At 66.0% G+C, this 57671-nt stretch carries 43 protein-coding genes and 1 tRNA gene (2 of these 44 only partly in view); 16 read left to right on the forward strand and 28 right to left on the reverse strand.

Annotated features, from left to right (window positions below; translation table 11 throughout):
* A protein-coding gene (locus HU751_RS03345; protein ID WP_186734321.1) for an HPP family protein crosses the window boundary here: on the forward strand, window positions 1-1012 show its 3' portion. The gene continues 146 nt to the left of window position 1, outside the view; 1012 of the gene's 1158 nt are visible here — the last part of the coding sequence; its start codon lies beyond the left edge, outside the window; its stop codon occupies window positions 1010-1012.
* Here HU751_RS03345 and HU751_RS03350 read toward each other — a convergent pair.
* Window positions 986-1852, reverse strand: coding sequence for a LysR family transcriptional regulator (locus HU751_RS03350; protein ID WP_186734320.1), 867 nt, complete (start codon window positions 1850-1852; stop codon window positions 986-988). The two genes, HU751_RS03345 and HU751_RS03350, sit on opposite strands and share 27 nt — an antisense overlap.
* 61 nt (window positions 1853-1913) lie before the next feature.
* Window positions 1914-3203 carry a leucine-rich repeat-containing protein kinase family protein gene (locus HU751_RS03355; protein WP_186734319.1) on the reverse strand — a complete coding sequence of 430 codons (1290 nt, stop codon included), beginning with the start codon at window positions 3201-3203 and terminating at the stop codon, window positions 1914-1916.
* A 153-nt stretch (window positions 3204-3356) separates the two neighbouring features.
* Between HU751_RS03355 and HU751_RS03360 the strand changes: the two genes are divergently transcribed.
* Complete coding sequence (locus HU751_RS03360) at window positions 3357-5246, forward strand: propionyl-CoA synthetase (RefSeq protein WP_186734318.1); 1890 nt, start codon at window positions 3357-3359, stop codon at window positions 5244-5246.
* Between the two features lie 128 nt (window positions 5247-5374).
* On the opposite strand, the gene zapE is transcribed toward HU751_RS03360, so the two are convergent.
* Together zapE and HU751_RS03370 are read right to left on the reverse strand one after the other, a co-directional pair.
* Window positions 5375-6445 carry a cell division protein ZapE gene (gene zapE, locus HU751_RS03365; RefSeq protein ID WP_186734317.1) on the reverse strand — a complete coding sequence of 357 codons (1071 nt, stop codon included), beginning with the start codon at window positions 6443-6445 and terminating at the stop codon, window positions 5375-5377.
* A gap of 106 nt (window positions 6446-6551) precedes the next feature.
* Complete coding sequence (locus HU751_RS03370; protein WP_050705088.1) at window positions 6552-6794, reverse strand: hypothetical protein; 243 nt, start codon at window positions 6792-6794, stop codon at window positions 6552-6554.
* A gap of 394 nt (window positions 6795-7188) precedes the next feature.
* Between HU751_RS03370 and HU751_RS03375 the strand changes: the two genes are divergently transcribed.
* Window positions 7189-7263 (forward strand) — tRNA-Gln (locus HU751_RS03375).
* Window positions 7264-7318: 55 nt separating this feature from the next.
* Here the strand turns inward: HU751_RS03375 and HU751_RS03380 are convergent.
* The 3 genes from HU751_RS03380 to HU751_RS03390 are packed head-to-tail and all read right to left on the reverse strand — an operon-like array spanning window position 7319 to window position 12439.
* Complete coding sequence (locus HU751_RS03380; protein ID WP_186734316.1) at window positions 7319-9703, reverse strand: hybrid sensor histidine kinase/response regulator; 2385 nt, start codon at window positions 9701-9703, stop codon at window positions 7319-7321.
* Window positions 9704-9713: 10 nt separating this feature from the next.
* Window positions 9714-10175: a response regulator gene (locus HU751_RS03385; protein ID WP_186734315.1), complete on the reverse strand. Its 462-nt coding sequence runs from the start codon at window positions 10173-10175 to the stop codon at window positions 9714-9716.
* A gap of 11 nt (window positions 10176-10186) precedes the next feature.
* A complete protein-coding gene (locus tag HU751_RS03390) occupies window positions 10187-12439 on the reverse strand; it encodes an ATP-binding protein (RefSeq protein WP_437181032.1) in 2253 nt (750 codons plus the stop codon).
* Between the two features lie 287 nt (window positions 12440-12726).
* Between HU751_RS03390 and HU751_RS03395 the strand changes: the two genes are divergently transcribed.
* From HU751_RS03395 to HU751_RS03430, 8 genes are all read left to right on the forward strand, one after another.
* Entirely contained in the window at window positions 12727-13254 is a 528-nt protein-coding gene (locus HU751_RS03395) for a Csu type fimbrial protein (protein ID WP_186734313.1), read from the forward strand.
* A 24-nt stretch (window positions 13255-13278) separates the two neighbouring features.
* Window positions 13279-13812 (forward strand): Csu type fimbrial protein, encoded by a 534-nt coding sequence (locus HU751_RS03400; protein ID WP_050705101.1) that lies wholly within the window; start codon window positions 13279-13281, stop codon window positions 13810-13812.
* Between the two features lie 17 nt (window positions 13813-13829).
* Entirely contained in the window at window positions 13830-14363 is a 534-nt protein-coding gene (locus tag HU751_RS03405; RefSeq protein WP_186734312.1) for a Csu type fimbrial protein, read from the forward strand.
* A 3-nt stretch (window positions 14364-14366) separates the two neighbouring features.
* The gene (locus HU751_RS03410) at window positions 14367-14870 is read left to right on the forward strand and encodes a Csu type fimbrial protein (protein WP_186713543.1); all 504 of its coding nucleotides are present in this window, start codon (window positions 14367-14369) and stop codon (window positions 14868-14870) included.
* Window positions 14871-14904: 34 nt separating this feature from the next.
* Window positions 14905-15684, forward strand: coding sequence for a fimbrial biogenesis chaperone (locus tag HU751_RS03415; protein ID WP_186734311.1), 780 nt, complete (start codon window positions 14905-14907; stop codon window positions 15682-15684).
* Window positions 15685-15752: 68 nt separating this feature from the next.
* Window positions 15753-18086 (forward strand): fimbria/pilus outer membrane usher protein, encoded by a 2334-nt coding sequence (locus tag HU751_RS03420; RefSeq protein ID WP_186734353.1) that lies wholly within the window; start codon window positions 15753-15755, stop codon window positions 18084-18086.
* Entirely contained in the window at window positions 18083-19051 is a 969-nt protein-coding gene (locus HU751_RS03425; RefSeq protein ID WP_186734310.1) for a Csu type fimbrial protein, read from the forward strand. The genes HU751_RS03420 and HU751_RS03425 overlap by 4 nt, the downstream gene beginning before the upstream one ends.
* A gap of 171 nt (window positions 19052-19222) precedes the next feature.
* The gene (locus tag HU751_RS03430) at window positions 19223-19621 is read left to right on the forward strand and encodes a hypothetical protein (RefSeq protein ID WP_186734309.1); all 399 of its coding nucleotides are present in this window, start codon (window positions 19223-19225) and stop codon (window positions 19619-19621) included.
* A gap of 93 nt (window positions 19622-19714) precedes the next feature.
* On the opposite strand, the gene HU751_RS03435 is transcribed toward HU751_RS03430, so the two are convergent.
* The 5 genes from HU751_RS03435 to HU751_RS03455 all read right to left on the reverse strand — a co-directional run bounded on the left by HU751_RS03435 (window position 19715) and on the right by HU751_RS03455 (window position 26500).
* Window positions 19715-20863, reverse strand: a complete 1149-nt coding sequence (locus HU751_RS03435; RefSeq protein WP_186734308.1) for a M14 family metallopeptidase — start codon at window positions 20861-20863, stop codon at window positions 19715-19717.
* Between the two features lie 54 nt (window positions 20864-20917).
* Window positions 20918-21730 carry a DUF6708 domain-containing protein gene (locus HU751_RS26765; RefSeq protein ID WP_189657417.1) on the reverse strand — a complete coding sequence of 271 codons (813 nt, stop codon included), beginning with the start codon at window positions 21728-21730 and terminating at the stop codon, window positions 20918-20920.
* Window positions 21731-21732: 2 nt separating this feature from the next.
* A complete protein-coding gene (locus HU751_RS03445) occupies window positions 21733-24891 on the reverse strand; it encodes a T6SS effector BTH_I2691 family protein (RefSeq protein ID WP_217862530.1) in 3159 nt (1052 codons plus the stop codon).
* Between the two features lie 346 nt (window positions 24892-25237).
* A complete protein-coding gene (locus HU751_RS03450; RefSeq protein ID WP_186732641.1) occupies window positions 25238-25753 on the reverse strand; it encodes a DUF4880 domain-containing protein in 516 nt (171 codons plus the stop codon).
* A gap of 432 nt (window positions 25754-26185) precedes the next feature.
* Window positions 26186-26500 carry a DUF6124 family protein gene (locus HU751_RS03455; protein ID WP_028692517.1) on the reverse strand — a complete coding sequence of 105 codons (315 nt, stop codon included), beginning with the start codon at window positions 26498-26500 and terminating at the stop codon, window positions 26186-26188.
* Window positions 26501-26589: 89 nt separating this feature from the next.
* Between HU751_RS03455 and HU751_RS03460 the strand changes: the two genes are divergently transcribed.
* Window positions 26590-27297 (forward strand): S24 family peptidase, encoded by a 708-nt coding sequence (locus HU751_RS03460; protein WP_186732644.1) that lies wholly within the window; start codon window positions 26590-26592, stop codon window positions 27295-27297.
* Window positions 27298-27650: 353 nt separating this feature from the next.
* On the opposite strand, the gene HU751_RS03465 is transcribed toward HU751_RS03460, so the two are convergent.
* From HU751_RS03465 to HU751_RS03480, 4 genes are read right to left on the reverse strand one after another with little or no spacing between them, the layout of a single operon-like run.
* Window positions 27651-29606 carry an acetyl-CoA carboxylase biotin carboxylase subunit gene (locus HU751_RS03465; protein WP_186732640.1) on the reverse strand — a complete coding sequence of 652 codons (1956 nt, stop codon included), beginning with the start codon at window positions 29604-29606 and terminating at the stop codon, window positions 27651-27653.
* Window positions 29603-30412, reverse strand: coding sequence for a gamma-carboxygeranoyl-CoA hydratase (locus tag HU751_RS03470; RefSeq protein ID WP_186732639.1), 810 nt, complete (start codon window positions 30410-30412; stop codon window positions 29603-29605). The genes HU751_RS03465 and HU751_RS03470 overlap by 4 nt, the downstream gene beginning before the upstream one ends.
* 3 nt (window positions 30413-30415) lie before the next feature.
* Window positions 30416-32023 (reverse strand): carboxyl transferase domain-containing protein, encoded by a 1608-nt coding sequence (locus HU751_RS03475; protein WP_110733340.1) that lies wholly within the window; start codon window positions 32021-32023, stop codon window positions 30416-30418.
* 19 nt (window positions 32024-32042) lie between these two features.
* Entirely contained in the window at window positions 32043-33206 is a 1164-nt protein-coding gene (locus HU751_RS03480; protein ID WP_186732638.1) for an isovaleryl-CoA dehydrogenase, read from the reverse strand.
* Between the two features lie 369 nt (window positions 33207-33575).
* Here HU751_RS03480 and HU751_RS03485 point away from each other — a divergent pair, with 369 nt between their 5' ends.
* Window positions 33576-35246 (forward strand): AMP-binding protein, encoded by a 1671-nt coding sequence (locus HU751_RS03485; protein ID WP_186732637.1) that lies wholly within the window; start codon window positions 33576-33578, stop codon window positions 35244-35246.
* Here the strand turns inward: HU751_RS03485 and HU751_RS03490 are convergent.
* From HU751_RS03490 to HU751_RS03500, 3 genes are all read right to left on the reverse strand, one after another.
* Window positions 35221-35481, reverse strand: coding sequence for an acyl carrier protein (locus HU751_RS03490; protein WP_186732636.1), 261 nt, complete (start codon window positions 35479-35481; stop codon window positions 35221-35223). The genes HU751_RS03485 and HU751_RS03490 overlap by 26 nt on opposite strands.
* Before the next feature lie 146 nt (window positions 35482-35627).
* The gene (locus HU751_RS03495) at window positions 35628-35867 is read right to left on the reverse strand and encodes an acyl carrier protein (protein WP_186732635.1); all 240 of its coding nucleotides are present in this window, start codon (window positions 35865-35867) and stop codon (window positions 35628-35630) included.
* Window positions 35868-35971: 104 nt separating this feature from the next.
* The gene (locus HU751_RS03500; RefSeq protein ID WP_177330851.1) at window positions 35972-36139 is read right to left on the reverse strand and encodes a hypothetical protein; all 168 of its coding nucleotides are present in this window, start codon (window positions 36137-36139) and stop codon (window positions 35972-35974) included.
* A 138-nt stretch (window positions 36140-36277) separates the two neighbouring features.
* On the opposite strand from HU751_RS03500, the gene HU751_RS03505 reads away from it, so the two are divergent.
* The 3 genes from HU751_RS03505 (at window position 36278) to glgB (ending at window position 43998) form a co-directional block, all read left to right on the forward strand.
* A complete protein-coding gene (locus HU751_RS03505) occupies window positions 36278-38296 on the forward strand; it encodes an alpha-1,4-glucan--maltose-1-phosphate maltosyltransferase (RefSeq protein WP_186732634.1) in 2019 nt (672 codons plus the stop codon).
* 173 nt (window positions 38297-38469) lie between these two features.
* Window positions 38470-41787 carry a maltose alpha-D-glucosyltransferase gene (treS, locus tag HU751_RS03510; protein WP_186732633.1) on the forward strand — a complete coding sequence of 1106 codons (3318 nt, stop codon included), beginning with the start codon at window positions 38470-38472 and terminating at the stop codon, window positions 41785-41787.
* Window positions 41788-43998 carry a 1,4-alpha-glucan branching protein GlgB gene (gene glgB / locus HU751_RS03515; protein ID WP_186732632.1) on the forward strand — a complete coding sequence of 737 codons (2211 nt, stop codon included), beginning with the start codon at window positions 41788-41790 and terminating at the stop codon, window positions 43996-43998.
* Window positions 43999-44108: 110 nt separating this feature from the next.
* Here the strand turns inward: glgB and HU751_RS03520 are convergent, their stop codons facing one another.
* The 9 genes from HU751_RS03520 to glgA form a co-directional block, all read right to left on the reverse strand.
* Entirely contained in the window at window positions 44109-44987 is an 879-nt protein-coding gene (locus HU751_RS03520) for a hypothetical protein (RefSeq protein ID WP_186732631.1), read from the reverse strand.
* Between the two features lie 283 nt (window positions 44988-45270).
* Window positions 45271-46344, reverse strand: coding sequence for an autotransporter outer membrane beta-barrel domain-containing protein (locus HU751_RS03525; RefSeq protein ID WP_186732630.1), 1074 nt, complete (start codon window positions 46342-46344; stop codon window positions 45271-45273).
* A gap of 321 nt (window positions 46345-46665) precedes the next feature.
* Window positions 46666-47460 carry an endonuclease/exonuclease/phosphatase family protein gene (locus HU751_RS03530; protein ID WP_186732629.1) on the reverse strand — a complete coding sequence of 265 codons (795 nt, stop codon included), beginning with the start codon at window positions 47458-47460 and terminating at the stop codon, window positions 46666-46668.
* An 86-nt stretch (window positions 47461-47546) separates the two neighbouring features.
* Window positions 47547-49700: a glycogen debranching protein GlgX gene (glgX, locus tag HU751_RS03535; RefSeq protein WP_186732628.1), complete on the reverse strand. Its 2154-nt coding sequence runs from the start codon at window positions 49698-49700 to the stop codon at window positions 47547-47549.
* A gap of 171 nt (window positions 49701-49871) precedes the next feature.
* The gene (locus tag HU751_RS03540; protein ID WP_186713524.1) at window positions 49872-50111 is read right to left on the reverse strand and encodes a DUF2934 domain-containing protein; all 240 of its coding nucleotides are present in this window, start codon (window positions 50109-50111) and stop codon (window positions 49872-49874) included.
* 20 nt (window positions 50112-50131) lie between these two features.
* Window positions 50132-52906 carry a malto-oligosyltrehalose synthase gene (locus HU751_RS03545; protein ID WP_186732627.1) on the reverse strand — a complete coding sequence of 925 codons (2775 nt, stop codon included), beginning with the start codon at window positions 52904-52906 and terminating at the stop codon, window positions 50132-50134.
* Window positions 52903-54972 carry a 4-alpha-glucanotransferase gene (gene malQ / locus HU751_RS03550; RefSeq protein WP_186732626.1) on the reverse strand — a complete coding sequence of 690 codons (2070 nt, stop codon included), beginning with the start codon at window positions 54970-54972 and terminating at the stop codon, window positions 52903-52905. Before malQ ends, HU751_RS03545 begins: the two co-directional genes overlap by 4 nt.
* Window positions 54969-56711: a malto-oligosyltrehalose trehalohydrolase gene (gene treZ, locus HU751_RS03555; RefSeq protein WP_186732625.1), complete on the reverse strand. Its 1743-nt coding sequence runs from the start codon at window positions 56709-56711 to the stop codon at window positions 54969-54971. The genes malQ and treZ overlap by 4 nt, the downstream gene beginning before the upstream one ends.
* 14 nt (window positions 56712-56725) lie before the next feature.
* A protein-coding gene (gene glgA / locus HU751_RS03560; RefSeq protein WP_186732624.1) for a glycogen synthase GlgA crosses the window boundary here: on the reverse strand, window positions 56726-57671 show its 3' portion. Its footprint extends 614 nt past the window's final position; only the last 946 of its 1560 coding nucleotides appear in the window; its start codon lies beyond the right edge, outside the window; it ends in the stop codon at window positions 56726-56728.

A 57671-nucleotide genomic window follows, 5' to 3' on the forward strand; every position in this document is an offset into this window, starting at 1 on the left:
ATCCATCGCCCTGCACCTGCTCGGTCCGCTGGCGGCCTCGGCGGTGCTGGTATTCGCCGTGCACTCCGGGCCCCTGGCCCAGCCCTGGCCGGTGCTGGGCAGCTATGCCCTGGCTGGCGTGGTGGGCCTGGCCATGCGCCACGGTTTCGGTGATGGCCTGTGGGTCGCGGCGGCGGCGCTGGGTATCGCGATCCTGGCGATGTGCCTGCTGCGCTGCCTGCACCCGCCCGGTGGCGGCGTGGCGGTGAGCGCGGTACTGGCCGATCCGGGCCTGGTGGCCATGGGTGATCACCTGCTCGAACCGGTGCTGCTCAATGCGCTGGTGCTGGTGGGCGTGGCGGTGCTGTACAACCGCCTGACCGGCGTGCGCTACCCCAAGGGTGCGGCGCCGCGCAAGGATCCGCACCATACTCACGATCCCCTTGCGGGCGAGCGGGTCGGTATCCGGGGCGAAGACCTGGACCAGGCCCTGGCAGAGATCGGCGAATTCGTCGACGTCACTCGCGACGAACTGGAACGCATCATCCTGGCCACCGAGCAGCATGCCCTGCAGCGCAGCCTGGGCGGCATCACCGCGCGCTTGGTGATGTCCCGTGACGTACAGTTCGCCACCCCGGCCACCACCCTGGAGCGGGCCTGGCGAATGCTCGCCGACCACCACCTGAAGACCCTGCCGGTGCTGGAAGATGGCCGCCTGGTCGGCATCGTCAGCCTCAGCGACCTGGTCGGCGCGGCCATGGCCCGTGGGCGGTTCAGCTGGCGTGGTCTGTTCCGGCGCCAGCCCGTGCGCCTGGAACAGGTGATGAGCCGCCGGGTGGTCAGTGTCGACGGCGAGCAACCCCTGGAACGCTTGCTGCCGTTGCTCAGTGAACAAGGCTTGCACTGCCTGCCGGTACTCGACGGCGAGCGTCTGGTGGGGGTGATCACCCAGACCGACCTGATCGCCGGCCTCAAGCGACACCTGCTCAGCGCCGCCGCGTCGGGCTCAGATCAGCGGGTCCCAGCGTTGTGACCAGTCGCTTTCACCGGCCGCCACCAGTCGGCGCAGCACCGCGAAAGCCTGTTGCAGGGCCTCGCTGTCGCGTTCGCGGGCATGCACCAGGAAGGTCGGGTAGGTGAACTCCGGCGCCTGGGGCACGCGCTCGAACACGCCGCTTTGCAGGTAGGCCTGCACCACCCGCGTGCGGAAATAGCCGCTGCCGCCGCGGTCGAGGATGAACTGTAGCGCCAGTGGCCCAAGGTTGAAGCTCAGGGCCGGGCGTGACAGGTCGGGCAGGGCGGCATCGTGCTGGCGGCGGAATGCCTCGCCCCAGTCGATATAGACATACGGATCGGGCGCATTGACCCGGCGCACGCGGATCAGCTTCTCTTCCATCAACTGCTCGACCTGCAGGCCCGGGCCATAGGTCGGCTGGTAGACCAGCGCAGCGTCGAGCAGACCCATCTGCACCTTGCGCAGCAGCGATTCGCCGTCGCTGACCTCGCTGCGGATGGCGTGGCTGGGTAGCTCGCAATGCAGGGCGCTGACCCAGTCGAGCAGCATCGGATTGCCCAGGCTCACCTCGGCGCCCACGTGCAGCACCTGCTGGCAGCCCTGGGGCAGCGGCAGGTCGCGGCGCGCCGCTTCCCAGGTCTGCACCAGCTGGTTGGCATAGCTGACGAACGCCTCGCCGTCGCTGGTGAGGCTGGCGCCATTGCGGCTGCGCACGAACAGCTGGCAGCCCAGTTGCTGCTCCAGGCGCTGGACCCGGGCGCTGATCGCGGTCTGCGACACGAACAGGCGCTCGGCGGCGGCGACCAGGCTGCCGCAGCGGACGATTTCCAGGAAGGTGCGGGCCTGCTCGATATCCATGGCGCGGTTCTGTGGCGGGAGGGGTGGCCTATTCTAGAGGCTTTGCACCGTTGTGGGGCGCTTAACCGCGTAATTGCGCCGCCAGGCTGGCGAAGGACGGGCGAGCCATCACATCGGCCTGTTGGCAGCTTAGCGCCAATGCCTGCAACGCGTGCTCCTGCTCGGCGCACTGCTGCAGCAGTTCTTCCAGGAGGATGCCGAAGGCGCGCACCTCCAGGCGTTCGAGCGCCTGGGCCTGGACGCCGCCGTCCTGCGGATGGAACGAGGCGGCGCCGAAGTCCCCCAGCAGGCACTGGCCATCGTCGTCGAACAGGATGTTGTGGGCATAGAGGTCGCCATGGCTCAAGCCACGCTCATGCAGGTGGGCGCAGACCGAGGCGATACCGCCGACCAGGCGACGCAGGGCGGGCAAGCTCAGGGGGCGGTTGTCCGGGTAGCGGTCGCGGGTGCAGCTGTCGAGGCTGGGAGGACCGGCCAGGTTCGACCAGTGCGCGTCGATCAGTTGCATCACCAGGGCCGGCAGCTGTTGCGGGTGGTCGTCGATGCGTCCGGCCAGGCGCACCAGTTGCGGGTGGTCACCGGCGGCGATGCAAGCGCTCATTTCCGCCAGCGGCGAGCCATCGCTGGTGATCGCGCCCTTGTACAGCTTGACCGCCACCGGGGCATCCTGGTCGCGCAGGTGGGCACGGTGAATTACCCCGGAGGCGCCGCGGCCGAGTTCCTGCCCAAGGTCGATGTCCTGCCAGTGCAGCACAGGGCAGTGCCCGTCCGCGGCGGGCGCCACCAGGCCCGGCGGCAGTGGGTTGTCGGCATACGCCAGCCAGGCCAGGCGTGGCATGCGCAGCAGCCAGTCGGGCAGGGCCTGCAGGCGGTTGCTGGCGATGCGCAGCAGCTCCAGCCGTTCGCAGCGCGCCAGGCTTTGCGGCAGGCCGCACAGGCGATTGCCGGCGAGCATCAGTTTCTGCAACTGAGCACAGTCGCCCAAGGCTTCGGGCAGTTGCTCCAGCGCGTTGTCGGTGAGCACCAGCGAACGCAGCGAGGGCGGCAGCGCCTGGGCGTCGACACGGGTGATGCGGTTGCCCCTGAAACCTGCGGTCTCGAGCGCCTGGCAACGGCCGATGGCGTGGGGCAGGTGGGTAAACCGGTTATTGGAGCAGAACAGCACCTTGAGCCGGGTCAGGCGGTGCAGGTCTGCGGGCAGGTCGCTCAGCCTGTTGCCGGTGAGGTCGAGCACCTCGAGGCTGTCGGCCAGGTCGAAGATCTCCCGGGGGAAATCAGTCAGCTCCTGGCAGAGGTTCAGGCGGGTGATGCCGCGCAGGCGGCCGGCGCGCAGGTCGTCGAGGGTATGCATGGGACTGTTCTGTGTTCGGGGCCGAGCATTGTAAGCGCTGGGGTGCGGCAAATCTGCATATGGGTTGCGACTTAAGTCCGATGGCGGCGCCGTCACCCCGGTCCATACTCAAGGTTCGCCCTTCAATAACAACAAGTACCGGGTTGCGAACCAATGACCTATCAGCACAGCTACGCCCATTCCATTTCCGATCCCGCCGCCTTCTGGCAGGCCCAGGCCGAGCAACTGGCCTGGCAGCGCAAGCCGACCCAGGCCCTGCAACAGAACGCCGACGGCACCCACCGTTGGTTCGCCGACGGCCGCCTCAACAGCTGCCACCTGGCCCTCGACCACCAGATCGAGCTGGGCCGTGGCGAACAGCTGGCGCTGGTCTACGATTCGCCCGTGACCGGCGTGCAGCAGACCTTCACCTACCACCAACTGCGTGATGAGGTGGCGCGCCTGGCCGGGCTGCTGCGTTCGCTGGGCGTGGGCAAGGGCGACGGGGTGATCATCTATATGCCGATGGTGCCCCAGGCGGCCATGGCCATGCTCGCCTGCGCCCGCATCGGCGCGGTGCATTCGGTGGTGTTCGGCGGCTTTGCCGCCAACGAGCTGGCCCTGCGCATCGATGATGCCCGGCCGGCACTGCTGCTCACGGCCTCGTGCGGGCTGGAGTTCGACCGTGTGATTGAATACAAGCCCCTGGTCGATCGCGCCCTGCAGCTGGCCCGCCATCAGCCGCGGCATGTGCTGGTGCTGCAACGCCCGCAAGCGCGTGCTGAACTGCAGGCCGGGCGCGACCTGGACTGGCAGCAGGCGCTGGTCGGCGCCGAGCCGGTGGCACCGGTGGAGCTGGACGCGGGTGACCCGCTGTACATCATGTACACATCCGGCACCACCGGCAAACCCAAGGGCATCGTGCGCGAGAATGGCGGCAACGCGGTCGCCCTGTGCTATGCCATGCGCCATGTCTACGGCATGCAGGCGGGTGATGTGTGGTGGGGGATTTCCGATGTGGGCTGGGTGGTCGGCCATTCGCTGATCGTCTATGGGCCGCTGATGAGTGGCTGTACCACGGTGTTCTACGAGGGCAAGCCGATCCGCACCCCGGATGCCTCGGCGTATTGGCGGGTGGTGGAGCAGTACAAGGTCAACGGCTTGTTCTGCGCGCCCACCGCCATGCGCGCGATCCGCAAGGAAGACCCGGAAGGCGAGCTGATCCGCCGCCATGACCTCGGCTCGCTGCGCCAGCTGTTCCTGGCTGGGGAGAAGCTCGATTCGAGCACCCATGAATGGCTCGAACGGGTCAGTGGCAAACCGGTGCACGATCACTGGTGGCAGACCGAGACCGGCTGGCCGGTGACCGCGCCCTGCGTCGGCCTTGAAGGCAGCGCGGCGCGGCCGGGGTCGAGCAACCGTGCGGTGCCGGGCTATCACGTGCAGGTACTGGACGACGACGGCAAGCCGCTGGGGCCCAACCAGCAGGGCGCGATCGTCATCGCCCTGCCGTTGCCGCCGGGGTGCAGCCAGACGCTGTGGGGCGACCACGAGCGCTACTTGCAGGCGTACCTGCACAGCTACCCGGGCTATTACCACACCGGTGACGGTGGCTACCTGGACGAGGACGGCTTCGTCTACATCATGGGGCGCACCGATGATGTGATCAACGTCTCCGGGCATCGGTTGTCCACCGGTGAAATGGAGGACCTGGTGGCGCGTCATCCGGCAGTGGCCGAGTGCGCGGTGATCGGCGTGCACGACGAGATCAAAGGCCAGGTGCCGTTGGCGCTGGTGGTGCTCAAGGACGGCCAGGGCATTGGCGAGGCGCAGTTGCAGGGCGAACTGGTGGCCAGCGTGCGCGAACAGATCGGCGCGCTGGCCTGCTTCAACCGCGTGCGCCTGGTCAAGCGCCTGCCCAAGACCCGCTCGGGCAAGATCCTGCGGGCGGTGCTGCGCAAGATCGCCGATGGGCAGGACTACGTGCCGCCCTCGACATTGGATGATCCGGCGGTGCTGGCTGAAATTGAAGGCGTGCTGGCGGACCTGCCCAGGGCGAGTTGAAGCCATCGCGGGGCAAGCCCGCTCCTACAGGGGGAGTGCAATCCTCTGTAGGAGCGGCCTTGTGCCGCGAAAGGGCTGCAAAGCAGCCCCGGCAACTCCAAGCCGGGCACCCTTGAAAAGGCTGGTGCTTAGACCCCCACTTGATGCAACTGCCCCAACCGGCTGCGCGTACGCATGAGGTCGGCCAGCGCCCCACCCAGGCTCTGCTCCAGTGGCCGCTTTGCGATCACCGTCACCTGGCGATCCTGGTCATACAGCACGTCCACCAGGTTGACGAAGCGCTGCTGCGCCGCCAGCGAGCATTCGGCCAGGTCGTCCAGGCCCTCGATGATCCAGTGGTCATAGCGTTCGGCCAGGGCCAGGTAGTCGATCACCGCGGTGGGTTGCTCGCAGAGGTCGTCGAAGGCAAACATTACCAGCCGTTCCTCGCAGGCCAGGGCGCGCAGCGGCCGCTTGTTGATCTCCAGCACGCATGGCGAAGTTGTCGGCAGCGCCATCGCCTGACGCTGCTCCGGGGTGCCCGGCCAGACATAATGCCCCTGGGTAAACCGCTGATGCGCGCGGTTGGCCGGCAGGCTGCGAAAATCCGTGTCCCCGTTCACTTCCAGCACCTGCATGCGGCTGTGGATCAGGCGGATCACCGGCAGGAAGCGCTGGTGGTACAGCGGATTGGGCAGCAGCCCCTCGGGGGCGTAGTTGGAGGTGACCAGCAGGAACACGCCACGGGCGAACAGGGCATCGAACAGCCGGGTGAGCAGCATGGCGTCGCCGATGTCGTGGACGTGGAACTCGTCGAAACACAATACCCGGCAATCCCCCAGCAGCTCGTCGAGGGTCGCCTCCAGGGCATCGTCCAGCGCCCGATGGCGATGCATCCCCTGGTGCAGGCGGGCGAAGAACTCATGGAAGTGCAGGCGACGCTTGGCCACGGTCGGCACGGCCTGGAAGAAGCCATCGAGCAGCCAGCTCTTGCCACGTCCGACCGCGCCGTGCAGGTACAGGCTGCGTGCCTGGCCTGTCGCGAGCGTGGTCAGTTGCGCGGCCATCGCCGCGATCACCCGGCGTTGCCCGTCACTCAGGGTGTAGCCGCGTTCGGCCGCGCGGTCCTGGAAGTAGCCCGCAAGGGCGCTGTCCGCAGGTGGTTCGTGGCGCAGGCGCTGGCCGAGCAGGCGCAAGGGTGCGGGAATCCAGGTGGACAAGTGGCGGGCTCCTCGGGGCGGATCTGGGGCAGGGCGCAGCTTGCGCGACGGCGGGCATTTTGACCAATCGAGAATGTGCCGGGCAATGATCGTGAAATGCGATAGGTCAGGCCTTGTGCTCCAGCTGTCGCTCGATCATGTACTTGATCGCCAGGCGGCGTTCCTTGAGGTGGCGCAGGTCGTCGTCCTGGAAATTGCCCGCCGAGATCGACTCGGCGGCCAGCACCTGGTTGTCGATGTCCATGTACTCGTCGAGCAGGCGGTCGAGCTGCGGGTCGTGTTGGCGTCGCTGCTGGACGATCTCGCGGGGGTAGTGCAGGTCCTGATAGAGGTCGTGGGAAACAGGCATGGCGTCCTCCTTGTGATGCGCCGGCGGGGTCTATCTGATTGGAAGGGAGGAATGCGATTGTGTTGAGGCGAGGCGGGGGAATTGCGACGAATGGTTGTCGAGGGGACTATCGCGGGGCAAGCCCGCTCCCACGCCAGAACACTTTGGCTGTGGGAAATCATTGCGCGAGCATCGTCTGCGTGGGAGCGGGCTTGCCCCGCGATAGGGCCGGCAGAAACCCCACAAAATCGGGCGGGCATAACTAACTTGCTGTTTTTCTGTAATTTTTTTTAAAAAAAGCTTCCCACCTCGAAAAAAGGTTGTTAAAGTGCCGGCCATTCCCGAGCAACAACACACGGAGCTGCAAGGGGGTTGTCAGTGAGGCGGTGAATCAGTCACTCGCCAGATCCGATACAGGGGCGTCGCCAAGCGGTAAGGCAGCAGGTTTTGATCCTGCCATGCGTTGGTTCGAATCCAGCCGCCCCTGCCATTTTCAAGCTATACCATCTCCCTAAATCGCCTTTCGGCGATTTTTTCGTTTCTGCCTACCGGTTTTCCAGTAACTCGGCCAGCGTCTGGGCGAGGGCGTGTTCGTGCACCGGTTTCTGCAGCACCTGGCACCCCGGCAACTCCAGCCCTTGCAACTGTGCGTAGCCGGTGAGGAACACCACGGGCAGCCGTGGGTAGCGCTCGCGAGCCGCCAGGGCCAACTGCGCACCGTTGAACTCGGGCATGGCGAAGTCGGTAAGCAGCAGGTCGATGCGCTCGTCGAGCAGCGCCATGGCCTGCTTGCCGTCGTGTGCCTGTTGCACCTCGTAGCCTTGGCGTTGCAGCAGGTCGCAGATCATTTCGCGCACCAAGTGGTCGTCATCCACCAGCAGAATGCGCCGTTCGCTGCCTTGCCTGGACAGCGGACGCAGTTCGTCCTGTCCCGCCGTCAAGGTGTCGGCGCGGGCCTTGACCGCCGGCAGGTAGACACTGACCAGGGTACCGCGGCCCGGTGTCGTGTCGATGCGTACGCCGCCGCCGGACTGCTTGGCGAAGCCGAACACCTGCGCCAGCCCCAGCCCCGAGCCCTTGCCGATGTCCTTGGTGGTGAAGAATGGCTCGAACGCCTTGGCCAGCACGTCCTCGCTCATGCCGCAACCATTGTCGCGGATGTTCAGCACCACGTAGTCGCCGGGCTCCGGTTCTTCCGGACGTTGCGCACGGGTACTGACCCGGGTGTTGCGTGTGGCCAGGGTCAGTTGGCCACCTTCGGGCATGGCGTCGCGGGCGTTGATCGCCAGGTTGAGGATGATCATCTCGGTCTGGGTCGGGTCGGTCAGGGCCTGCCACAGGCCGGCGTCCAGCTCCAGGCGCACGGTGATGCTGCCGCCCAGGGTGCGGCGCAGCAGCTCCTCCAATCCTGCGAGGGTCTGATTGAGGTTCAGCGGCACCGGTTCCAGGCGCTGCTTGCGGGAGAACGCCAGTAGCTGGGCGGTCAGCTTGGCTCCGCGCTCGCCGGCCTCGCGGATGTGCTGCAGACGCTTGCTGGCCTTGTCCAGCTGGCCCTTGTCCAGGTCGCTCTGCAGGAAACTGGCGCCGGTGAGGATCACCGTCAGCAGGTTGTTGAAGTCGTGCGCCACCCCGGCGGTGAGCTGGCCGACTGCTTCCAGGCGCTGCATCTGCTGCAGCGCGGCCTCGATGCGTTCACGCTCGCTGATCTGCTCGCGCAGGCGCTCGTTGGCCTCGGCCAGGTCCAGCACCGCCTCGCGTTCGCTGGAGATGTCGCGGGCGACCACGTGCAGCAGGTTATCGTCCGCCACCACCACCCACGACAGCCAGCGCTGTTGGCCTTCGGCATGCAGGATGCGGCCGACGAAGCGAGCGCTGGTGCGTCCCTGGGACAGCGTGGCCAGCTCGGTGAGGAAGCTTTCCTGGTCGTTCTCTGGCAGCAGCTGCAGCAGCGAGATCTGCGCCAGGCGTTCGCGAGGGAAGCCCAGCGCCGTCTCCCAGGCCGGATTCAGCGCCACGGGGGTCAGGTCCTTGTTGAGTACTGCCAGCAGGTCCTGGGACAGTTCCCAGGCACGGTCGCGTTCGCGGGTGCGGCGCTCGACCCGTTCGCCGAGCATCTCGTTGAGCTGCTCCAGCGCCTGGGTGGCCTGGCGTTGCGGGTGGATGTCCTGCAGCACGCCGGAAAAACGCACGCACAGGCCGTCGACGAATTGGGTCTGGCCGGTGGACAGCAGCCAGCGCGGCTCCAGCGCGCCGGCCGGGGCGATGCGGAACTCGGCGCGGTAATGGCCGTCGCTGTCCGGGCGCATGGCCTGCTCCACGTTGTCGCGCACGCGCGGCAGGTCTTCGGGATGGATGCCGGCGTAAAACACCTCGAGGCTCATCCGCGTGTCGCTGGGCAGCCCGAACAGCATCTTGCAGCGATCATCCCAGACCATCTGCCCATCCTGCGGACGGTAATCCCAGGTGCCCATGCCGGCGGCGTCGATGGCGATGCGCGCACGCGCCTCGGCCTCGGCCAGGGCCTCCTCGGCGCGGCGCCGGCGCTGGCGCTCCTGCACCTCGGTCAGTGCCCGGCGCACCGCCTTGGGCAGCAGCGGCAGGTTCTTCTTCAGCACGTAGTCGGTGGCGCCGAGACGGATCATCTCCACCGCGTGCTCTTCACCGTAGATGCCCGAGAGGAAGATGAACGGAACGTGCGGGGCCAGGCGCTGCGCGGTGGCCAGCACGTCGGCGCCGGAGGAGCCCGGCAGCACACAGTCGCACAGGATCAGGTCGTAGGAGGCTTCGCGCAGGGCATGCTCGGCGCCGACATGGTCGAACACCAGCCGCGACTGCACCTGCAGCCCGCTGCGCTCCAGGCGCACCAGGATCAGCTCGGCATCCATGGCGCTGTCTTCGACCATCAACAGCTTCAAGGGGGTGTGCTGCATCGTGCTCGCCTCAATTGCTGCCGCGTCGGTTCAGGCGCAACGAACCGGGTGGCGGTTCGTTGAGCACCGCCCAGAACATGCCGAGGTCGGAGATGGCGGTGACGAACTCCTTGAACTCCACCGGCTTGACCACGTAGGCGTTGACCCCCAGCTCATAGGCCCGGCGCAGGTCGGGGCCTTCCCGCGAGGAGGTCAGCATGACGATGGGGATGCTGCGCAGCTCGGCGGTGTCGCGCACCACCTTGAGCACTTCCAGGCCATCGACCTTGGGCAGCTTGAGGTCCAGCAGCATCACCGCCGGGTTGCCGTCATCGCGTCCGGCATAGGCGTTGCGTCGCAGCAGGTAGTCCAGCGCGTCGGCGCCGTCGCGCACGACGATGACCTCGTTGGCCAGCTGGCTGCGCTCCAGGGCGAGCAGCGTCAGTTCGAGGTCCCTTGGATTGTCTTCGACCAGCAGGATGGGCTTGAGCATGGTGTCCGGCCTCAGGCAGACGTGGGGTGGAGGGGAAGGGTGAAGTGGAAGCTGGCGCCCTGGTCGATGCGGCCCTCGGCCCAGACCCGGCCATCGTGGCGCTCGATGATCCGCCGCACGCTGGCCAGGCCGATGCCGGTGCCCTCGAACTCGTCCATGCGGTGCAGGCGCTGGAACACGCCGAACAGCTTGTCGACGTAGGCCATGTCGAAACCCACGCCGTTGTCGCGCACCAGGAACTCGATCTCGTGCCGGTGACGCACGGCGGCGATTTCGATGCGCGCCGGGTCGCGGCCACGGGTGTACTTGATGGCGTTGGCGATCAGGTTGTGCAGGACCATGTTGATGAAGGCCGGGTCGGCGATGACCTTGGGCAGCTCGGCGACTTCCCAGGTGACGGCGCGGCCTGCGTAGTCCGGGGCCAACTCCGTGCGGATGGCATCGATCAGGGTGTTGAGGTCGACGTCGGTCAGGCGTAGCGCCGAGCGGCCCATCTGCGAGAAGTTCAGCAGGTTGTCCACCAGGGTGCCGGCAAACTGCGCGGCGTCCTCGATATGACCGAGGAAGCGCTTGCCGCGTTCGGACAGCTGCGCGCCCTCGATCTCGCCGAGCAGTTCGCTGTAACCGGCGATGTGCCGCAACGGCGCGCGCAGGTCGTGGGACACGCTGTAGGAGAACGCTTCGAGTTCCTTGTTCGAGCGCCTCAGCTCGCCGGCCAGCTGCGCCATTTCCTCGGCCTTGCGCAGGACGATGCCGAGCACCGCGCCGCGCAGCTCCTGCACGCCTTCGATGATCAGCGGGTCCCAGGGCGCGCTGAAGCCGCGCACTTCCTCCTGCCAGCGCTCGAAGCTGTGCCGTGGGTTGAGGTTGCCCTGGGGTGCCACGGTCTTTTCCGGGCGGCCGGCCCAATTCACCATGTGGGCCTGCTCGGGGCGGAACCACAGCAGGTAATGCGAATGGATCTGCGAGATCGCCACCGCCAGCACGCCGGCGGCATGCCGGGCCAGCTCCGGTAGCTCGTCGACGTCGCGCCGCACGTTGTCGGTATGGAACACCGCGTCGCCGCCACGCTGCGCCAGCCAGTGCGCCAGGGCGTTGACCTGCGCCGCCGGCGGCGTGGCGCCGATCAGGTCGCAGCGCTCGGCGCTGATGATCGCCGCGCCCGTGGCCCCGGCGAACTGCAGCATCACCTCGGGCAGGGCCAGCAGGCCGTCGCTGACGCTGTCGTGGTCGGCCATCGCGGCGAGCATGCGCACGATGCGCTGGCGCAGGTCGAGCAGCTGGCGGGTGCTGTCGTGCGACTCGATGGCCTCGATCTGCAGCGACAGCACGTTGGCCAGCAGCTCGCAGGCGGTGCGGGTCTTGAAGTCCACCGGGCGCGGCTGCTCGTGGTGGCAGGAGACCAGCCCCCAGAGCCGGTCGTTGACCACGATGGACAGCGACATCGAGGCCAGGGTGCCCATGTTGCGCATGTACTGCAGGTGCACCGGCGAGACGCTGCGCAGCGCGGCGAAGCTCATGTCCAGGGCCTTGCCGGTGCGCGGGTTGGCGGCCGGCACCAGCGGCGAGGGCTGGTAGTTGGCGTCCTCGATCACCCGGATACGGTTGATCCGGTACAGCTCGCGGGCCTGGCGCGGGATGTCCGAGGCCGGGAAGCACAGGCCCAGGTAGCTGGGGTAGCCGGGGTCGGCGTCCTCGGCCAGGACCGTGCCGGTGCCCTCGCTGTCGAAGCGGTAGGCCTTGACCCGGCCGAAGCCGGTGATGCGCTTGATCTGCCGCACCGACTGCTGCAACAGCTCGTCGATCCGGGTGACCTGGTGCAGGGTGCTGACGAAGGCACGGACCAGGGGATAGTAGTCGTCCTTGCCGGCGTTGCCCGGCGAATCGCGGTGGGGCTCGAACTCGAGGATCAGCACCTGGTCGTGACGGTGGGCCAGCACCCGCAACGCGGCCGGCCAGGGGGCGCCTTGGTGCAGGCGAGCATCGCCGATATGAAACGGGAAGATTTCATCGCCAGGCAGATTCGCCAACTGTTGGCGCAGGTCGAAACCTTCGCCGACCAGTTCGGCGAAGGCCTGGCCGATCAGGGCGCGGGCCGGCACGCCCAGCCAGCGCTCGGCGTTCTCGCTGGCCTGCAGCACGCGCAGGTCGGTCTCGTCCAGCACCAGCAGGAAACCCTGGGGCTGAATGCTGCCCGGAACCTGGATCGGCTCCTGGGCACAGCGCTCGATTGCCTGGTCGAGCGAGGTCGGGTCGGTCGTCACGGGACTCTCCTGTAGGGTCCGTCCACGCATGGGTCATGCGTTTGCACAGGATGTTGCTGCTGAACGGTATCAGAATGGCGGCCGCTTTGCCGGGGTCTGGTTATTTGAAAGGTGATGGGCGCCAGGGTTTCGTGGTCGGGGCGGGAAATTTTCGGGGGCGCCTGTGCACTGGCCTGGCTCCCGACTCCGTCCTTTTCATTAATGCCAAAGAGGGGTAGGCCTTCCCCGGCTCTGATCCAATCGCGCTGCTACGCTCAAGCTCAACCCATACGCACAAGGATCGACTGGTGACGGAGCGCTTAGTGGCCATGCTGTTGGGCCTGTGGTTGAGTGGCAACGCCATGGCAGCGGATTTTCTCGTTGAAGTGCAGGTGCGCGTGCAGCGCGGCTGCATGCTGGTCACCCAGCAGCGCGAGGCCGGCCCGCAGGCGCTGGGACGCATCGACCTGGGCAGCGTGGCGCGCCTGGACGGCCCGGGCGCGCCGGCCAGTGGCGTGCTGCTCGCCCAGCGCCCGCCGCGCCTGGAGTGCAACCCGGACACCCCGTACCAGGTGCGTGTCGATGGCGGCCAGCACGGTGGCGTCGGCGAAGTGCGCTACCTCGCCAGCCCCGATGCCCAGGCCCGACCGATTCCCTACCGCCTGTTCCGTGACGCCGCCTGGCGCCAGCCGCTGGCGGTGGACGTGGCGCAATCGGCGCGGGTGCCGGACAGCGGCTCGGTGGAGCTGCCCCTCTACGCACGGATCGACACGCTGGCCTGGGCGCCCCGCGCCGGGTTGTATGCCGACCTGCTCAAAGTCACGGTCACCTGGTAGGGAGGCTGCATGCTCATGGACGCGTTGCACCGTGGTTCGATCCTGCTGCTGACCCTCGGCCCGCTGCTGCTGCCCAGCGGCGCGGCCCACGGCACCACCACCGGCTTCATCCAGGCGCGGCTGGTGATCAGTGCCGCCTGCCAGATCAGCAGTGACCCGCAACCGGCCACCCTGGGCAACCCGGGCCTGATGGACTTCGGTGCTCGCGGGCCGACCTGGGACCAGCCGCTGACCAGCCGGGTCGACGAAGCCGGCGGCGAAGGCAGCCTGCAGATCAGCTGCTCGCCGCAGGTGCGCGCCTTCAGCGTGCGCATCAACGGCGGGCAGAACGGCAACGACGGCGTGCGCCGCCTGAGCAACGGCCGCGAACTCATTCCCTATCAACTGGCCATCGACCCGGGCGGCAACAGCCGCTACGGCATCGGCCAGGCCCGTACCTTCACCATCAGCGGCACCCAGCAGGTGCCCGTGCCCATCTATGGCGTGGTGGTCGCGCAACCGCGCGCGCTGCCCGCCGGGCTGTATCGCGACACCCTCAGGGTGACCCTGGACTGGTAACACGCAAGGAGATTCCGATGCCCAAGCACCTCACCCGCTGCATCTTCGCCGGCCTTGGCCTGACCCTGGCCGCCCAGGCCCAGGCCGCCACCGTGACCGGCACCATCAGCTCGACCCTGACGCTGACCGCCGCCTGCCAGGTCAACGGCAGCGGCGGCACCTCGGGGCTGAACTTCGGCAGCCTCAACTTCGGCACCCAGGATTCGCTGTTCACCACTGCCAATGGCCAGGTGCTCGGCGGCGGTGGCGGGGCCATGAGCATTCTCTGCTCGGCAGGCACGGTGCCGACGATCAAGGTGCGAGCCGGTACCCATGACTCGCAGTCCGCCGGCGGGACCCGGGCCCTGGCCGATGGCGCGGGCAATTTCGTGCCCTACGACTTCTACACCGACGCCGGGCACACTCAGCTGCTGGCGATCGACGGCACCATCACCCTGCCGACCAGCACCGGCGTGGCGCAGACCGTCAACCTGTACGGTCAGGCCCGCGGCAAGGCCGGTCTGCCGGCCGGGGTGTACACCGACACGGTGGCGGTCGAGCTGAGTTTCTGAGCCATGCCGGGCACGGCGCGGCTGCTGGCCGTCGGGCTGTGCCTGGCGCTGACCCAGGGTGCCCACGCGGTCACCACCAGCACCTTCCAGGTGACGGCGCAGATCGTCGCCGGCTGCCTGGTGGTCGGCGGCGTGACGGCCTATGGCGTGCTCGACTACGGCACCAGTTCGGCACTGTCCACCGCTACCCTGAGCACTTCGCTCGGCGGCAGCACGGTGACCTTCCAGTGCACCCCCGGCGTGGCCCTGAGCATGAGCCTGGACGGCGGCCAGAACAGCGCCAGCGGCACGCGCAACCTCAAGCGTTCGGGGGGCACGCAACTGCTGGCCTACCAGCTGTACCGCGACGCCGCGTTCAGCCAGAGCCTGGGCATCGGCAGCAGCGTGGCGGTGAGCTACAGCGACCCGACGGCGATCAAGCTGCCGGTCTATGGCCGTACCACCCTGACCGGCACCCTGCCGGCCGGGACCTATACCGATGTCGTGCAAGTGACGGTGACCTGGTGACAGGCCACTGCGGATAACCGAGAAGGAGAGGGGCATGGGGGCAGGCGCGAAACGGGCGCGTGGGATCATCGGGCTGCTGCTGTTGGCCAGCTGCGCATCGGCCTTCGCGGCCACTTCGGTGCTGATCTGGCCGATCGACCCGGTGCTGGAGGCCGACCAGAAGGCCGGCGCGCTGTGGCTGGAAAACCGCGGCTCGGCGCCGACCAGCCTGCAGGTGCGGGTGTTCGCCTGGCGCCAGGGCGAGTACCAGGAGCAGTTCCAGGCCCAGCGCGAGATCATCGGCAGCCCGCCGGTGGCCACTATCGCGCCGGGGCAGAAGCAGCTGATTCGCCTGACCCGTACCGGCAGCTCGCCGGCAGGCCAGGAGCAGGCCTACCGCATCATCATTGACGAGATCCCTTCGCCGCTGCCGACCGATGCCGCCAGCGAAGGGCCGAAGGCGGCGATCCGTCTGCAGATGCGCTACTCGGTGCCGCTGTTCGTCTACGGCGAAGGGTTGTGGGGCAAGCCCGACCCTGAGGGCAGGCGCAGTGCAGAGGGCGTGGGCAAGCCGCAGTTGAGCTGGCGCGCGGTGACGGTGCAGGGCAAGCCCTATGTCGAGCTACGCAACACGGGGCCGGTGCATGCGCGGCTGACCGACGTGGTGCTGCAGCAGGCCGGCCAGGACCGGCCGCTGGTCGAGGGGCTGCTTGGCTACGTGCTGCCCGGCGCCAGCATGCGCTGGCCGGCACCGGCCGCGCCGGGCGCCGCCAGCGTGCTCAAGGGGCGGGTCAACGGCCAGGAGGTGGCACAGGCCATCAAACAGGGGCTGTGACCTGCGCTTGAACGGATCACAGGGGCCAGGGAGGACCCGGTAATGGTTGGAAGTCGTGTGTGAGCTGGGTGCGGGTGGCAACGCACCGGTTGTGCCTGGGCCTGGCGGTGCTGGGGCCCGGCCTGGGCGTGGCCGACGAGCTGCCGCCGCCGCCCTCGGAACAGGCCGCCATCGCCGACGCCACGCTGTACCTCGACCTGCAGGTGAACCAGGTGGCCAAGGCTGAGCTGGTGCCGGTGCAGCAGCGCGCCGGGCGCCTGTACCTGGCCAGCGAGGTGTTGCGCGAGGCGGGCATCAGGCTGCCGGGCGAACCCCAGGGCGAAGTGGCCCTGGACGAGATCCCCGGCCTGCACAGCGACTACGACAGCCAGAACCAGCGCCTGCTGCTGCAGGTGCCGCCGGCCTGGCTGCCCGACCAGCAGGTCGGCGAGCGCAACCTGTACCCGGCCAGCGACGCCCGCAGCAGCTTCGGCGCCTTGCTCAACTACGACGCCTACCTCAATGACACCGATGAGGGCGGCAGCTACCTGGCCGCCTGGAACGAGCTGCGCCTGTTCGACGACTGGGGCACTTTTTCCACCACCGGGCAGTGGCGTCAGTCGTTCAATGGTGCCCAGGCCCAGGGCCGCCAGGGTTTCCTGCGTTACGACACCACCTTCCGCTACACCGACGAGCAGCGCCTGCTCACTTATGAGGCGGGCGACCTGGTGACCGGCGCGCTGCCCTGGACCACCTCGGTGCGGGTGGGCGGCCTGCAACTGTCCCGCGACTTCGGCGCCCGACCCGACCTGGTCACCTATCCGCTGCCGGCCTTTGCCGGCGAAGCCGCCGTGCCGACCTCGCTGGACCTGTTCATCAACGGCTACAAGAGCAGCAGCACCGAACTGCAGCCGGGCCCCTACACCCTGACCAACGTGCCGTTCATCAACGGCGCTGGCGAGGCGGTGGTGGTGACCACCGACGCCCTCGGTCGACAGGTGTCGACCACCTTGCCGTTCTATGTCACCAGCAGCCTGCTGGCCAAGGGGCTGTCGGACTTCTCGGTGGCTGCCGGCAGCCTGCGCCGCGACTACGCCGTACGTGATTTCGCCTATGGCCCGGGCGTGGCCTCGGCGACCTTGCGCCACGGGGTGTCCGACTACTTCACCCTGGAAACCCATGCCGAGAGCGCCGAGTCGATGATGCTCGGCGGCCTGGGCGGCAATCTGCGCCTGGGTACCTTCGGCGTGCTCAACGCGGCGCTGACCCAGAGCCGTTTTGAAGGCGATACGGGCCAGCAGGTGGCGCTGGGCTACCAGTACAACAGCCGGCGCATCGGCTTTAACTACCAGCGCGTGCAGCGCCACGGCGACTACGCCGACCTGTCGCTGGTCGACAGCCCCTTTACCCGCCTGAGCCAGCGCAGCGAGCAGGCCACCCTGAGCCTCAACCTGGACCGCTATGGCAGCCTCGGCGCCGGCTACTTCGATGTGCGCGCCGGTGACGGCACGCGCACGCGGCTGATCAACCTGAGCTGGAGCAAGCCGCTGTGGCGCAACAGCAGCCTGTACCTGTCGGCCAGCCGCGAGGTCGGTGACAGCCAGTGGGCGGTGCAGGCGCAGCTGGTCATTCCCTTCGACCTGCGCGGCACCCTGGCCTTCAGCGCCGAGCGCAGCAAGGATGGCCAGGACCTGCAACGGGTCAACTACAGCCAGGCGGTGCCGGTGGGCGGCGGGGTGGGCTACAACCTGGGCTACGCCACCGGCGGCAACCGCGACGACTACCGCCAGGCCGACTTGACCTGGCGCCTGCAGTCGGTGCAGCTGCAGGTGGGCGCATACGGCAGCAGCGGCGAGATGACCCGTTGGGCCGACGCCAGTGGCTCGCTGGTATTGATGGACGCAGGCTTGTTTGCTGCCAACCGCATCGACGACGCCTTCGTGGTGGTCAGCACCAGCGGCTACGCCGACGTGCCGGTGCGCTACGAGAACCAGCAGATCGGCCGCACCGACCGCAACGGCCACCTGTTGGTGCCGTATAGCAGCGGCTACTACCGCGGCAAGTACGAGATCGACCCGATGGACCTGCCCGCCGATGTGCTGGCGCCGCAGGTGGAGCAGCGCGTGGCGGTGCGCCGTGGCAGTGGCTACCTGCTGGAGTTCCCGCTCAAGCGTGTGCTGGCGGCGAGCCTGGTGCTGGTCGATGCCGACCAGCAGGAGCTCAAGCTGGGCAGCCGGGTACGCCATCAGGAAAGTGGTGGCGAGGCGGTGGTGGGGTGGGATGGGCTGGTCTACCTGGAGAACCTGGCGCCGCACAATCGCCTGCAGGTGGACAAGGCCGATGGCGGCCAGTGCCAGGTGGCGTTCGACCTGCCTGAAGGGCAGGGGCCGATCCCGCTGATCGGCCCGCTGGTGTGCCGATGAACCGGCTGATCCTTGGGTGCCTGGCAGGGCTGCTGGCGCTGCCGGGGATGGCCTGGGCGTTGTGCTCTTCGGTGGCCACCGCGCCGGCGGCCTTCGGCTCGGTCAATTCGACGCTGGTGCGCACCACGGTACAGAGTGCCTCGACCACCAATGCCGGCCTGCAGTGCACCGGCTCGCTGTTGTCACTGTTGACCAGCAATGACCATTTCTATGCCACCTTCACGTCGTCCAGCAGTGGGTTGGTGGGGCCGACCGGCGATGTGATTCCCTATACGATCTACGCCGACAACACCACCAGCTACCCGATCAGCCGTGGCGTGCAGTTCGACTTTGCCCGCAACGGCATCATCGATGCCCTCGGCCTGCTCAACGGCAGCACGCCCAAGACCGTGCCGCTGTACCTGAAGACCGTGGTCGGCGCCAATGTCACCGCCGGCCTGTACCAGGAAACCCTGAACATCGCCTGGAGCTGGAACTACTGCTCGGGTATCGGTATCGGTGCCATCTGCCTGGGGCGCGACATCGGCAGCGGCAACCAGACCCTGCTGGTCAGCCTTACGGTGACCAACGATTGCCAGATCACCACGCCCAACATCAGCTTCGCCAGCGCGCCGGTGGTGGCCGGATTCGGCACGGTGAACCAGAGCGTGAGCGTGTCGTGCACCAAGGGCAGCAACTACACGGTGGGGCTGGATGACGGGCAGAATGTCTCGGGCGGGCGGCGGCGGATGAAGTCCAGCGCCAACAACTACCTGGCCTACGACATCTTCAAGAGCGCCGGCGTGGTGCGCTGGGGCTCGGTGGGTGCGGCGCGGCGCTCAAGCAGCGATGCCGAGGTGAACCCCGGGGCGGGGACCGGGACCGGGAGCCAGGTGTTCAACTACAACGCCAAGGTCTACACCGACCAGGCCACGCCGCCGGCGGCGACCTATACCGACAGTGTGATTCTGGATGTGCAGTTTTGAGTGGGCAGGCCTGTGTGGGGCTGGGACTATGCAAAACCCCAGTTTCCAAGGCGTGGGGAATGCGTGCTTTGGGATGCCGTATCGTACCTGGTAATTTTGTCAGTATTCGGCTGTTGCCCAAGCTGCTTAGACTAAGTAGGTAAATCACTTATGTCTACTGGAGGCAGCACTATGAAAAAGCATGGCGCATTTCTGGCCGGGGCAAGGAAGGATAAAGGAACGTTCGAGTTGAATTTCGTGAAGGACGGCAAGCCAATTCATATCGAGTTCAAGGAAACTGCCTTGGAAACCAGCATGATCGCCGGAACTAACAGTTTCGATAGTTTCATCGTTATTGGCAGGTTAGGGGAAATGCCGATTGAAACGGGCAAGTGGTGGATCGGCGCCGAACAAAAATACTTCTCAGACTTGTGGCTGTCAGACCACGATATTGAGTTTGTAGAGGCGCACGAGGGCTACATCGAGTTCACCACGGTCTCCAAGGAGGCAATCAAGGGTGAATACAATTTGAGTTACCATTTGGGTAGCGAATTATTCCATGCAAGCGGAGAGTTTGATGTTCGTGTTTGAAGGTATGTTGTGAACTCACAGTCGTAGACACTGTTTTCAAGTGGGAGCGGATTGGCCTTGTTCGCCGGCAAGCCGGCGAACAAATCGATCAGATCAACGCAGGTCGTTGGCCATCTTCAGCAACGTCTCCAGCACCGCTCCGGCCAGCGCCTTCGAGCGCTCGCCCGACCAGCCGGTGCGCGGGTTCGGCGCGTCGTCATGGTCCTTGAACGGCATCTCCAGGGTCAGCGACAGGCAGTCATGGGCCTGCCCCACGGCATTGCACGCCAAGGTCATGTTGGCTTGGCCCGGCTCGTCGCGGGTGTAGCCGTATTTGGTCTGAAAGTCCGGGGTCAGGCTGCACAGGGTGCTGCGGAACTGCTCTTCCAGTTTGGCGATGCGCGGCGTGTAGCCGGGGTTGCCCTCGCAGGCCGCGGTGAACACATGGGGGATCTCCTCGTCGCCATGGGCATCGATGAAGGCATCCACGCCATGCAGCTTCATCTGGCTCTGGGCGAAGAACACCTCGGGGCTCAGTTCGACGCTGGCGTCCTGCCAGGCGCGGTTGAGGTCCTTGCCCTTGAAGTTGGTACGCAGGTGGCCGAGGAAGGCACCGTCCGGGTTCATGTTGGGGATCAGGTACAGGTCGGCCTTGGCCAGCAGTTGCTGGATGACCGGGCCGTTGGCTTCGAGGGCGTCGATCACGCCTTCCATGAACCATTCAGCCATGTGCTCGCCCGGGTGCTGCTGGGCGATGATCCACAGCTTGCGCTTGCCGGTTGCGCCGTCGCCCGCGCGCAGCAGCGGAATGTCGCGCCCCTGCACGCTGCGCCCGCTGGCCAGCAGTTCGACGCCGGCGATTTGCCGGGCGCGCTCGATCAGCTGGTTGTGCCGGGCGCGCGGGTAGGGCTCGAAGTAGGCGAACCAAGCCTGCGCCTGTTCAGCCTTGAAGTCGAAGCTCAGGGCCTTGCCGTCGAACTGGCTGGGCACGCGGAACCAGGTCTGCTGGTCGTAGGAGGCCACGGCGTGGTAGCCGGTCCAGGCGTTCTTGTAGGAGGACTCGGCAGCGTTGTCCAGGCTGAAGCGATGGACCTGGCCCGGGGTCAGGCCGCTGGCCTTGAAGTGGAACCACTGGAAGTGGTCGCTGTGGCTGTCCTTGCGGATGTTCAGGTGGACGTGCGCAGGGTTGCTGGCGTCCAGGACCAGGATGTTGCCGGAGTCGAAATCGCAGTCGATGTGCAGCGGGGAGAGCGTCACGGTCATTGCCAGCCTCCTGTTGGCGTTGTTGTGGGAGGTACTCTACACCGCGAAAGGTGTTCAGGGTGTCACTTTGTTCGTGGCCTGTGAGTCGGTGGAGGGCACAGGGGCGGTGCGGGATTCGCGGTCTATCGCCTCTGGCCACTTGACCTCTGCTCCCAGACGCTTGGCGAACTGATACCAGAGGAGAAGGTTGTGATCTTCATTGTGTGGGGCAGGTGAAACAGCATCGAGACCATGTTGCATGTAAGTGCAGATGTAGGCCCAGATGGACTCTTCCCCATACGTATTACTCAAAGAGAACCGGTCGATGACCTTGTTGGTGCCCGGTTCGACGACGGACAACATGATCCCTGTCTTCACGAGGTGCGAGCCTTGGTGGGTGACAGCCTGTTTTCTCCAGCGTTCGGCGCGTACATCCTTCCAGTCGTAGCTGACGATTTTTATTGGCCATGGAATGAAAGGGTTCCACCAACAGAAAGTAAAGTTGTAAGCGTAGATTTTTTGACGGGTCCGGTTAAATCGTATGGGCTCGTCACGAGGGGTGGAGCGAATTAGGCGAGCAAATGAGGTTGTTTGCCAGGTTGCGATTAGTAGCGCTGCAAACCCAATGAGTAGAAAGTTGTAATCGTTGTGCTGGATGCTATTTGATATTATTTTTATGGCTATGAATATTGAAAATATGCTGGGTGGTAAGCATAAAAATAGCATTCCTCCCGTGCCGACGGAATTGCGAGGTATCTCTAGATAGATATCATCTTGGTGGTTGGAAGTTATTAGGTTGGGAGAAGGTTCGACTCTGCGAGATGATTCCGGAGGATTGAAGTCTTCTTTCCAGCCAGAACACGGGGGAATTAGGGTGGGTCTTTTCATTTTTATCTTCTCACATCCAGTTTGTCTTGTTTTTTTACGAGCCTCGCGAGGTTTGTGGTGTCGTCCTTGTCGGGCCAATAGCTGACTGTTAAATCAAAGGCGTCGATAGTTTTGAAATCTGCGGTTGGTGTGCTTCCTTCTATTCTTAGAGTCTTTCCTTGGCGAGAATTGTCCTCTGGACTGCCGATGCTCTCATGTAACTCGGTTTTTACCTTGTCGCTGTCTCCTGAGTACACGGTCGGCACAGTGTTTCTACCCGGTGAATAAACCGCCAGTGTCCATTCGTATCTTGCCTGTTCGTGAGCAAAGTTAGGAATGGTGATTGTGTAGTTCAGACGTGTTTCGAGTGGAACCGAGAAGCTGTCCCTCAGCGTGACGAGCGGCTCTATCGTTTTCGGAGGGTGTGTTTCTTTGAATGTTATATCTATTGAGGCATGCGCAGTGATGCCCAATAGGGCAGCATTCAGAGCACCTATAGCGTTGTCGTTGTCTTCTGCGACCTGCCATTCACGATGTGACGTCGGCAGCCCCCACCTGGACTGGCGTGCCCAGAGTTCCAGTGGGGAGGACTCATTTTTTTTAGCAATGGCTGAAAATGTATAGGCCATGAGTGCAGACATTACAGCTAACCCGACAGGTCCTAGAAAAGTGGTGCCAAAGTAAAGTGTGCTTATTCCCGCAACTCCCGAGGTTATTGCTAAAAAACCTGCCGCGTAGTAAGCGTTGCTAGATGTTGAGTCACCTTGTAAGTCTGTTCGTTGAGCTGCTAATGCATAATTAGTCCCATCAGCAAGTCCGGCCACGGCAGCAATGGCGCCACCGTACTTCACAAGTTGCGTCCCTTGCATCAGTGTCGAGCCCGCTGTCACGCCGACCCGGGCAGGCCGCAATATCTCGATCGCTTTCCCTGTCGCCTCAATACTCAACCCCAAAACCCCAATGGACGACGACCACACCGCTGCCAGCGCTTCGGCCTCCGCATTGCCCGGGGTCGCGGTCAGCGCGTCATGATTCCTGCGCAGGCTGTCCTGCTGGAACCACAACCCACCCAGGCTCAACATCAGGTCCGCGCGGCCCGGCCCCAGGCCAGACAAGCCACTGCGCAGATTGCCCATGGCTTCACGGGCCAGGGCGCGGGTCTGCTCCGCGCTCAGGCTGAGCAGGCGCAGGCTGTGGGCGGCCTGGTATTGCAGGCTGTCTGCCCCTATGCGCACGCTGCGCAACGCCTCGCCAGCGCTGGTACCCGCGCTGGCCTGCAGGTGCTGCAACCGGGCCTGCAGGTCCTCGGCGCTCTCCATAGTCCAGAGCACCAGTTCCACGACCTTGCCGTGCTTGCCGGACACTGCCGCGGTGATGGCGCCGCTGAGCAGCATGGCGTTGACCTTGTGCGCGGCGGGTTTGCGAAAGGCCTGGTCCAGCTGGCCCAGCAGCGCATCGGTGCGCGCCTGCAGGCCTTCGTTGAGCAGCTTCAGGTATTCGCCTGCCCTGAGCGGCACGACGAGCTGCGTCATGTGCTGACCGGCAAAACGCAGCAGCGCCGCGCTGTGCACGTAGCCGATCATCTGCCGGGCGCCGGCGGACAGGTGTTGGTGGAGGGTGTTGCCGGCATTGGCGGTGGCGGCGAGCAGTTGGCCGATGGCGTCGCGCACCGGCTTGACCATCAACTGCTGGCCCTCGTAGCTGGTGGTGAGGCCCTTGACCGTGTCGTAGACCTTGCTCAGGTCCTGGCTGGTCAAGGCCTCCAGCAGTTGCCGGAGCAGCCCTTGGTGCTTGGCGACCAGGGCCTGGTAAAGCAGGCTGTCGGGGTTTTCCAGTTCCTGTTGCCACAGCCGTTGGCTCGCGCCGAGCGTGGCACCGTCCTGCGGTTGGGTTTCGCTGGGGCCGCCATACAGGCAGGTGCCCATCATGCGCACGAAGTACTCCACCGAGCGCCAGTCGATGGCGCTGTAGTCGTTGTAGGCGATGCGTTGAAACGCCGGGGCGGCGTAGAGCTCGGCGTACAAGGTGGCGAGCTGGTCGATCAGCTGTTGGCGGTTGTGCAGTTCGGTCTCGTAGGCGCTGGCGAAGGCGCTGCGTTCGCCCTCGTCGTAGCGTTCCTCGAAGCGTTCCCGTGCCTCCTGCTGCTTGCGTTCGATCCTACGCGGCAATTGGGCCTCGACATCCACGGCGGGGAGGGGAGCCTTGGCGGCGAGCAGGGGGCTGCTGTTCCAGCGCTCGACCTCCCGTGCTTCTCGCTCGACTTCGGCGGCGGCCTCGCCGGCGGCCAGCGTGGCGTTCAGCTCGCGAATGCTGAGCAGGGCCAGGGAGGTGAAATGCTCGAAGTGCCGTTGCGGCTCGGCGCGCCAGGCCTGCAGGGCCTGGACCCAGGCGAGGCGTTGCGCGTTGCACTCCTGGACCATGCCGACAGGGTCTGGCACCGTCAGCGCGAGCACGCCGTCGGCGAGCTCTTCGCGTTGTATCAGGGCAGCGATGTACGTGCGCGTGGCCGCGAGGCGCTCGAGGCGAGGGTAGAAGCCATGGACGCTGGTGAAGGGGCCGGTGCTTGGCACGGCGTATTCCAGGACCTCGTCGAGTTGCAAGCGGTCTGCGTGCATGGCCCGTCCCACGCTGCCGGGCGCTTCGCGGGCCGCTTTCAGGTCGAGAGCCTGGAAGCGGCTGGTGAGCTCGGGGTCGTTGTTCGCGATGGCGTGCTTGTACTGGTCCAGCACGGGCTTGGGCCAGGGATCGTTGGCGAAGGCGATCCAGGCGGTCGAGTACAGCAGGGTGTTGATGTTTATGAACGACGCGATGACATCGTGATGTTCTTGCCGGCAGGCCGTGGACAAGGGTTTGCCGGCTTGCGGGGGTGGCTGGAAGGCCGGGAACTGGCGCAGCGCCCCTTCGGGGGTGACCTGGTAGGCGTGCCAGACCCGTTGATCGAGCAGCACGTAAACATAGCCCTGGCGCAGGATGCGCAACTGTTCGTTGTGCATGGGGATGCCGGCGATACCGTTGTAGTTGGGCAGGTTGCGCGTGCTCAGGGTCTTGGGGCTGGGGGCGTAGGCGGTCCGCAGCAGGAGGATGGGCAGGCCGATACGCTGGCAGGCGGAGCAGCGGGGTTTGGGGACGGGGATGGCTTGGCGTTGTGCGTCCAGGATGGATTGACTGAGGCTGAGGGTCATGGGCGCGCCCCCTTTGCAAATCGTTGGGGCAGCATGAGTCGCTGGCGCGGATAGCTGGAAGGCGCAATCTCGCATTCGGTTTTAGCGATGAAAGGGTTTGACCTGTAGCGCAGGTCGGAATGGTTAAGCATGGCGGTCCCTGTCCATTGTTGTCGGGCGCCTCAACGTGGAGAAGCGCGCTCGATGCGTGGCACAAGGCTAGGACCATAGGGGGCGTGCGGGAGGAAGTCTTGCCAACGGCTTCCTACATTGCTGTAGGAAAGTTCTCTTTGAGGGGCTGTTATGACTTCAAACCACCGGCTAGAGCGGTCGGGGCAGGAACTTTCGGGGGGGCTGAGCCCCGGGTTCAGGTCAGCAGTCCCAACGCCACGAGGGCGGCAACACCAAGCCCGACGGCAATCGAGCAGCCACCCAGCGACAGCGCCGCACGCCCTTGCCGGTACCAGCCGTCATGGCCGAGCTGTCGCGCCGGGGCGAGCAGGCTGCGCCAGCGCAGTTCGGTTTCGTGGAAGGCGCGCAGGTGCTCGGGGTCGGCATCCAGCCAGCGGCGGAAGTCGATGCGTTCGCTGGCGGTCACCTGCGGGCTCTGCAGGCGCACGTACCATTGGCCGGCGATGCTGGCCAGCGCGTCGCCGGGGGCGCGGGCGGTCTGCAGGGCCTGGTTCATGTGGCGCTCGATGCTGATCAGCGGCAGGTCCAGGCGTTCGGCGATGGCGGCGAAGCCCTGCTGGTCGAGGCGGTTGAGCAGGAAGACTTGCTGGACCCGGCGGGGCAGGCGCTTGAGCGCGTGCAGCAGCGCGTCTTCGCCATGCTGTTCGGCGGTGCGCGGGTCGTGCTCGAGGGGCAGCAGCAGGCGGGTCATGGACAGCTCCTTGCTCATTAAGGAAAGGGGTGGGGGCATCTTCCTTGACGCGAAGCCAGCTTAGGCTAAACGAGATTGATTCTCAAGTGCTGATTCCGCAAAGATTTGTAATGAGCGTTCACGTCCTGACACAGTTTTGCTATCATCTCCGCCATCAACGATCTTCATTAGCCTGAAGAGCCAAAAAAAATGACCCGGCAAAAAGCCGGGTCAAAAACCGTGATTAGCCTGATGAGGAGATAATCTGAGCGTCCGACCTGAGGACGTTGCAGGTTATCCAGCGGGTCTCGCGACCTGCTGAGTGCAATAATAATCGTTATCATTTGCCAGTCAAATGATTTTTCCGCGATTGGCTAAAAAATATCTAACTGACGCACGCCTCGTCCCCGGCAATCGGGGCTTTTGCCGTTCGTCGGCCATCACGTTCTCCCTTCAGATCGATGCCTTTTCCGTGGCGTGGCACTGCTCCAGCAGGGCCCGGGCCATGTTGACCATGTGCATCAGCGCAAACACCACTTCCCGCGTCGTGCCCTGCAGATGGTTGCCGGTTTCCTGTGCCGTGGCCGACGCGCAGCGCAGCAGGGCCATGGCATGGTCACAGGCCTGGGCGTTGCTGACACCTTCGCGCAGGGTCCATAGCGAGCGCTCCAGGTCGCGAGGCGTGGGGGTGGGGTTGAGGTAGAAATCGAGGGCACGGCGGGCTGCTTCTTCGTCGAGATCTGTTTCCGTTTCTTTCGAGATGCTCATCCTGATTACCTGCGAATACCAATAGGGGAAAGGTGAAGTCTGATTCTAATACCTAAAGTATTGAAATGTGTTTTGGCAAATACTACTTGATGTGTATTGAACGCAGGGAGGCAGTCCGTATCGTGCCTGCGATGAATATGGACAAATGGATAGCCCTGGTCCGGGAACGGATCGAGGAGCTCGATATCTCCCAGGAGCAGCTTGCCGAACGCGTTGGGGTCTCCCAGGGCAGCATCGGTCATTGGCTGAAGAAACGCCGTCAGCCCCGGGTCGACTCGATGAACCGCACGTTCATCGAGTTGGGCATGCCGCATTACCAGGTCAGCATGCAGCTGCGTGTGTTGGGGCAGGTGGGCGAGGAGCGGGCGCGTTATGGCCTCAAGGACGAGGATGACGACGACGGGCTGGCAAAATACTTCGTGTGTTTCCGCTATCCGGTACGTGACTGGAGCACGTTGGGTCAGCAGGAGCAGGAAGCGCCGGAGGTCTTCGAGCAGACTGACTACTTGGCCCAGGGCAAGGCGTTCTGGCTGACGGTCGAGAACGACACCATGAGTGCCGCCAGTGGCAGGAGCGTGCCCGAGGGGGTTCGAATCCTGGTCGATGATGGTGTGCCCGCCGAGCCGGGGCGTCTGGTGATTGCCCGGCTGCCAGGCAAGTCCGCGATCTTTCGGCAGTTGACCGAGGAGGGTGGGCAGCGGTATCTGAAGGCGCTCAACAATGCCTATCCGACCCTGGTGTGCGAGGAGGGCTGCGAGTTCCTTGGTGTTGTGGTGCGGATGCACGGGGTGCTCTAGGTTCGCGCGCAGGTCGTGTTGGGGCTGCGAGGTGCCAGGCGGGAGTCTTGCAGCGCTCTTGAGATCGAGCGCCGCCCGCGCGGCGCATCGCGGATGAATCCGCTCCTACATTTGTTGCAACGTACCGAACCTGTCAGGCCATGGTTGCCAGCCTTGGCGTAGGCCTTGAGACAGGTGGGGCGGCGGCAATGCCCACCGAAAAACCGCGTCGTGCAAACAAGGCTAACAACCATGGCCTATCAGGCGTGGCCACGTTGCAACAAATGTAGGAGCGGATTCATCCGCGATGCGCCGCGCGGGCGGCGCTCGATCTCATAGGCGAAACAACCCTTTCGGCGAACACATTGCCGCCGTTACGCCCCCTCCAACTCCACCAGCACTGTCCCTTCGCTGACCATATCCCCCTCCTGGCAGAACAGTGCCTTCACCGTCCCGGAGTGGGGCGCCCGAATGCTGTGCTCCATCTTCATCGCCTCCAGCACCACCAGCGCGGTACCGGCCTCGACCACCTGCCCTGGCTCCACCAGCACTCGCACGATACTGCCATTCATGGGCGCACCCAGCCCGCCTTGGTGACTATGGCTGGCCTCGGCCGCCGCAATCGGGTCATGAACACTGACCGCGTGCAACTCACCCTGCCACTGCAGGTACAGCGTGCCACCCCGACGCACCGCCAGATGCCGACGGCGCAGGCCGCCCTGGTCATGACACAGCTGCTCCCCCTCCAGGCGATAAGTCGAAGGCGCACTGCGCTCCAGTGCCACCGCCTGCTCATGCCCTTCGCACTGCAAATGCAGGCTGCTGCGCGCCGGCAAGCCCAGGCGCAGGCCATCGCGGGCCGCCCACGGTGAAGCGCGGTCGTCCTGGCGCTGCAGTGCAGGCTCGCCTTGCAGCCAGGCCTCGGCGGCGGCCTCCCAGAACTGCGCCGGCAGCGCCTGGGGCGCAGGCAGCAATACGTCCTGGTGACGCGGAATGAACCCGGTGTCCAGCTCCGCCTCGGCAAACGCCGGGTATGCAAGGATGCGGCGCAGGAAGGCGATATTGGTCTTCACCCCGCCAATGGCGAACTCATCGAGCATCGCCAGCAAGCGCAGGCGTGCCTGCTCGCGGTCCTGCCCCCAGGCAATCAGCTTGCCCAGCATCGGGTCGTAGAACGGCGACACCACGTCGCCCTCGCTGACGCCGCTGTCCACCCGGCGGCCTTCGCCCGGCGCCGACTCGCGGTACAGTGCCAGGGTGCCGGTGGCCGGCAGGAACTCGTTGGCCGGATCCTCGGCGTACAGCCGCACCTCGATGGCATGGCCGATCAGCGGTACCTGCTCCTGGGTGATCGGCAGCGGCTCGCCGCAGGCCACGCGGATCTGCCAGGCCACCAGGTCGAGCCCGGTGATGGCCTCGGTGACCGGGTGCTCCACCTGCAGGCGGGTGTTCATTTCCATGAAGAAGAACTCGCCACGGGCATCGAGCAGGAACTCGACGGTGCCGGCGCCCACGTAGCCGATGGCCTGGGCGGCGCGCACCGCGGCTTCGCCCATGGCCTGGCGCAGCTCGGGAGAGAGGCCCGGTGCCGGGGCTTCCTCGACCACCTTCTGGTGGCGACGCTGGATCGAGCAGTCACGCTCGTTGAGGTACAGGCAGTTGCCGTGCTGGTCGGCGAACACCTGGATCTCCACATGACGCGGCTTGAGCACGTACTTCTCGACCAGCATCCGCGCATCGCCGAACGACGACTGCGCCTCGCGCTGCGCCGAGGCCAGGGCGTCGGCCAGCTGGCTCTCGTCCTCGACTACCTTCATGCCCTTGCCACCGCCCCCGGCGCTGGCCTTGAGCAGCACCGGGTAGCCGATGCGCTCGGCGGCGGCGCGGAAGGTCTCAAGGTCCTGGGCCTCGCCGTGGTAGCCGGGCACCAGCGGCACGCCGGCGGACTCCATCAGCGCCTTGGCCGCCGACTTGCTGCCCATGGCATCGATGGCGCTGGCCGGTGGGCCGAGGAAGATCAGCCCGGCCTGTTCGATGGCACGGGCAAAACCGGCGTTCTCCGACAGGAAGCCATAACCCGGGTGGATCGCCTGGGCGCCGCTGGCCTTGGCGGCGGCGAGCAGCTTGTCGATCACCAGGTAGCTTTCGGCGGCCTTGGTGCCACCGAGGTCGACACGGATATCGGCCTCGCGGCTGTGCCGCGCCTCGCGGTCGGTGGCGCTGTGCACGGCCACGGTGGTCAGGCCCATGGCCTTGGCGGTGCGCATCACCCGGCAGGCGATTTCGCCGCGGTTGGCGACCAGTAGGGTGGTCAGCGTGGGTCGGCTCATGGGCGCGGCTCCTTGTTGTCTTGCCAGGCGGGGCGGCGTTTTTCCAGGAAGGCGCGCAGGCCCTCCTGGCCTTCGGCGCTGACGCGGATGCGGGCGATGGTGTTCTCGCAGTAGCGGCGCAGGGCCGGGCTCAGTTCTCCGGCGTCCACCTCGCGCAGCAGGTCCTTGGTGGCGCGCAGCGCCTGCGGGCTGTTGTGCAGCAGGTTGTCGACCCAGGCCTCGACCTGGGCGTCCAGCTCGCTGGCCGGGTACACCTCGGCCAGCAGGCCCAGCTCACGGGCGCGCACGCCGCTGAAGCGTTCGGCGGTGAGGGCGTAGCGGCGGGCGGCGCGCTCGCCGATGGCCTTGACCACGAACGGGCTGATCACCGCCGGGGCCAGGCCGATGCGCACTTCCGACAGGCACAGCTGCGCGTCCTCGGCGCCGATGGCCATGTCGCAGCAGCTGATCAATCCCAGTGCGCCGCCGAAGGCTGCGCCTTGCACCACGGCCAGGGTCGGCGCCTTGAGCCGGTGCAGGGCGTACATCAGCTCGCCCAGCTCGTGGGCGTCGTCGAGGTTGGTGTTGAAGTCCAGCTGCGCCGACTGCTGCATCCAGGCAAGGTCGGCGCCGGCGCTGAAGTGCCGGCCGCGGCCGCGCAGCAGCACGAAGCGCAGGCTGGCGTCTTCGGCCAGCTGGTCGAGGGCGACGATCAGTTCGCGGATCATCTGCGCGTTGAAGGCGTTGTTCTTGTCTTCCCGGCTCAGCCACAGGGTGGCGAAGCCGCGAGGGTCCTTGACCAGTTCAACGGTGGCGAATTCGCTCATGGGTCACATCCGGAAAATGCCGAAGCGGCTCTGTTCGATCGGGGCGTTCAGCGCGGCGGACAACGCCAGGCCGAGCACATCGCGGGTCTGCGCCGGGTCGATGACGCCGTCGTCCCACAGCCGGGCGCTGGAGTAGTAGGGGTGGCCCTGGCGCTCGTACTGGTCGAGGATCGGCTGCTTGAGCTTCTTCTCGTCTTCGCTGCTGAACACTTCGCCACTGCGCTCGCTCTGCTCGCGCTTGACCTGGGCCAGCACGCCGGCCGCCTGTTCGGCGCCCATCACGCCAATACGGGCGTTAGGCCACATCCACAGGAAACGCGGGTCGTAGGCGCGGCCGCACATGCCGTAGTTGCCGGCGCCGAAGCTGCCGCCGATGATCACCGTGAACTTCGGCACCTGGGCGCAGGCCACCGCGGTCACCAGCTTGGCGCCGTGCTTGGCGATGCCGCCTTCCTCGTACTTCTTGCCGACCATGAAGCCGGTGATGTTCTGCAGGAACAGCAGCGGGATGCCGCGCTGGCAGGCCAGTTCGATGAAGTGCGCGCCTTTTTGCGCAGCTTCGGCGAAGAGGATGCCGTTGTTGGCCAGGATCGCCACCGGGTAGCCGTGCAGGTGGGCGAAGCCGCACACCAGGGTGGTGCCGAACAGCGCCTTGAATTCATCGAACACCGAACCGTCGACCAGGCGGGCGATCACCTCGCGCACATCGAACGGCTGCTTGGCGTCGGCCGGGACCACGCCGTACAGCTCCTCGGCGTTGTACAACGGCGCGATCGGCGCCTGGCACTGCAGCTTGCCCTGCTTGTGCCAGTTGAGGTTGGCGACGCTGCGCCGGGCGATGGCCAGGGCGTGCTCGTCGTTGTCGGCGTAATGGTCGGCCACGCCGCTGGTACGGCAGTGCACGTCGGCGCCACCGAGGTCCTCGGCGCTGACCACTTCACCGGTCGCGGCTTTCACCAAGGGTGGGCCTGCGAGGAAGATGGTCGCCTGCTGGCGCACCATGATCGCCTCGTCGGCCATGGCCGGCACATAGGCGCCACCGGCGGTGCACGAGCCCATCACCACGGCGATCTGCGGGATCCCCAGGGCGCTCATGTTGGCCTGGTTGAAGAAGATCCGCCCGAAGTGCTCGCGGTCGGGGAACACCTCGTCCTGGCGCGGCAGGTTGGCGCCGCCGGAGTCCACCAGGTAGATGCACGGCAGGCGGTTCTGCAGGGCGATGGTCTGGGCGCGCAGGTGCTTTTTCACCGTCAGCGGGTAGTAGGAGCCGCCTTTGACCGTGGCATCGTTGGCCACGATCATGCACTCCACGCCTTCGACGCGGCCGATGCCGGCGATCACGCCGGCGGCCGGCACGTCTTCGCCGTAGACTTCATGGGCGGCCAGCTGGCCGATCTCGAGAAACGCCGAGCCTGGGTCGAGCAGGCGGTCGATACGCTCGCGGGGCAGCAGCTTGCCGCGGGAGGTGTGCCGCTCCTGGGCCTTCGGCCCGCCGCCCTGACTGACCTGGGCGAGCAGGCCGCGCAGGGCCTGGACCTGTTCGAGCATGGCCGCGCTGTTGCTGGCGAATTCCGCCGAGCGCGGGTTGATCTGGGTATGCAAGGTAGCCATGGACGCCGGTTCCTTGTGCTCAGCGGGTTTCGTTGAACAGTTCGCGGCCGATCAGCATCCGGCGGATCTCGCTGGTGCCGGCGCCGATCTCGTACAGCTTGGCGTCGCGCAGCAGGCGGCCGGCCGGGAACTCGTTGATGTAGCCGTTGCCGCCAAGGATCTGGATCGCTTCCAGGGCCATCTGCGTGGCGCGCTCGGCGGTGTACAGGATCACCCCGGCGGCGTCCTTGCGGGTGGTTTCGCTGCGGTCGCAGGCCTGGGCCACGGCGTACAGGTAGGCGCGGCTGGCGTTGAGCTGGGTGTACATGTCGGCGATCTTGCCCTGGATCAGCTGGAACTCGCCGATGCTCTGGCCGAACTGCTTGCGGTCGTGGATGTACGGGACCACCAGGTCCATGCAGCTTTGCATGATGCCGGTGGGGCCACCGGCGAGCACCACGCGCTCGTAGTCCAGGCCGCTCATCAGCACGCGCACGCCGCCGTTGAGCTGGCCGAGGATGTTTTCTTCCGGTACTTCGACGTCATCGAAGAACAGCTCGCAGGTGTTGGAACCGCGCATGCCGAGCTTGTCGAACTTGTTGCTGCGGGTGAAGCCTTTCCAGTCGCGCTCGACGATGAACGCGGTGATGCCGTGGGGGCCCTTGTCCAGGTCGGTCTTGGCGTAGATCACGTAGGTGTTGGCGTCGGGGCCGTTGGTGATCCAGGTCTTGCTGCCGTTGAGCACGTAGCGGTCGCCGCGCTTTTCGGCACGCAGCTTCATCGACACCACGTCGGAGCCGGCGTTGGGCTCGCTCATGGCCAGGGCGCCAATGTGCTCGCCGCTGATCAGCTTGGGCAGGTATTTGAGCTTCTGCTCGTGGGTGCCGTTGCGGTTGATCTGGTTGACGCACAGGTTGGAGTGGGCGCCGTACGACAGGGCCACCGAGGCCGAGGCGCGGCTGATCTCTTCCATCGACACCACGTGGGCCAGGTAGCCCAGGCCGGCGCCGCCGTATTCTTCAGAGACGGTGATGCCCAGCAGGCCCATGTCGCCGAACTTGCGCCACATGTCGGCGGGGAACAGGTTGTCGTGGTCGATCTGCGCGGCGCGCGGCGCCAGTTCGGCGGCGACGAAGGTGCGCACCTGGTCGCGGAGCATGTCGATGGTCTCGCCCAGGGCGAAGTTCAGGCTGGGGTAATGCATGGGAGGCACCTTCTTGTTCTTGAAATTCGAGGTACCACGGCGACCTTGTGGAAACCGGCTTGTGGAAGCGGGGTTGTGGGAGCGGGGTTGTGGGAGCGGGCTTGCCCCGCGATGCCCGTCAGAACGGCCAGCTGTGTTGCCTGGTCCGGCCTCATCGCGGGGCAAGCCCGCTCCCACAACTCCGCTCCCACAACTTTGTTTTCACAACCTCGTTACCACAAGGCCGCCGTGATGCGTGGTTGACGTTAACGTAAACCTGCCTTCCAGGGCTGTCAATCGGAACATCACCTTTACGTAAACGTAAATCTGCGCCAGAGTAATTGCCGCCTGCTTCAGTCATGCCCAGAACAACCACAAGAAGGGACAACCATGCCTCAACCAAGCTACACGCGCGGCCGTCAAGACAAACCATTGCTCACCCTGACCATCGGCCAGGCCTTCGATGCCACCGTCGCCCGCCACGGCGAGCGCGAGGCGCTGGTGGTGCGCCACCAGGGATTGCGCTACAGCTGGCGCGAGCTGGCCGCCGAGGTCGACGTGCATGCCAGGGCCTTGATGGCGCTGGGCGTGGAGGTCGGCGAGCGGGTCGGCATCTGGGCGCCCAACTGCGCCCAGTGGTGCATCCTGCAGTTGGCCACGGCCAAGGTCGGCGGGATCCTGGTCAATATCAACCCGGCCTATCGCGTGGGTGAGCTGGAATATGTGCTGCGCCAGTCCGGCTGCCGCTGGCTGGTGTGCGCCGATGCCTTCAAGACCTCCGACTACCACGCGATGGTGCAGGAATTGGTACCTGAGCTGGCGCTCCATGCCGTGGGCGAGCTGGCCAGCGAACGCCTGCCCGACCTGCGCGGGGTGATCAGCCTGGCCGTCAAGCCGCCCACGGGCTTCTTGCCCTGGACCGCGCTGGCTGGGCGGGCAGGGCAGGTGGAGCTTGCCGCCTACGAGGCCCGTCAGCAGGGCCTGCAGTTCGACCAGCCGGTGAACATCCAGTACACATCCGGCACCACCGGCGCGCCCAAGGGCGCGACCCTGAGCCACTACAACCTGCTCAACAACGGCTACATGGTCGGCGAGAGCCTGGGCCTGACCGAGCAGGACCGCATGGTGATCCCGGTGCCGCTGTACCACTGTTTCGGCATGGTCATGGGCAATCTCGGCTGCATCACCCACGGCAGCGCCCTGATCTACCCCAACGACGCCTTCGACGCCGAACTCACCCTGCGCGCCGTGGCCGAGGAGCGCGCGAGCATCCTCTATGGCGTGCCGACCATGTTCATCGCCATGCTCGATCACCCCAGCCGCGCCGCGCTGGACCTGTCCACACTGCGCAGCGGCATCATGGCCGGCGCCACCTGCCCGATCGAAGTGATGCGCAAGGTCATCGAGCAGATGCACATGGCCGAGGTGCAGATCGCCTACGGCATGACCGAGACCAGCCCGGTGTCGCTGCAGACCGGCCCCGACGACGGCCTGGAATTACGCGTGACCACCGTGGGCCGCACCCAGCCGCAGTTGGAGACCAAGCTGGTGGACGCCGACGGTCGCATCGTTGCCCGGGGCGAGATCGGCGAGCTGTGCACCCGGGGCTACAGCGTGATGCTCGGCTACTGGGACAACCTGCAGGCCACCCATGACGCCCTCGATCCGGCCGGCTGGATGCACACCGGCGACCTGGCGGTGATGGACGACGAAGGCTACGTGCGCATCGTCGGGCGCAACAAGGACATGATCATTCGTGGTGGCGAGAACATCTATCCGCGTGAGCTCGAGGAGTTCTTCCACACCCACCCGGCGGTGGCCGAGGCGCAGGTGGTGGGGATTCCGTGCAGCAAGTATGGCGAGGAGGTGGTGGCGTGGATTCGCCTGCACCCCGGGCACAGCGCCAGTGCCGAGGAACTGCAGCTGTGGTGCAAGGCACGGTTGGCGCATTTCAAGACGCCACGGCATTTCCGCTTTGTCGATGAGTTTCCGATGACGGTGACGGGGAAGGTGCAGAAGTTCCGGATGCGCGAGATCAGCGTGGAGGAGCTGGGGGGCTAGGCATCGCCTTGAAGACCAGGTCGACCAGCTCGGCAAAGGTGGTATAGGTCTGGACTTGATCGGGAATGAAGATGCCGAATGTCTCCTCCACGATTGCTTGCAGCTCCACCACGTCGAAACTGTCGGCGCCCAGTTCGTCCATGGCGATGTTCGGCCGGATCCGGTGCAGGCTCTGTTCGAGGAAGCCGGCGAGGATCCATTGCAGGTGGAAGGCGATGTAGAGGCGCGAGCGCATGCCTGGGGCTGCCGTCAGGGAGGAGAGTCTCTCTGTACGCGACTCTGGAAGAGTCTGCTACTGGCAGAAATACCAGGTGTGTGATTGTCTGATTTGTGCGCCAAACTGTCCCGCTGGGGCACGGGACAGTTACCGGCTTTGGCGTATTACTTGGGGGACTTTTCTCGTACTAGCACGAGGAGATCATTTACCGTTTTGACGTTTTCCACTTGATCTCCATCGAGGGTGATACCGAATACTCTCTCGGCAGATATGACAATCTCGGTAATATCCAGATCGTCTGCACTAAGATCCGTCTCAAAGTTCGCAGTGGTGATGACATCTGCCTCTTCAATACCAAGCTGCTCAGCGATAACCTTATTCAGTCGTTCTTCCACGTTGTCCATAACAGTACCCTCATGTAAGTGACATGAGCGTTGTAGGCTGATGGATCGTGCTGCGCTACTGGCAGAAATATCAGGTGGCCCCGCCTGCCCCACCACAACCTTGTCTATCCTCTACCTTTCACCGGCGGCTCCTCGCTCGGCGGGTCGCCCACGGTCGGTGGCACGGTCGGCTTGATCGGCAGCTCATCCGGATCCTCTTCGGGCACCGGCGGCGGCAAGGTCGGGTCGTCGATGTTCGGGTCGGGTGTCTCCGGTGGAATGGGAATGTTCATGGGCCTGGCCTCGCGGGATGAATGAAGCGGTGTCGCAGGCTTTGACCCAGGCCTGCGCCCGACGCTCATTTTTTTTGAACCCCCGCGCGCCAACACGGCTCTGAACCCTTACCGCCACCAGCTCAGGGGAGCAGGTCGATGTCTGGTAAAGAGCCGTTCGAAAGCGTGCCCATGGCCAACGATCACCCGGACCAGGCCATCAGCCTGTCCCAGGCGCTGCTGGCGCCGCGCATCGTGATCGAGGACGCAAGCCCGGTGCTCGACGGCGGCACCTTCGCCGCCAAGGCGGTGCGCGGGCACAAGGTCGAGGTGACGGCCAAGGTCTACAGCGATGGTCACGACCGCCTGGCGGTGAGCCTGAACTGGCGCCAGGCCCACAGCCGGCGCTGGCACTGCGTGACGATGCACTCGCCGGGTAACGACCTGTGGTTGGCGGACTTCACCCCCACCGAACTGGGCTTGCACCTGTTCAGCATCGAGGCCTGGATCGACCCTTTCGCCACCTACTGCCACGACCTGGAGAAAAAGTACGCCGCCGGTGTGGATGTGAAGCTCGAACTGGAGGAGGGCCGGCTGCTGCTGGGCCAGGGCATCGAGCGCAGCGACGGGCTTTTGCGCGAGCAGCTTGAACGCTTGCAACAGCGCCTGCCGGATTTGCCGGTGGATGAGCAGGTGATGTTGCTGCTGCACCCCGACGCGGCCCAGCTGATGGCCGAGGCCGAGCACCGCAGCTACCTCACCCGCAGCCGCGAGTTTCCCCTGGATGTGGACCGCGAGGCGGCGCTGTTCGCCAGCTGGTACGAACTGTTCCCGCGCTCGATCACCGACGATGCCGAGCGCCATGGCACCTTCGACGACGTGCACCAGCGCCTGCCGATGATTCGCGACATGGGCTTCGACGTGCTCTACTTTCCGCCGATCCACCCCATCGGCATGAAGCACCGCAAGGGCCGCAACAACGCCTTGCAGGCCGAGCCCGGCGACCCCGGCAGCCCCTACGCCATCGGCAGCCCAGAGGGCGGGCACGATGCCATCCACCCACAGCTGGGCAGCCGCGAGGACTTCCGCCGGCTGGTCGCCGCCGCCGCCGAGCATGGGCTGGAGATCGCCCTGGATTTCGCCATCCAGTGCTCCCAGGACCACCCCTGGCTCACGGAGCACCCCGGCTGGTTCAGCTGGCGCCCCGACGGCAGCATCCGTTACGCCGAGAACCCGCCGAAGAAGTACCAGGACATCGTCAACGTCGACTTCTACGCCCCCGAATCGGTGCCGAGCCTGTGGCTGGCCTTGCGCGACGTGGTGGTCGGCTGGGTGGAGGAGGGCGTGAAGACCTTCCGCGTCGACAACCCGCACACCAAGCCGCTGCCGTTCTGGCAATGGCTGATCGCCAATGTGCGCAGCCAGCACCCCGAGGTGATCTTCCTCGCCGAGGCCTTCACCCGCCCGGCGATGATGGCGCGCCTGGGCAAGGTCGGTTATGCCCAGAGCTACACCTATTTCACCTGGCGCAACAGCAAGCAGGAGCTGCGCGAGTACTTCGAGCAGCTCAACCAGCCGCCGTGGAGCCAGTGCTACCGGCCCAACTTCTTCGTCAACACGCCGGACATCAACCCGTTCTTCCTGCAGACCTCGGGCCGCCCCGGCTTTCTCATCCGCGCTGCGCTGGCGACCATGGGCTCGGGCTTGTGGGGCATGTACTCGGGCTTCGAGCTGTGCGAGGGCACGCCGCTGCCGGGCAAGGAGGAGTACCTGGATTCGGAGAAGTACGAGATCCGCCCGCGCGATTTCACCCAGCCCGGCAACATCGTCGCCGAGATCGCCCAGCTCAACCGCATCCGCCGGCAGAACCGCGCCCTGCAGACCCACCTGGGGGTGGTGTTCCTCAACTGCTGGAACGATCAGATCCTGTATTTCGCCAAGCGCACGCCCGAGCGCGACAACGTGATCCTGGTGGCCATCAGCCTCGACCCGTACAACGCCCAGGAGGCCAGTTTCGAGCTGCCACTGTGGGAGTTGGGGCTGGACGATAACGCCGATACCCAGGGCGAGGACCTGATGAATGGCCACCGCTGGACCTGGCATGGCAAGACCCAGTGGATGCGCATTGAGCCGTGGCACCAGCCGTTTGGTATCTGGCGCATCGAGAAGCTGCGCTAATCCTCTGTAGGAGCGGCCTTGCCGAGACGTCGGACCGGTCGGAAAGGGCTGCAAAGCAGCCCCGGCAATATCTGCAGCGTCGCTGAAATCCTGGGGCCGCTTCGCGCCCCTTTCGCGACACAAGGCCGCTCCTACAGGGTGCGTGCCGAACCGGAAAATGAAAGGAGTCGCACATGGCCAAGCGTTCCCGCCCGGCAGCCTTCATCGACGATCCGCTGTGGTACAAGGACGCGGTGATCTACCAGTTGCACGTGAAATCGTTCTTCGATTCGAACAACGACGGCATCGGCGATTTCGCAGGGCTCATCGGCAAGCTCGACTACATCGCCGAACTTGGCGTCAACACCCTCTGGCTGCTGCCGTTCTACCCTTCGCCCCGGCGCGACGACGGCTACGATATCGCCGAGTACAAGGCCGTGCACCCGGACTACGGCAGCATGGCCGATGCCAAGCGCTTCATCGCCGAGGCCCACAAGCGCGGCCTGCGGGTGATCACCGAGCTTGTCATCAACCACACCTCCGACCAGCATCCCTGGTTCCAGCGCGCCCGCCACGCCAGGCGCGGCAGCAAGGCCCGGGACTTCTACGTGTGGTCCGACGACGACCAGAAATACGATGGCACGCGGATCATCTTCCTCGACACCGAGAAGTCCAACTGGACCTGGGACCCGGTCGCCGGCCAGTACTTCTGGCACCGCTTCTACTCACACCAGCCGGACCTGAACTTCGACAACCCGCAAGTGCTAAAGGCCGTGATCGGCGTGATGCGCTACTGGCTCGACATCGGCGTCGACGGCCTGCGCCTGGATGCCATCCCGTACCTGATCGAGCGCGACGGCACCAACAACGAGAACCTTCCCGAAACCCACACCGTGCTCAAGGCCATCCGCGCCGAGATCGACGCCAACTACCCCGACCGCATGCTGCTGGCCGAGGCCAACCAATGGCCGGAAGACACCCGCCCGTACTTCGGCGAGGGCGATGGCGACGAGTGCCACATGGCCTTCCACTTCCCGCTGATGCCGCGCATGTACATGGCCCTGGCCATGGAGGACCGCTTCCCGATCACCGATATCCTGCGCCAGACCCCGGAGATCCCGGCCAACTGCCAATGGGCGATCTTCCTGCGCAACCACGATGAGCTGACCCTGGAGATGGTCACCGACCGCGAGCGCGACTACCTGTGGAACTACTACGCCGAGGACCGCCGCGCGCGCATCAACCTCGGCATTCGTCGGCGCCTGGCGCCGCTGCTGCAGCGCGACCGGCGGCGCATCGAACTGCTGACCAGCCTGCTGCTGTCGATGCCCGGCACCCCGACCCTGTACTACGGCGACGAGCTGGGCATGGGCGACAACATCTACCTGGGCGACCGCGACGGCGTGCGCACGCCCATGCAGTGGTCGCCGGACCGCAACGGCGGTTTCTCCCGGGCCGATCCGCAGCGCCTGGTGCTGCCGCCGATCATGGACCCGCTGTACGGCTACCAGACCATCAACGTCGAGGCCCAGGCCCACGACCCGCATTCGCTGCTCAACTGGAACCGCCGGCTGCTGGCGGTGCGCAAGCAGCAGAAGGCCTTTGGCCGTGGCAGCCTGAAAATGCTCACGCCGAGCAATCGCCGGGTGTTGGCGTACATACGTGAATACACCGATGCCGACGGCAACGGCGAAATCGTGCTGTGCGTGGCCAACGTCTCGCGGGCGGCCCAGGCGGCGGAGCTGGAACTGGCGCAGTACGCCGACAAGGTGCCGGTGGAGATGCTCGGCGGCAGCGCCTTCCCGCCCATCGGCCAACTGCCGTTCCTGCTGACCCTGCCGCCTTATGGCTTCTACTGGTTCCTGCTGGCCAGTCACGACCGCATGCCCAGCTGGCATGTCCAGCCCGCCGAGGGCCTGCCCGAGCTGACCACCCTGGTGCTGCGCAAGCGCATGGAGGAGCTGCTCGAGTCGCCATCGCGCGAGACCTTGCAGGCATCCATCCTGCCGCAATACCTGCCCAAGCGCCGCTGGTTCGCCGGCAAGGAAGGGCCCATTGACCAGGTACGCCTGAGCTATGGCGTGCGCTTCGCCACCACGGCGCTGCCGGTGCTGCTCGCCGAGCTGGAGGTGCACAGCGAGGGCGTCGTCACTCACTACCAGTTGCCCTTCGGCCTGCTGCCGGAGGAGCAGATCAACGCCGCGCTGCCCCAGCAACTGGCGCTGTCGCGGGTGCGCCGTGGTCGCCAGGTGGGGTTGATCACCGACGCCTTCGTGCTCGAACCGTTCATTCGCGCCGTGCTCAAGGGCTGCCAGGAGGGCCTGCGCCTGCCCTGTGGCGATGGCCTGGGCGAGCTGTATTTCCATTGCACCGGGGCCTTGGCCGCGCTGCAGCTCGATGAGCAGAGCGAGGTGCGCTACTTGGGCGCCGAGCAGTCCAACAGCTCGGTGGTGGTCGGCGGCAGCCTGGTGCTCAAGCTGATTCGCCGGGTGAACCCGGGGGTGCACCCGGAGCTTGAGATGAGCGCGTACCTGACCGCCGCGGGCTTTGCCAATATCTCGCCCCTGCTGGCCTGGGTCAGCCGTGTCGATGACAGTGGCCAGCCCCATCTGCTGATGATCGCCCAGGGCTACCTGAGCAACCAGGGCGATGCCTGGGACTGGACGCAGAACACCCTGGAGCGGGCGATCCGCGATCAGATGGAACCCGGCAATGTCGAGTCGGAGGCGCATACCGATGCCCTGGCCGAGCTGACCGGTTTTGCCGCCTTGCTCGGCCAACGCCTGGGCGAGATGCACCTGTTGCTGGCCGCGCCGAGCGACGACGCGGCGTTCCAGTCTCGTCCGAGCGATGCCCAGGACAGCGAGCGCTGGAGCCGGCAGATCAGCACTGAGCTGACCCGCGCCCTCGACCTGCTGGCCCAGCACCGCGACACCCTGGACCGCGACAGCCAGGCGCTGGTCGACGACCTGCAGCAACAGCGTGAAGGCCTGCGGCAGCACGTCGACAACCTCGCCCGGCAGGCTCGGGGCGGCTTGCTGATGCGCGTGCACGGCGACCTGCACCTGGGCCAGGTGCTGGTGGTGCAGGGCGACGCCTACCTGATCGATTTCGAGGGCGAGCCGGCGCGCCCGCTCGACGAGCGGCGGGCGAAACACAGCCCGTACAAGGATGTCAGCGGCGTACTGCGCTCCTTCGACTATGCTGCTGCGATGATCCTGCGCAGCGCCTCGACGGTCGACCTGTCCGACGCGGCGCGCCAGGCCCGGCAGCGGGTCGCCCGGCAGTACCTGCACCAGTCGCGTCACGCCTTCGTCGAAGCCTACGGGCTGGCCACCGCCGCCATGCCCCATGCCTGGCAACAGGCCGAGGGCGAGCGCGCGGCGCTGGAGCTGTTCTGCCTGGAGAAGGCCGCCTACGAAATCACCTATGAAGCCGAAAGCCGGCCAAGCTGGCTGGCCGTGCCTTTGCATGGCCTGCATGGACTGATCAGTACCTGGGGAGAGTCATAGATGAATGCAACCATGCGTGACAACGGCGGCCTTCGGCAACGGGACCTCGACGCCCTGGCCCGCGCCGAGCACGCCGATCCATTTGCCGTGCTCGGCCCCCATGGCGACGGCGCGGGCGGCCTGTTCGTCCGCGCCTTCCTGCCCAATGCCCTGAACGCACGACTGCTGGCGCGCGACGATGGGCAGGTGCTAGCCGAAATGGTGCAGGGCAGCGTGTCGGGGCTGTTCACCGCGCACCTCGATGAGGCACGGGCTTACCTGCTGCAGATCGGCTGGGCCGGCGGCGAGCAGGTCACCGAGGACCCTTACAGCTTCGGCCCGCAACTGGGCGACATGGACCTCTACCTGTTCGCCGAGGGCAACCACCGCGACCTGTCCGGGCGTTTCGGCGCCCAGCCGACCGTTGCCGACGGTGTCGCGGGTGTGTGCTTCTCGGTGTGGGCGCCCAATGCCCGGCGGGTTTCGGTGGTCGGCGACTTCAACAACTGGGACGGCCGCCGCCATCCCATGCGCCTGCGCCACAGCGCCGGGGTGTGGGAGCTGTTCGTGCCCAGGCTCGGCGTGGGCGAGGCCTACAAGTTCGAAGTGCTGGGCGCGGACGGCGTGCTGCCGCTCAAGGCCGACCCCTTGGCCCGCGCCACGGAGCTTCCGCCGAGCACCGCCTCGAAGGTGGCCGGGGCCCTGGCCCACGACTGGCGCGACGGCCAGTGGATGGAGCAGCGGTCCCAGCGCCACGCCTACAGCGCGCCGCTGTCGATCTACGAACTGCACGCCGGCTCCTGGCGCTGCGAGCTGGACGATGCCGGCGAAGTCGCGCGCTTCTACAACTGGCGCGAGCTGGCCGAGCGCCTGGTGCCCTACGTGCAGGAGCTGGGCTTCACCCATATCGAGCTGATGCCGATCATGGAGCATCCCTTCGGCGGCTCCTGGGGCTACCAGCCGCTGTCGCTGTTCGCGCCGACCTCGCGCTATGGCAGCGCCGAGGACTTCGCCTTCTTCGTCGATGCCTGCCACCAGGGCGGCATCGGCGTGATCCTCGACTGGGTGCCGGCGCATTTTCCCACCGACGAGCATGGCCTGGCGCGCTTCGACGGCACCGCCCTGTACGAGTACGACAACCCGCTGGAAGGCTTCCACCAGGACTGGAACACGCTGATCTACAACCTCGGTCGCAACGAGGTGCGCGGCTTCATGCTGGCCTCGGCGTTGCACTGGCTCAAGCACTTCCATATCGACGGCCTGCGCGTGGATGCGGTGGCCTCGATGCTCTACCGCGACTATTCGCGCAAGGCGGGCGAATGGGTGCCCAACCGCCACGGCGGGCGCGAGAACCTCGAGGCCATCGACTTCATCCGCCACCTCAACGGCGTCGCCGCCCATGAGGCGCCGGGCGCGCTGATCATCGCCGAGGAGTCCACCGCCTGGCCCGGCGTCAGCCAGCCGGTGCAACAGGGTGGCCTGGGTTTTGCCTACAAGTGGAACATGGGCTGGATGCACGACACCTTGCATTACATCCAGAACGACCCGGTGCACCGCACCTACCACCACAACGAGATGAGCTTCGGGCTGATCTACGCCTATTCCGAGCATTTCATCCTGCCGATTTCCCACGACGAGGTGGTCCACGGCAAGCATTCGCTGATCGACAAGATGCCCGGCGACCGCTGGCAGAAGTTCGCCAACCTGCGGGCGTACCTGGCGTTCATGTGGACCCATCCGGGCAAGAAGCTGCTGTTCATGGGCTGCGAGTTCGGCCAGTGGCGCGAGTGGAACCACGACCAGCAACTGGACTGGTACCTGCTGCAGTACTCCGAGCACCAGGGCGTGCAGAAGCTGGTGGCCGACCTCAACCGGCTGTACCGTGAACTGCCGGCGCTGCACGAGCAGGACTGCCGGGCCCAGGGCTTCCAGTGGCTGATCGGCGACGACGCGCACAACAGCGTGTACGCCTGGCTGCGCTGGAGCAGCCAGGGCGAACCCCTGCTGGTGGTGGCCAACTTCACCCCGGTGCCACGAGAGGGTTACCGGATCGGCGTGCCGTTCGGTGAACGGTGGCAGGAGTTGCTCAACAGCGATGCCGGGCTGTATGCCGGGTCGAACGTGGGGAACCTGGGGGCGGTGGCCAGCGAGGCGATCGCCAGCCATGGCCAGCCGTTGTCGCTGGCGCTGAACCTGCCGCCGTTGGGGGTGTTGGTGATGAAACCGGCCTGATCGCTCCATCGCCGGGCCGCTCCCACAGGTGTTGTGGGAGCGGCTCCCCACGAGTCTGGAACGCTGCTCCGGCCTCCGGTGCCACGGTGGGGCACGAGGGGGAATGTTCGTCAGATTTTGAAAATTGCAGCATTGACTTCAATTGCGATTTCGCCGTTATAAACAGTGCCCTGAGCGGACGCTTTGGCTTCCCATTGCAGAGTGGAGAAGATCTGTTCGAGGGTCGTGATTTTTTGCTCAGTTGTCGGCTTGATCTCTTTGAGATACAGGGTGACTGAGTATGTGTTTTCGAGGTGGTTGAATGAAGTGTTGTTTTTAAGTTTGGTGCCGATGTTCTTGTCGACGCGACGCAGGTGGAAGATTTCTGTCAGCGTTTCGTTGAACAGTTTTATCAGTATGGACAGTGGGGAGGTGTTGTCGAACACTTCCGACTGCCTCAGCTTTTTGTACTGCAGGTAGACAGGGTTTAGCGACTGGGATTGGTGATAAGCGTCAATAACGCTCTGGGCTTTTTCAGTGACAAGGTGATCGAGGTCTGCTGATAGTTCTTTGTGCTGGTCACTGTACGCTTCACTGAATGTGCCAATAGCCTGTGCTATGTAATCTGCTTTCGTGTGCGGCTCTTGCTGGGCGCTCGAGCATGGAGGCGGATTGACAGCAACGTAATACAGGAGGGCTCGTAGCACTTCATCGAAGCGTTGAGGCTTCGTCAGGACGGGTAGCTGAATCTTGAAATTGCGTAAAAGTCGCTCTGTTTTCTCGGCGGCCTTGAGTGGGATGTCAGCGGAATCCAGGAACATGCACGTGTTCTGTATGAGTTGTTCTTTGGTGGTGTGTTCCAGCAATGAGTGTGCGACGCGCCTGGCAATTTCGGCATCCACGACGACCTTGCGCCATTCGAGCAGAGGAGGGGGGATGTCGGGGAGGGAGTCGTACAGGTTGGCGATATAGGTGGCCTGGTCAAAAGAAACGTGAGAAATCTCGTTCATGTCGGCTGGCTCGCTTTGGTGTCCTTGGCATCACTGGAGTGGCTATGCCTGCGAGCGAAAATATTGCACGGCGGCCAGTAGCGGTATACTGGCAAAATTGCTAGGTGGTCCATGCTGGACGAATGCTGTTATGGCATTGCTTGTCTTACTCAGCGTCCGGCAGTCGAGCGTTCCACCGGCTGTATTGATGTGTATGCCGCTAAGCTGAATCCACTTGGGCTGATACATCCTTCGGGGACGTACCAGCCGACAAGCAAGGTTGGGGAGGATTTTTGCCGTATGCCTACCAACGCATCCTGACCCCAAGGCTACCAATCAACCCATTCAGGTCATTGTCATCCACATCGGAGCTGTAGTCGGCGCTGACGAACAGCGCCACGTTCGGCGTCACCCTGGCCACCAGGCCCAAGCCCAGTTCAACCGTGGCGGCGCTGCGCGAGCTGGAGATCTTGTCGACCTGGTCCAGCTTCACCGGGTCGGCGTTGCTGAAGTCGTACCAGACGTTGGTGCGCACATAGGGTTCGATGGGCATGCCGCGCACTTCGTAACGCGCCGACAGCTTGGCGCCGACCCGGCCGCTCCAGCTGGGCTGGCTGTCGAAGGCCTGCAGGGTTTCCTCCTGCACCTGGCTACCCGGGAAGAACTGCTGGTTGATCAACTGCGCCTGGGGCTCGATCACCCAGCCGGCGCCCAGGCCGATGGGGTAGCCGCCTTCCACCGAGAAGGTCATCGCGTGGCCGCTGTCGTCGAGCCGCTGGCCGGCCTGGGAACGACCGTTGACGTCGATGCGCGTGCCCATGGCCACGGCGTCCACGTGCCAGCCCTGCTCGTGGGTCATGCTCCAGTACACGCCCAGGCTCTCGCCGCTGAGGTTGACCGCGTCACGCTGCTTGTCGCCCAGCAGCGGGCGCATGCCGTTGAAGGTGCTCTGCAGGTTGTTGTGGCCGACGAAGATCCCCGCGCGGTGCACGTTGCCGCTGCTGGTTTCACGCACGAACAGGTCCGGGCCGATCATCATCTGCTGGCTGGGCGCCTCCACCTGCGCCGGCGGCTGGGCGCCCTGGCGCGCGCCGGGGAAGAACTGCGCCCACTGGCTGGCGATATGGTCGCTGTCGGGCTGGCCATGACGTTCACCCATGCGCTCGGAGAAGGCGCTGAGCAGGCCCTGGTTGAGGCCGCTGACGCTGACCGGATCGAGTGACAATCGCGGCACCTCGGGCTGTGCGAGGACAGGGGCGAAGGGTTCGCCCTCCTGCGTTTCGAAGGCGAAGGTTTCCACCGGGGTTGCCAAGAGCAGCGACGTGGAAACCGCACAGAAAAAAGCGTCGAAGCGCGAGGGATTCGAGGTGCTTTTCATGGCGGATCTCCTGTTGATGTGTGAAGTGAACAGCCCACGACCTGGCCTGATGTCACGAGCTGTACGACAAGAACAGGGGGCGACAGGTACCAGCGCACCAGCCTTCTGCAGAGCGCACGAGGGCGCGCGCTAGAGGCCCGGCACGAGTTTTTACGTCTGGTGATTACTGTTCAGCTAAGGAGAGGACGGCGCTTGCGTCAAGAAAGCGTGAAGGGATTGCAAAATGCCTGTTTGACTGCGCAACTTGTTGAATCTAAGCAAATTTGAAGAGCACATATCAATAATGGTGATTTGCCGCCACGCCGCTATGCCGAATCGTTGCTACAACCGCACTTCCACCGCCAGCGGCAGATGGTCGGAGAGGTGGGTCCAGGGCTTGTTGCCGAGGATTCTCGGTGCGTGGCTGTCGGCGTTGCGCAGGTAGATGCGGTCCAGGCGCAGCAGCGGCAGGCGCGCGGGGTAGGTGCGCGCCAGCAGGCCGTGGTGGCGCTCGAAGGCCTCGTGCAGACCGTGCTGCAGCCCCAGGGTATGGTTGCCGCGCAGCTGCCAGTCGTTGAAGTCGCCGGCGATGATCACCGGAGCGTCGGCGGGCAGGGCGTCGAGCAGCCGGCGCAGCAGGTGCAGCTGTTGCTGGCGGTGGCGCTCAAGCAACGACAGGTGCACGCAGATGGCATGCACCTGGCGCTGCCCGGGCACGTCCAGCACGCAATGCAGCAGGCCGCGGCGCTCGGGGCCGGTGATCGACACGTCGAGGTTGCGGTGCTCGATGATCGGGTACTTGGACAGCAGCGCGTTGCCGTGGTGGCCGTCGGGGTAGACCGCGTTGCGGCCGTAGGCGAAGTCGCTCCACATGCTGTCGGCGAGGAATTCGTACTGCGAGGTCCGTGGCCAGCCGGGGTAGCGCGCGGCGTGGCGGTCATGGCTGCCGAGCACTTCCTGGAGGAACACGATGTCGGCCTCGGTGCTGCGCACCGCCTCGCGCAGCTCCGGCAGGATGAAGCGCCGGTTGAAGGCGGTGAAGCCCTTGTGGGTGTTGACCGTCAGCACCTTGACCCGGTGCACGGCCGGGGCCTGGTTGACGTTGGCGAAACCTGGGCTGCCGGCTTCGAGGTTCACGAGTGCTCCTGGGTGAGGGGGCTGCGTAGCAGCCCCATGTTTCAACTGTCTCGACACAGTCTAGGACAGACCTTCCCCTTTGGGGTTCAGTCCTCCTCCCGCTGCAGCACCAGCAACAGCAGCGACCGCCCCTTGACCTCGAACACCGTGTCGAACGCCAGGTGCTGCGGCTTGCGCAGTTCGGGTCGGTCGGTGTCCACCAGGCAGCTCCAGTAGTCGCCCTCCGGTACCGCCGCCAGGGTGAACGGCACCACGTCGTGGTAGGCGTTGACGATCAGCAGCATGGTCGCCTCGGCACCGGGCCGGGCGATGCCGCTGACCTGGGCGCGGCCGTCCATCAGCATGCCCAGGCAGCGCCCGTGCGGGTCTTCCCACTGCTCGACGGTCATCTCGCTGGCGTCCGGGGCCAGCCAGGTGACGTCCTTGACCCCGATCGCCTCGTTGTAGTCACCGACCAGGAAGCGCGAGCGGCGCAGGATCGGGTAGGCCAGGCGCAGGCGGGTCAGGCGCTTGACGAAGGCCATCAACGCCTTGCCATCCTGGTCCAGGTCCCAGTTCACCCAGCCGATTTCGCTGTCCTGGCAGTAGGCGTTGTTGTTGCCGTGCTGGGTGCGGCTGAATTCGTCGCCGGCGACGATCATCGGCGTGCCCTGTGCCAGCAGCAAGGTGGCGAAGTAGTTGCGCATCTGGCGCATGCGCAGGGCGTTGATCGCCGGGTCGTCGGTGGGGCCTTCGACGCCGCAGTTCCACGACAGGTTGTTGTTGGTGCCGTCCTGGTTGTTCTCGTCGTTGTCCTCGTTGTGCTTGTCGTTGTACGACACCAGGTCGCGCAGGGTGAAACCGTCATGGGCGGTGACGAAGTTGACCGAGGCGTAGGGGCGTCGACCGCGGTTGTTGAACAGGTCGCCCGAGGCGGTCATGCGCGAGGCGAAGTCGGCGAGCATGCCTTCGTCGCCCTTCCAGAAGCTGCGCACGGTGTCGCGGAAGCGATCGTTCCATTCGGCCCAGCCGGGGGCGAAGTTGCCCACCTGGTAGCCGCCCGGGCCGCAGTCCCAGGGTTCGGCGATCAGCTTGGTCTGGCTGAGCATCGGGTCCTGGCGGCAGGCGACGAGAAAGCCGTGGCGCTCGCTGTAGCCATCGTGATAGCGGCCGAGGATGGTCGCCAGGTCGAAGCGAAAACCATCCACGTGCATCTCGCCGGCCCAGTAGCGCAGCGAGTCGGTGACCAGTTGCAGCACCCGGGGGTGGCTCAGGTCGAGGGTGTTACCGGTGCCCGAATCGTTGATGTAGAAACGCCGGTCCTCGGGCATCAGGCGGTAGTACGAGGCGTTGTCGATGCCGCGCATCGACAGGGTCGGGCCGCGCTCGTTGCCCTCGGCGGTGTGGTTGTAGACCACGTCGAGGATCACCTCGAGCCCGGCGTCGTGCAGGTGCGCGACCATCTCCTTGAACTCGGCGATCTTGCCGCTGGCCAGGTAGCGCGGATGGGGCGCGAAGAAGGCGATGCTGTTGTAGCCCCAGTAGTTGTTCAGGCCCTTGTCCAGCAGGTGCTGGTCGTTGACGAAGGCGTGGATCGGCAGCAGTTCGATGCTCGATACGCCAAGCTCCTTGATATGCGCCAGCAGCTCGTCGTTGGCCAGCCCCGCGAAGGTCCCACGCAGGTGCTCGGGCACCGCCGGGTGGCGCATGCTGATGCCACGGGTGTGGGCCTCGTAGATGATCGTGCGCTCCCAGGGGATCAGCACGCGCTGGTCGCGGCCCCAGGTGAAGGCCGGGTCGATGACCTTGCACTTGGGCACGAACGGCGCACTGTCGCGCTCATCGAACGAGAGGTCGGCGTCGGGGTGGCCGATGGTGTAGCCGAACAGCGCCTCGGACCACTTCAGCGTGCCGACCAGTTGCTTGGCGTAGGGGTCGATCAGCAGTTTGTTGGGGTTGAAGCGGTGACCGTTCTCGGGTTCGTAAGGGCCGTGCACGCGGTAGCCGTAGACCAGGCCCGGGTGGGCGTCGGGCAGGTAGCCGTGGTAGATCTCGTCGGTGTACTCGGGCAGCTCGATGCGCTCGATTTCCTCCTCGCCGCTGGGGTCGAACAAGCACAGCTCGACCTTGGTGGCGTTGGCCGAGAACAGCGCGAAGTTGACCCCCAGGCCGTCCCAGGTGGCGCCGAGCGGAAAGGGCAGGCCTTCGCGGATGCGCGACGGGGCGACGGAGCGGGTCTTCTTCGGGGTGCGGGGGCTCATGGCGGTCCTCATGGTCCGGGGGCGAAAGCGGGGCCGCTGTGCGGCCCATCGCTGCGGTTCGTCGCTACGACAAGCCAGCTCCCACAGGTACAGCGGTACTTGAGAAGCCTGCACGGACCCTGTGGGAGCTGGCTTGCCAGCGATGAGGCCGGTACACGCGCTACAAGGCATTCAACTTGCCGGCTTCTTCACTGCCCTGGGCTTCTTCACGGCAAGCGGCTTTTCCACGGAAGTAGCGGCCTTGGGCTTGGCCGCCGCCTTCTTGCGCGGCGCGGCCTTTGGCGCCAATGCCTCGGCCTCGGCCAGCTTGCGTGCCATCTGCCAATGACGGTCCTCCTGGCCCGCCGGCTTACCCTCCGACTCCCAGATCTGATAGGCGAACTCGCGAATACGTTTTTCTTCGACACTCATCTCGACGCTCCTGAATGCAGTTAGGCATGTTCAATCAACACATTGACCGGAAACTCCATCAGCACGGTGCTCAACATCAGCTCCCTTGAAGGGGTGACAGCACCGCCGCCGAAAAGTCCCGAGCAGTTGGCAGGCGACAAGGCAAACGGCAGGACAAGCCGGGTATCGTCCCAGTTCTGTGCCGGGATCAACGGGGTGGCGGCCGGACCCAGCAGGGTGCTGGCCAGCCGCGGTACGACGATGATGGCGCGGGTGTCCTCGCCCAGGCGGGCGAAGGCCAGCACCTTGTCGGCATGGCGCCCGCGCACGGCAAGCGGCAGGTAGGCGCCACGCTGGAACAGTTCGGGGTGGGCCTGGCGGGCGTCCAGCACCCGGGCCACCAGGGCCTGCTTGAGGCGGCCGTCGCGCCAGTGGGCGAGCAGCTCGGCCAGGGGCGTGGCATCGTCCAGGCTGGCCCGTCTTGCAGGGTAGTCCACCGGGCGGCGGTTGTCCGGGTCGACCAGCGACAGGTCCCAGTATTCGTTGCCCTGGTACAGGTCCGGCACGCCGGGCGTGGTCATGCGCAACAGGCACTGCACCAGGCCGTTCAAGGCGCCGGGGCAGGCCAGGCGGCGCGCTGCTTCGTGCAGGGACTGACGCAATTGCTGGTTCTCGTCGTCCAGCAGCAGGCCGTCGACATAGGCCGCGCAGGCCTGCTCGTAGCGTTCGTTCGGCGCGGCCCAGCTGCTGCGCAGCTTGGCTTCACGCAGGGCCTTGCGCTGCCATTGGCGGATGCGTTCGGCATAGGCGCGCAGGGCCGGTGTGTCATGCAGGTCGAGGGACAGCGGCCAGCTGCCGAGCAGGGTCTGCAATAGCAGCAGTTCGTCAGCGGGGCTGGGGGCCTCGCCGTCGTCCAGCGCTTCGCGCAGCGGCGCGGCCAGCTCGCGCCAGTGCTCGACGCGGCTGGCCAGCCAGGGGCCGTGCTCGCTGAGTACGGCCAAGCGCGCCCGGCAGTCCTCGCCGCGCTTGTGGTCGTGGGTGGCGGTGGCCAGCAGGTTGTCGGGGAAGTCGCGCAGGCGGCGCTGGGCCTCGTTGTGGAACCAGGCCGGCGCGGCGCTGAAGCGCTCGGCGTCGAAGCCCACATCGTTGCGCGACAGCAGGCGGGCCGAACGATAGAACGCGGTGTCCTCGACGGCCTTGGCGGCGCTGGGCGCGGTCAGTTGCTGGAAACGCACGCAGGCATGGCGCAGGTGCTTGCGCGGTCGGCCCGGCGGCAGGCGGCGCCACGGCTGGCCACCGAGCCAGCGCTCGAGCTGCTCGAGCAGCGGCCAGTCGGCTTCGCCCAGCGACTGTCGCGCCCCGGCCAGCGCCTGCTGGAAAAACGCCTCGTCCTCGGCGGGGCGGCCACAGGCGTTGATGTAGGTGCGATACACCGGGTAATGCTCGACCAGCGCCTGCAGCGCCCGGCGAATGGCACCGAGGGTGAGGTCGCGGGTCATCAGGTCGTCGCGGGCCACTTGCAGCAGCGACTGGGCCACCGACTCGCAGTCGCCGGCCAGGCTGGCGTTGAGCACCAGATGGCGGGCAGTGCGCACCTCCTCGGCGAATTCAGGGCGCTCACTGATGGCGCTCCACAGCTCGCCCAGCGGCCCCTCGCCGGCGGGGTCGTGCTGCAGCAGCGACACCTGGTTCATGAACTCGTAGCCGGTGGTGCCGTCGGTGCGCCAGTCGCGGTGCAGGTGCTCGTCGGCGCCGAGGATCTTCTCCACATAGATTGGGAAGTGCGCCAGCGCGGCCTCCAGCGGCCGTCGCGCCAGCAAGCGGTCGACCCGGCGGCGCAGGTTGCGGCAGTAGCGGCGCGGGTCGGCCAGGCCGTCGATATGGTCGATGCGCAGGCCGTCCACCAGGCCACGTTCGATCAGCTCGAACAGCTTGGCATGGGTGGCCTCGAACACCACCGCGCGCTCCACGCGCAGGCCGCCGAGTTCGTTGATGTCGAAGAAGCGCCGCCAGTTGATGTCGTCGGCGGCGGTGCGCCAGCTGGCCAGGCGGTAGGTCTGCCGTTCGAGCAGCAGGTGCAGGCGCTTGAAGCCGGCCTCGGTGCGGCTGTCGAAGGCGCCGAGGGCCGATTGCAGGTCCGCGCCGGCGGCGCCCAGGCGCGCCAGCTCGTGGTGCAGGGGCAGGGCCGCGGCCAGTGGATCGTCGGCCTCGCCAAGGGCACTGAAGTGCGCGGCCAGTGCTTGCAAGCGTGGGTCCTCGGCCTGGCCGAGGATGCGCCCATAGTCCAGCGGGCAGATCGGGAAGCGATGTTCATGGTGGGCCACCTCGAAACGCCCCTGTGGCGCGTCGAAGGTCAGCGGGATCTCGCCGTTCTGCAGGGCCGCGCCGTAGTCGCTGCCGAGAAACGGCAGCAACAGCTGCCCGGCCAGCAACGGGTCGCTGGAGTGCCACTGGATATCGAAGAATTCCGCATAGGGGCTGCGCCGGCCCCAGGCCAGCAGGCTCTGCCACCAGGGATTGTCGGCGCCGCCCACGGCCATGTGGTTGGACACGGTGTCGAGGATCAGCCCCATGCCGTGCTGGCGCAGGGCGGCCACCAGGCGTTCGAGCGCCGCCTCGCCGCCGAGCTCGGGGTTGACCCGGGTCGGGTCGACCACGTCGTAGCCATGCCGGGAGCCGGCGCGGGCGGTGAGGATCGGCGAGGCGTACAGGTGGCTGATGCCAAGGCGGGCGAAGTAGGGCACCAGCGGCACCGCGTCATCCAGGGTGAATTCGCTGTGCAGCTGCAGGCGCAGGGTCGCGGTCAAGGGTTTCATCGATCACGCTCCCAGGCCTGTTCGCGGGCCTGGGCCAGCAGCTCCAGGCGGCGGGCGGCATCCTCGTCGTCGAGCAGGTCGCGTACCGGCGCCTGGAAGCGCCGGCGCCAGTTGGGGTGGCCTTCGGTGGTACCGGGCAGGTTGGCCTGCTCGTCGCTGCCCAGCAGGTCCTCCAGCGGCACCAGCACCAGCGGCGCGCGGGTATGGCCAACATAGCGGATCGCCGCGTCGATCAGCGCGTCGTCGCCGCGCAGTGGCCCGTAGTTCTGCTCCAGGGTGCGGCGCAGGCCGTCGCGCTCCAGGGCCCGGGTGTGGCGCCAGTGCAGTTCGGTGGCGGCGTCGATCAGTTGCAGGCGATGGCTCCAGTCGATGTCGCGACCCACCAGCCAGCCGGCCAGGGGCGCCAGGTCGTGGGTGCCGGTGGTGGCCAGGGCGTTGTCCGGCCAGTCGAGGATCGGCTTGAACTGCCCGGGCGCGGCCTGCTCGAACGGCAGCACGCGCATGCCCAGCACGGCCTTGTCGGCCAGGCGTTCGCGCAGGCCCTCGGGCACGGTGCCCAGGTCCTCGCCGAGGATGATCGCCTGGTGCCGCGCCGATTCCAGTGCCAGCAGGCGCAGCAGGTCGTCCAGCGGATAGTCCAGGTAGGCGCCTTCACTGGGTTTGGCACCGCGGGGGATCAGCCACAGCCGGCGCAGTCCCATCACATGGTCGATACGCAGGCCGCCAGCATGGGCCAGGTTGGCCCGCAGCATCTCGATGAAGGCGCGGTAGCCGTTGCGCCGGAGGCCCTCGGGGGAGAAGGCGCAGATGCCCCAGTCCTGGCCGGAGCGGTTGAGAATGTCCGGCGGCGCGCCGACCTTGAGCTCTGCCAGCAGTTCGTCCTGGCGGCTCCAGGCCTGGCTGCCGGCGCCGTCGGCCCCCACCGCCAGGTCGGCGATCAGGCCCACCGCCATGCCGTTGCCGCGCGCCGCGTCCTGGGCACGTTGCAGGCTGCGTTCGGTCAGCCACTGGCAGAAGGCGTGGAACTCGACCCGTGCCGGGTAGGCGTTGGCGAAGGCCTCGACCTCGGGGTGATAGGGGTCGTGCCAGGCCTTGGGCCAGCGGCGCCAGTCGGCGCCCAGGCCCGTACTGACCGCCTCGGCCTGCAGCACTTCGAAGCGGCAATGGTGCTCCAGCTGCTCGCCGGCGCTGGCGCGGAAACTGTCGAAGTCCTGGCGAAGCGGATGCTCGCCCTGGCTGAACTGCCGGTAGAGCGCCTCGAGCAGGCGCAGGCGGGCATCGGCGGCCCGGGGCCAGTCCACCAGCGCCTGTTGTTCCAGCGTGTCGAGGCTCCCCTGCAGGTCGCAGGCCTCGATGGCCATGCGCACCTCGCGCTCGCCAAAGACGACACCGGGGCTGGCGTAGAGCACGTTGCGCAGCAGCCGGCTGGAGGGCGAGTAGGGGCTGAAGTGGTGCTGGTCGAACGCCGACAGGGTGTGGATCGGGCTGATCGCCAGGGCATCGGCGCCGCGCTCGGCGGCATTGCGCGCCAGTTGTTCCAGGGCCAGGCAGTCGCCGTAGCCGCCATCACCTGGGCGGCGCAGGCTGTACAGCTGCGCCGCGATGCCCCAGCAGCGCGGCGGTTGCTGCTCGAGGCGGTCCTCCAGGGCATGGCAGCGCGGCGGCGCCACGGCCACGCTGAAGCTGCGGCCATCGATGTCCACGCGGTGGTAGCCCAGCGGCAGCTCGCCCGGCAGGCGCGCCTGGGCGTCCAGGGCCAGGTTGCGCTGGCTGCCGTCCTCCAGTGTGCAATGTGCCTGGCAGTCGGCGCTGAAATAGCGCTGCAGGTCCAGGGGCTGGCCGACATCGACGGTCAGCAGCGGCGGCAGGTGTTCGCTGTCCTCGGCCTGCTCGACGGCGCGCAGGCTGGCGGCGATGGCGGCGGCATCGCCGGCCGGGTGGCCGAGGCCTGCGAGCACCCGGCGCAATACCTCGTCGCTGACCTGCTGCGGGCGGTTGTTGGCGTCGATCCAGTCGCGGGCCAGGCCGACCCGCGCGGCCAGGCGGTGGAGGGGCTGTTCGCTCATGGCGTCTCCTGGTCGGGGGGCAGCAGGCTGACCACGCAGCTGTGCGCGGCAAGGGTCGAGTCGGGGTGGGCGTTGTCGCTGCTGTCGTACAGGCGCCGTTGCAGGGCGGGCAGCGCGACCGGCTGGGGCTGGGCGGCGAGGTTGAGGTCGATGCGCAGCTCGCAGCCGTTGCCCAGGCGCCAGCGGGCAGTCAGCGCCTGGTCGCCGAGTACCTCGGCGCCGAGGGCGCGGGTGCCGGGCAGGTGCGCGATGACATGGCGCCGGCGCAGGTCGAGCAGTTGCTGGTACAGGCCGTGCCAGCCGGCCAACACATCCTGGTGCCGGGGCCGGGACGAGGCGAAGGTCGCCTCGGCATTTGGGTCGGGGATCTGTTCGCGCTTGTGCGGGTCGGCAAATGCGTCGAAATGGGCAAACTCGCCGCGCCGTCCCTCACGTACCGCGTCGGCCAGCTCATCGTGAAAATCGGTGAAGAACAGAAACGGCTCGCGGCTGCCGTCGTCGTCGCCCATGAACAGCAGGGGGATCATCGGTGCCAGCAGCAACAGCGCGGTGGCAGCGCGCAGGGCCGGCGGCGGGCAGAGGCGGGTGAGGCGTTCGCCCAGGGCGCGGTTGCCGACCTGGTCGTGATTCTGCAGAAACAGCACGAAGGCGCTCGGTGGCAAGTGGCCGCTGGGCTCGCCCCGGGGCGTGCCGTGGCGGTCGGGCTGGCCCTGGAACACGAAGCCTTCGGCCAGGCAGCGGGCCAGCTGGTCGATCGGCCGGTCCTTGTAGTCGGCGTAGTAGCCTTCGGTCTCGCCGGTCAGCAGCACATGCAGGGCGTTGTGGCCGTCGTCGTTCCACTGCGCGTCGAAGCCCTGTTGCAGCAGCGCGGCCTGGTTGTGCTCGTTTTCCAGCACCAGCCACACCTGCCGCCCGGGCTCGACGGTGGCGCGCACCCGCTGCGCCAGCTCGACGAGAAAGTCCGGTTGGTCGATGGCGTGCACCGCGTCCAGGCGCAGGCCGTCGCAGCGGTAGTCGCACAGCCACATCAACGCGTTCTGGATGAAGTACTCGCGCACCTCGGCGCGGCGAAAATCGATGGCCGCGCCCCAGGGCGTCTGCCGGTCGTCGCGGAAAAACGGGCTGGCGTAGCGGGGCAGGTAGTTGCCGTCGGGGCCGAAGTGGTTGTAGACCACGTCCACCAGCACCATCAGACCGTGGCCATGGGCCTGGTCGACCAGGCCGCACAGCGCCAGCGGCGTGCCGTAGCTGTGCTGCGGGGCGAACGGCAGCACGCCGTCGTAGCCCCAGTTGCGCGCGCCGGGGAACTGCCCCAGGGGCATCAGTTCGATGGCGCTGATGCCCAGCTCGGCCAGGCGCGGCAGCACCTTGGCCACGCCGTCGTAGCCGCCGAGCAGGCCCACGTGCAGCTCCTGGATCACCGCCTCGTGCCAGGGCCGGCCCTGCCACGGGTGCCGCCACGGATAAGCGCCGAGATCCACCAGCGCGCTGGGGCCGTGCACGCCCTCGGGCTGATAGCGCGACGCCGGGTCGGGCACCTGCAGCTCATCGTCGATGCAATAGTGGTATTGCTCGCCCGCCTGGCAGGGACCGACACCGGTGTACCAGCCATCGCCGTCGGGCCGCAGCGCCAGGGGCGGCCGCTGCCCGATGGTCACGCTCACGCTGCGCGCATCCGGCGCCCAGAGGGCGAAGCGCGCCGACGTGGCGTCCAGCAACTGTGCGCCATGCTTGTGCATCGCCGCCTCTCCGCTCAGTAGTGGGCGTGCTGCGCCTGCCTGACCAGGTCTTCGTACAGCCGGGCGTAGGGCTCCACTGCCTGGCACCAGTTGAACGGCTGGGTCATCGACAGGCAACGCATGGCGTTCAGCAGGTTCTTCTTGCCGTAAACATAGAAGGCGCGGGCCAGGGCCTCGCGGTAGCTGTCGACGGTCGAATCGTCGAACAGGAATCCGGTGACACCGTTGTCGATGGTGTCGGCCAGCCCGCCGGTGTTGCGCGCCACCGGCAGCGAGCCGAAGCGCTGGGCGTACATCTGGCTCAGGCCGCAGGGCTCGTAGCGCGACGGCATCAGCAGGAAATCGGAGCCTGCGAACATGCGCCGGGCGTCGGTCTCGTTGAAGCCGATGCGCACGCCGATACGGCCCGGATGCCGCAGGGCCAGCTCGCGCATGGCCTGTTCCTCCTCGGGTTCGCCACGGCCGATGATGGCGATCTGACCGCCCTGCTGGACGATGTAGTCGGCCACCCCCAGGGTCAGGTCCAGGCCTTTCTGGTAGACCAGCCGCGACACCACGGCGAACAGCGGCCCGTCCGACGGCTCCAGTTCGAACAGCTCGCGCACCTGCTGGGCGTTGCGCGCCTTGCCGGCCCAGTCGTTGAGGCTGAAGTTGTGGTGCAGGTGCTGGTCGGTGGCCGAGTCCCAGCTTTCGTCGATGCCGTTGGGGATGCCGCCGAGCAGCCCTTGCTGGGCCTTGCTGGCGAGGAAACCGTCCAGGCCGCAGCCGAACTCGGGGGTGGTGATCTCCCGGGCGTAGGTGGCGCTGACCGTGGTGATGTGGCTGGAGTAGGCCAGCCCGGCCTTGAGGAACGACAGCTTGCCGTAGAACTCCATGCCTTCCTGCTGCATGGCGTGGTCGGGGATCGCCAGCTCCGGGCTGCAGCCGCGGCTGTACACGCCCTGGTAGGCCAGGTTGTGG

This window comes from Pseudomonas peradeniyensis, assembly GCF_014268935.2.
GTDB classification, from domain to species: domain Bacteria; phylum Pseudomonadota; class Gammaproteobacteria; order Pseudomonadales; family Pseudomonadaceae; genus Aquipseudomonas; species Aquipseudomonas peradeniyensis.

Excerpts from the sequence above, each read along its gene's own strand:
- treZ (WP_186732625.1), bottom strand. The coding sequence starts at position 56,711 with ATGCACAAGCATGGCGCACAGTTGCTGGACGCCACGTCGGCGCGCTTC.
- HU751_RS03350 (WP_186734320.1), bottom strand. The coding sequence starts at position 1,852 with ATGGATATCGAGCAGGCCCGCACCTTCCTGGAAATCGTCCGCTGCGGC.
- HU751_RS03505 (WP_186732634.1), top strand. The coding sequence starts at position 36,278 with ATGTCTGGTAAAGAGCCGTTCGAAAGCGTGCCCATGGCCAACGATCAC.
- HU751_RS03460 (WP_186732644.1), top strand. The coding sequence starts at position 26,590 with ATGTGTATTGAACGCAGGGAGGCAGTCCGTATCGTGCCTGCGATGAAT.
- HU751_RS03370 (WP_050705088.1), bottom strand. The coding sequence starts at position 6,794 with ATGCCTGTTTCCCACGACCTCTATCAGGACCTGCACTACCCCCGCGAG.
- HU751_RS03425 (WP_186734310.1), top strand. The coding sequence starts at position 18,083 with ATGAACCGGCTGATCCTTGGGTGCCTGGCAGGGCTGCTGGCGCTGCCG.
- HU751_RS03455 (WP_028692517.1), bottom strand. The coding sequence starts at position 26,500 with ATGAGCATCTCGAAAGAAACGGAAACAGATCTCGACGAAGAAGCAGCC.
- HU751_RS03490 (WP_186732636.1), bottom strand. The coding sequence starts at position 35,481 with ATGCGCTCGCGCCTCTACATCGCCTTCCACCTGCAATGGATCCTCGCC.
- malQ (WP_186732626.1), bottom strand. The coding sequence starts at position 54,972 with ATGAGCGAACAGCCCCTCCACCGCCTGGCCGCGCGGGTCGGCCTGGCC.
- HU751_RS03410 (WP_186713543.1), top strand. The coding sequence starts at position 14,367 with ATGCCGGGCACGGCGCGGCTGCTGGCCGTCGGGCTGTGCCTGGCGCTG.
- glgB (WP_186732632.1), top strand. The coding sequence starts at position 41,788 with ATGAATGCAACCATGCGTGACAACGGCGGCCTTCGGCAACGGGACCTC.
- HU751_RS03445 (WP_217862530.1), bottom strand. The coding sequence starts at position 24,891 with ATGACCCTCAGCCTCAGTCAATCCATCCTGGACGCACAACGCCAAGCC.
- HU751_RS03385 (WP_186734315.1), bottom strand. The coding sequence starts at position 10,175 with ATGCTCAAGCCCATCCTGCTGGTCGAAGACAATCCAAGGGACCTCGAA.
- HU751_RS03415 (WP_186734311.1), top strand. The coding sequence starts at position 14,905 with ATGGGGGCAGGCGCGAAACGGGCGCGTGGGATCATCGGGCTGCTGCTG.
- HU751_RS03540 (WP_186713524.1), bottom strand. The coding sequence starts at position 50,111 with ATGAGTGTCGAAGAAAAACGTATTCGCGAGTTCGCCTATCAGATCTGG.
- HU751_RS03485 (WP_186732637.1), top strand. The coding sequence starts at position 33,576 with ATGCCTCAACCAAGCTACACGCGCGGCCGTCAAGACAAACCATTGCTC.
- HU751_RS03520 (WP_186732631.1), bottom strand. The coding sequence starts at position 44,987 with ATGAACGAGATTTCTCACGTTTCTTTTGACCAGGCCACCTATATCGCC.
- HU751_RS26765 (WP_189657417.1), bottom strand. The coding sequence starts at position 21,730 with ATGAAAAGACCCACCCTAATTCCCCCGTGTTCTGGCTGGAAAGAAGAC.
- HU751_RS03430 (WP_186734309.1), top strand. The coding sequence starts at position 19,223 with ATGAAAAAGCATGGCGCATTTCTGGCCGGGGCAAGGAAGGATAAAGGA.
- HU751_RS03380 (WP_186734316.1), bottom strand. The coding sequence starts at position 9,703 with ATGCAGCACACCCCCTTGAAGCTGTTGATGGTCGAAGACAGCGCCATG.
- HU751_RS03475 (WP_110733340.1), bottom strand. The coding sequence starts at position 32,023 with ATGGCTACCTTGCATACCCAGATCAACCCGCGCTCGGCGGAATTCGCC.
- glgX (WP_186732628.1), bottom strand. The coding sequence starts at position 49,700 with ATGAGCCCCCGCACCCCGAAGAAGACCCGCTCCGTCGCCCCGTCGCGC.
- HU751_RS03470 (WP_186732639.1), bottom strand. The coding sequence starts at position 30,412 with ATGAGCGAATTCGCCACCGTTGAACTGGTCAAGGACCCTCGCGGCTTC.
- HU751_RS03480 (WP_186732638.1), bottom strand. The coding sequence starts at position 33,206 with ATGCATTACCCCAGCCTGAACTTCGCCCTGGGCGAGACCATCGACATG.
- HU751_RS03545 (WP_186732627.1), bottom strand. The coding sequence starts at position 52,906 with ATGAAACCCTTGACCGCGACCCTGCGCCTGCAGCTGCACAGCGAATTC.
- HU751_RS03450 (WP_186732641.1), bottom strand. The coding sequence starts at position 25,753 with ATGACCCGCCTGCTGCTGCCCCTCGAGCACGACCCGCGCACCGCCGAA.
- HU751_RS03355 (WP_186734319.1), bottom strand. The coding sequence starts at position 3,203 with ATGCATACCCTCGACGACCTGCGCGCCGGCCGCCTGCGCGGCATCACC.
- HU751_RS03405 (WP_186734312.1), top strand. The coding sequence starts at position 13,830 with ATGCCCAAGCACCTCACCCGCTGCATCTTCGCCGGCCTTGGCCTGACC.
- HU751_RS03435 (WP_186734308.1), bottom strand. The coding sequence starts at position 20,863 with ATGACCGTGACGCTCTCCCCGCTGCACATCGACTGCGATTTCGACTCC.
- HU751_RS03495 (WP_186732635.1), bottom strand. The coding sequence starts at position 35,867 with ATGGACAACGTGGAAGAACGACTGAATAAGGTTATCGCTGAGCAGCTT.
- HU751_RS03360 (WP_186734318.1), top strand. The coding sequence starts at position 3,357 with ATGACCTATCAGCACAGCTACGCCCATTCCATTTCCGATCCCGCCGCC.
- HU751_RS03465 (WP_186732640.1), bottom strand. The coding sequence starts at position 29,606 with ATGAGCCGACCCACGCTGACCACCCTACTGGTCGCCAACCGCGGCGAA.
- treS (WP_186732633.1), top strand. The coding sequence starts at position 38,470 with ATGGCCAAGCGTTCCCGCCCGGCAGCCTTCATCGACGATCCGCTGTGG.
- HU751_RS03500 (WP_177330851.1), bottom strand. The coding sequence starts at position 36,139 with ATGAACATTCCCATTCCACCGGAGACACCCGACCCGAACATCGACGAC.
- HU751_RS03525 (WP_186732630.1), bottom strand. The coding sequence starts at position 46,344 with ATGAAAAGCACCTCGAATCCCTCGCGCTTCGACGCTTTTTTCTGTGCG.